35 protein-coding genes (1 of these 35 only partly in view) are annotated in these 57,671 nt (G+C 38.1%); 26 read left to right on the top strand and 9 right to left on the bottom strand.

Annotated elements, in window-relative coordinates; genetic code table 11:
- Window positions 1-235: 235 nt before the first annotated feature.
- From LB465_RS13135 to LB465_RS13110, 6 genes are all read left to right on the top strand, one after another.
- Window positions 236-805 (top strand): hypothetical protein, encoded by a 570-nt coding sequence (locus tag LB465_RS13135; RefSeq protein WP_224470327.1) that lies wholly within the window; start codon window positions 236-238, stop codon window positions 803-805.
- A gap of 158 nt (window positions 806-963) precedes the next feature.
- Complete coding sequence (locus tag LB465_RS13130; RefSeq protein ID WP_224470326.1) at window positions 964-1,323, top strand: hypothetical protein; 360 nt, start codon at window positions 964-966, stop codon at window positions 1,321-1,323.
- On the top strand, window positions 1,320-1,856 hold the full coding sequence (locus LB465_RS13125; protein WP_224470325.1) for a hypothetical protein: 537 nt from the start codon (window positions 1,320-1,322) through the stop codon (window positions 1,854-1,856). Before LB465_RS13130 ends, LB465_RS13125 begins: the two co-directional genes overlap by 4 nt.
- Before the next feature lie 216 nt (window positions 1,857-2,072).
- On the top strand, window positions 2,073-2,306 hold the full coding sequence (locus LB465_RS13120; RefSeq protein ID WP_224470324.1) for a hypothetical protein: 234 nt from the start codon (window positions 2,073-2,075) through the stop codon (window positions 2,304-2,306).
- Complete coding sequence (locus LB465_RS13115; RefSeq protein ID WP_224470323.1) at window positions 2,290-2,592, top strand: type II toxin-antitoxin system RelE/ParE family toxin; 303 nt, start codon at window positions 2,290-2,292, stop codon at window positions 2,590-2,592. The genes LB465_RS13120 and LB465_RS13115 overlap by 17 nt, the downstream gene beginning before the upstream one ends.
- Before the next feature lie 100 nt (window positions 2,593-2,692).
- Window positions 2,693-2,980 carry a hypothetical protein gene (locus tag LB465_RS13110; protein ID WP_224470322.1) on the top strand — a complete coding sequence of 96 codons (288 nt, stop codon included), beginning with the start codon at window positions 2,693-2,695 and terminating at the stop codon, window positions 2,978-2,980.
- Window positions 2,981-3,198: 218 nt separating this feature from the next.
- On the opposite strand, the gene ltrA is transcribed toward LB465_RS13110, so the two are convergent.
- The 4 genes from ltrA to LB465_RS13090 all read right to left on the bottom strand — a co-directional run bounded on the left by ltrA (window position 3,199) and on the right by LB465_RS13090 (window position 11,866).
- A complete protein-coding gene (gene ltrA / locus LB465_RS13105; RefSeq protein WP_449619100.1) occupies window positions 3,199-4,350 on the bottom strand; it encodes a group II intron reverse transcriptase/maturase in 1,152 nt (383 codons plus the stop codon).
- Between the two features lie 838 nt (window positions 4,351-5,188).
- Complete coding sequence (locus LB465_RS13100) at window positions 5,189-7,693, bottom strand: glycoside hydrolase family 9 protein (protein ID WP_224470321.1); 2,505 nt, start codon at window positions 7,691-7,693, stop codon at window positions 5,189-5,191.
- Between the two features lie 115 nt (window positions 7,694-7,808).
- Window positions 7,809-9,317, bottom strand: coding sequence for a vanadium-dependent haloperoxidase (locus LB465_RS13095; protein ID WP_224470320.1), 1,509 nt, complete (start codon window positions 9,315-9,317; stop codon window positions 7,809-7,811).
- 398 nt (window positions 9,318-9,715) lie between these two features.
- A complete protein-coding gene (locus tag LB465_RS13090) occupies window positions 9,716-11,866 on the bottom strand; it encodes a CRTAC1 family protein (protein WP_224470319.1) in 2,151 nt (716 codons plus the stop codon).
- 537 nt (window positions 11,867-12,403) lie between these two features.
- Between LB465_RS13090 and LB465_RS13085 the strand changes: the two genes are divergently transcribed.
- From LB465_RS13085 to LB465_RS13075, 3 genes are all read left to right on the top strand, one after another.
- Window positions 12,404-15,721 (top strand): FG-GAP-like repeat-containing protein, encoded by a 3,318-nt coding sequence (locus LB465_RS13085; protein ID WP_224470318.1) that lies wholly within the window; start codon window positions 12,404-12,406, stop codon window positions 15,719-15,721.
- A gap of 140 nt (window positions 15,722-15,861) precedes the next feature.
- A complete protein-coding gene (locus LB465_RS13080; protein WP_224470317.1) occupies window positions 15,862-18,882 on the top strand; it encodes a SusC/RagA family TonB-linked outer membrane protein in 3,021 nt (1,006 codons plus the stop codon).
- 14 nt (window positions 18,883-18,896) lie between these two features.
- The gene (locus tag LB465_RS13075) at window positions 18,897-20,369 is read left to right on the top strand and encodes a RagB/SusD family nutrient uptake outer membrane protein (RefSeq protein WP_224470316.1); all 1,473 of its coding nucleotides are present in this window, start codon (window positions 18,897-18,899) and stop codon (window positions 20,367-20,369) included.
- A gap of 605 nt (window positions 20,370-20,974) precedes the next feature.
- On the opposite strand, the gene LB465_RS13070 is transcribed toward LB465_RS13075, so the two are convergent.
- Window positions 20,975-23,500 carry a glycoside hydrolase family 9 protein gene (locus tag LB465_RS13070; protein ID WP_224470315.1) on the bottom strand — a complete coding sequence of 842 codons (2,526 nt, stop codon included), beginning with the start codon at window positions 23,498-23,500 and terminating at the stop codon, window positions 20,975-20,977.
- Window positions 23,501-23,624: 124 nt separating this feature from the next.
- Here LB465_RS13070 and LB465_RS13065 point away from each other — a divergent pair, with 124 nt between their 5' ends.
- A complete protein-coding gene (locus tag LB465_RS13065) occupies window positions 23,625-25,772 on the top strand; it encodes a thioredoxin domain-containing protein (RefSeq protein ID WP_224470314.1) in 2,148 nt (715 codons plus the stop codon).
- An 801-nt stretch (window positions 25,773-26,573) separates the two neighbouring features.
- Here LB465_RS13065 and xylA read toward each other — a convergent pair.
- Genes xylA through LB465_RS13050 form a run of 3 tightly spaced genes read right to left on the bottom strand, consistent with a single transcriptional unit; the run spans window position 26,574 to window position 31,008 of the window.
- Entirely contained in the window at window positions 26,574-27,890 is a 1,317-nt protein-coding gene (xylA, locus tag LB465_RS13060; protein ID WP_224470313.1) for a xylose isomerase, read from the bottom strand.
- A 5-nt stretch (window positions 27,891-27,895) separates the two neighbouring features.
- Window positions 27,896-29,389 (bottom strand): xylulokinase, encoded by a 1,494-nt coding sequence (locus LB465_RS13055; protein WP_224470312.1) that lies wholly within the window; start codon window positions 29,387-29,389, stop codon window positions 27,896-27,898.
- 20 nt (window positions 29,390-29,409) lie between these two features.
- Entirely contained in the window at window positions 29,410-31,008 is a 1,599-nt protein-coding gene (locus tag LB465_RS13050; protein WP_224470311.1) for a sugar porter family MFS transporter, read from the bottom strand.
- A 146-nt stretch (window positions 31,009-31,154) separates the two neighbouring features.
- Between LB465_RS13050 and LB465_RS13045 the strand changes: the two genes are divergently transcribed.
- Genes LB465_RS13045 through LB465_RS13025 form a run of 5 tightly spaced genes read left to right on the top strand, consistent with a single transcriptional unit; the run spans window position 31,155 to window position 36,375 of the window.
- Window positions 31,155-31,874 carry an NUDIX hydrolase gene (locus LB465_RS13045; RefSeq protein ID WP_224470310.1) on the top strand — a complete coding sequence of 240 codons (720 nt, stop codon included), beginning with the start codon at window positions 31,155-31,157 and terminating at the stop codon, window positions 31,872-31,874.
- A gap of 31 nt (window positions 31,875-31,905) precedes the next feature.
- A complete protein-coding gene (locus tag LB465_RS13040) occupies window positions 31,906-33,852 on the top strand; it encodes a sialate O-acetylesterase (RefSeq protein ID WP_224470309.1) in 1,947 nt (648 codons plus the stop codon).
- Between the two features lie 20 nt (window positions 33,853-33,872).
- Window positions 33,873-34,529, top strand: a complete 657-nt coding sequence (fsa, locus tag LB465_RS13035) for a fructose-6-phosphate aldolase (protein WP_075325786.1) — start codon at window positions 33,873-33,875, stop codon at window positions 34,527-34,529.
- 3 nt (window positions 34,530-34,532) lie between these two features.
- A complete protein-coding gene (locus tag LB465_RS13030; protein WP_224470308.1) occupies window positions 34,533-35,378 on the top strand; it encodes a transketolase in 846 nt (281 codons plus the stop codon).
- Between the two features lie 43 nt (window positions 35,379-35,421).
- On the top strand, window positions 35,422-36,375 hold the full coding sequence (locus LB465_RS13025; RefSeq protein ID WP_224470307.1) for a transketolase family protein: 954 nt from the start codon (window positions 35,422-35,424) through the stop codon (window positions 36,373-36,375).
- A gap of 94 nt (window positions 36,376-36,469) precedes the next feature.
- On the opposite strand, the gene LB465_RS13020 is transcribed toward LB465_RS13025, so the two are convergent.
- The gene (locus tag LB465_RS13020) at window positions 36,470-37,291 is read right to left on the bottom strand and encodes an alpha/beta hydrolase (RefSeq protein WP_224470306.1); all 822 of its coding nucleotides are present in this window, start codon (window positions 37,289-37,291) and stop codon (window positions 36,470-36,472) included.
- 725 nt (window positions 37,292-38,016) lie between these two features.
- Here LB465_RS13020 and LB465_RS13015 point away from each other — a divergent pair.
- From LB465_RS13015 to LB465_RS12965, 11 genes are all read left to right on the top strand, one after another.
- A complete protein-coding gene (locus tag LB465_RS13015; RefSeq protein WP_224470305.1) occupies window positions 38,017-41,193 on the top strand; it encodes a SusC/RagA family TonB-linked outer membrane protein in 3,177 nt (1,058 codons plus the stop codon).
- A gap of 11 nt (window positions 41,194-41,204) precedes the next feature.
- Window positions 41,205-43,094, top strand: coding sequence for a RagB/SusD family nutrient uptake outer membrane protein (locus LB465_RS13010; RefSeq protein ID WP_224470304.1), 1,890 nt, complete (start codon window positions 41,205-41,207; stop codon window positions 43,092-43,094).
- 31 nt (window positions 43,095-43,125) lie between these two features.
- Window positions 43,126-46,143 carry a SusC/RagA family TonB-linked outer membrane protein gene (locus LB465_RS13005; protein ID WP_224470303.1) on the top strand — a complete coding sequence of 1,006 codons (3,018 nt, stop codon included), beginning with the start codon at window positions 43,126-43,128 and terminating at the stop codon, window positions 46,141-46,143.
- A gap of 20 nt (window positions 46,144-46,163) precedes the next feature.
- Window positions 46,164-47,897: a RagB/SusD family nutrient uptake outer membrane protein gene (locus tag LB465_RS13000; RefSeq protein WP_224470302.1), complete on the top strand. Its 1,734-nt coding sequence runs from the start codon at window positions 46,164-46,166 to the stop codon at window positions 47,895-47,897.
- A 26-nt stretch (window positions 47,898-47,923) separates the two neighbouring features.
- The gene (locus LB465_RS12995; protein ID WP_224470301.1) at window positions 47,924-48,955 is read left to right on the top strand and encodes a DUF5627 domain-containing protein; all 1,032 of its coding nucleotides are present in this window, start codon (window positions 47,924-47,926) and stop codon (window positions 48,953-48,955) included.
- Between the two features lie 20 nt (window positions 48,956-48,975).
- The gene (locus LB465_RS12990; RefSeq protein WP_224470300.1) at window positions 48,976-51,108 is read left to right on the top strand and encodes an endo-1,4-beta-xylanase; all 2,133 of its coding nucleotides are present in this window, start codon (window positions 48,976-48,978) and stop codon (window positions 51,106-51,108) included.
- 10 nt (window positions 51,109-51,118) lie between these two features.
- Window positions 51,119-52,420 carry a cellulase family glycosylhydrolase gene (locus tag LB465_RS12985; protein WP_224470299.1) on the top strand — a complete coding sequence of 434 codons (1,302 nt, stop codon included), beginning with the start codon at window positions 51,119-51,121 and terminating at the stop codon, window positions 52,418-52,420.
- 403 nt (window positions 52,421-52,823) lie between these two features.
- Entirely contained in the window at window positions 52,824-53,978 is a 1,155-nt protein-coding gene (locus LB465_RS12980; protein WP_224470298.1) for an endo-1,4-beta-xylanase, read from the top strand.
- A 25-nt stretch (window positions 53,979-54,003) separates the two neighbouring features.
- Window positions 54,004-55,938: a glycoside hydrolase family 97 protein gene (locus LB465_RS12975; protein WP_224470297.1), complete on the top strand. Its 1,935-nt coding sequence runs from the start codon at window positions 54,004-54,006 to the stop codon at window positions 55,936-55,938.
- Window positions 55,939-55,969: 31 nt separating this feature from the next.
- Complete coding sequence (locus LB465_RS12970) at window positions 55,970-57,292, top strand: alpha/beta hydrolase family protein (RefSeq protein ID WP_224470296.1); 1,323 nt, start codon at window positions 55,970-55,972, stop codon at window positions 57,290-57,292.
- A 5-nt stretch (window positions 57,293-57,297) separates the two neighbouring features.
- Window positions 57,298-57,671, top strand: the beginning of a protein-coding gene (locus LB465_RS12965; protein ID WP_224470295.1) for a glycoside hydrolase family 43 protein. It continues 1,189 nt past the right edge of the window; 374 of the gene's 1,563 nt are visible here — the first part of the coding sequence; its start codon is at window positions 57,298-57,300; its stop codon lies beyond the right edge, outside the window.

Below are 57,671 nucleotides of genomic sequence, written 5' to 3'. Positions count from 1 at the left end.
TTTTCATAACTTTCAATATTATAATTAGAGATACTTAAAGGTAGTGAATAGTGATTTAGCGATCTCTTGAAGCTACCTTTAGGTTTAGTTCAACAGTGTATAAAAACAATGCTCAAACCTGTCTCAAATCGAACATCGTGCTCCTTGCTTTAGCTGATTGTCCTGCGGACAATCACGCACGCCAGCTCGCACAGTTTTTATACGGGACGTTACCAGCAATTATGAATAACAGAATATGAATAAGAGAATTTATATAATATTGTTCTTCTTGATTTTTGCAAGTTGTTCTGAGTTTAACAGAGCAGAGTATATAAGAAAGGATGGAATTGAGACTGAGAACTTAATTAGCTCCATCTTATCCAACGATGATGACGACTATCTCACCTTAGGTTGTATTAGAGAAAAAGATTATCACTTGAAATCTATTCTCAATGAAGAGAATAATTTAATTTCCCAATACTTAGACCTCAATTCGAAAGAGGAATTGAAAACGGTAACTGATCTGGACGAAAAATTTGAACTGACTTCAAATCTTGTGGAAAATAAAAAAATACTGTCTGAGGAAGAATTAAAAGCATTTCAAGAAGAAAAGGGATCGGACTTTTTAAATTTTCAAGATTTATCCAAATGCCCAAAAGGGTATCTAACAATTTCTAAACCTATTTTTAATAAGATTTTCGATAAGGCAATAATTCATATCGGTCAGGTTTGCGGATTTTTATGTGGCAGCGGAGAATATCGATTATATGAATTCAAAGGAGGCAATTGGAAATTAAAAGAAGTGGTTAGTTCCTGGGTAAGCTAAAAAACTGCAGGTAACACTATATAAAAACAATGCTAAAATTTGTCACAAATCGAAAGTCTTTGTTCGCTTGCAACGCCTGATTGTCCTGCGGACAATCAGGCTCGTCAGCTCGCACTGTTTTTATACGAGACGTTGTATGGTATTAAAAAAAAATAAAAATGATTAATATAATATTAGCTCTTGCCTCAATTATGCTCGGATTAGTGCTCATCGTTTATTATAGCGGACTTAAAAAAGAGCATAAGGGCGGACTAACTATTAATTTACTTGGAAGTGGAGTTGGATTTATAATGATCGGTGTTAATCGCAAGAGAATTATTTTAATGTTTTATCCCCATTTAACTACTGATAAAAAACACCATACAACAACTTATAAAAACAATGCTAAAACCTGTCTCAAATCGAAACTCACTGCTCGCTTGCTTAGCGGATTGTCCTGCGGACAATCACGCACGCCAGCTCGCACAGTTTTTATACGAGACGTTACCTACAATGGCCACAAAAATCGGAACTTATGAAAAATAGCATACTTACCATTTTAACATCCCTGATTTTGATTTTATCAATTTCGTGTTCAAAAGATGAAAGTTGTGAGAACCCTATTGAATGTTTACCTGCTAAAACTACGACGGGAGAAGGAACATTTGGTTGCTTGGTAAATGGAAAAGCATTTGTGGAAAAGAATAATTATTTTAATTGCTACTATCAATTTGTAGATGACGGTTTTTATTTCAGTTTAAGCGCAGAAGATGAAAATCAAATTATTTCCCAAATAATTATAGGTTCTGTAAAATCCAAAATAGAAGAAGGTGAAAAATATAATTTATCGGAAAATAGTGAAGGCAATCATTACGGAGAATGTTCAGTAAATCTTAATGAACATTATGACGTAACTACAAAAAGTGGAGGTTTTGGATTTCTGGAAATAACAAAATTTGACGAAGAAAAAAGAATCGTATCAGGAATTTTTGAATTTGATATAATTAATCCGGAAACGGGTGAGATAATAAAAATACGAGAAGGAAGATTTGATACTCTATTTACAATGTAGGAAGTTTATAGCTTAGCCACAGTAGGTAACAACATATAAAAACTTAAGATGCTTAATCCAGTTTTGAATCGAAACTTATTGCTCGCTTGCTAAGCGGATTGTCCTGCGGACAATCAAGCTCGCCCGCTCGCACAGTTTTTATACGAGACGTTATGCAGCAGTTAAAAACATTTGAACAATCAGAGATATTTAAGTTCAAAATTGTAAATTTGAGTTATGGACATAAATCTTCAAAATAAAAAAATAGAATTAATTCAGTGGTTGTCAACCCTGAATGATCAATCCATCATTGAAAAAATAATGAAGTTGCGCGAGAGTGAGAAAACGGACTGGTGGAAAGAAATCTCCAAAGAAGAGAAAAAGTCTATAGAACAAGGAATTAAAGATGCTGATTCCGGAAAATTAAAATCTCATTCAGAAGCAAGAAAATTATATGAAAAGTGGTTATAAAATTCGATGGACTGACCACGCACTTTCCGAATTAGAAGATACCTTAGAACATTTAGAAAAAAACTGGACGGGCAGAGAACTTAAAAATTTCTCTCAGGAACTTGATCATACAATTGAATTAATTTCTAAAAATCCAGAACTCTTCCCAACTTCCAAACAGAAGAAAACTGTTAGAAGAGCGGTGGTTTCAAAATTTAATAATCTCTACTACCGACAAAATAATGAAACCATTGAAATTTTATCTCTTTTTTCCAACAGGCAAAATCCGGACAAAATAAAAATTTAAAAAAACCGCTGCATAACACTATGTAAAAGCAATGGCCCAAAATCATTAGCCTGAAAAGGGGCACAATTTTTACACGCAACGTTGGCAATAATTTACAAATATGACAAAGACTACTACAAACAAAATTTTACTGATCAACATAATTTTATTTATTCTGGCCATTATCTCAAATAAATTTTGGACAGAATTAGGACTCACAGACGACCAAAATATCTATTATGCTCTATATGGTGTAATAATTTATGGATTAAGCGTTGGTGGAGTTTTTGTTGGATTTAAGGAACGTAAAGAGAAAGGAAATAAATATCTTTTTGGACTAATTGGAAATTCAATTCTGTCTTTAATCTTCTTGTTTTCCTTTTTATATGTTGTCCTTGACAATAAATAAATTTCACCTGGAATTAAAAAACTATTGCCAATCGAGTGGATGGCTCCGCCATCAAATGACGGAGTGCACCCCTCACACCACCGTACGTGCGGGTCTCGCATACGGCTGTTCAACAATGAAACTCATCGATTGTAGTATTCGACTAGACTAACATAACCTTTCATTTTTAAGCGTTTTACGGTGATGGTAGTACGCAGAATGGGACTTTGAGCCACTGCCTAGCCGCCCATTCGGGTACGACTCCAGGCATAAGCCTGGTCTGGTGGATTAATTCCCAACCGAATAAGGTTTTTCCGTTTTCGTTCGGGCTTTTTCCAGTGATGCCAAATGCAATACCGTAAACGATTCCTTAACCATTCTTCCAGCTTTTTAAGCTTTCCTAGAATGGATGCCGGTTTGAAGTAGTTTATCCAGCCCCTTAGCAATAAATTGATTCTGTGGATACGTTCTTCAAAGCTTGCAGGAATGGTCTTTTTGGTAATATATTTAAGTTTAGCCTTAAATGTATCCCATTTTGATGCTTCTGCCACAAGCTGATGTTTGGCCTTTTCTCCTTTCTTGTAGGTTGGCACAAAACCAAATCCCAGTACCTGAAAGGTTAAAGGCTTACGTATTCCGCTTTTCTTCCTATTGATTGGAAGCTGGAGTTTATCCCGCAGAAATTTGTAGATACTGTTGCCTACGCGTTTCGCAGCGGGTTTACTTCGAACGTAAATACTAAAATCATCGGCATATCTCACGTAGCGGTGCCCTCGCTTTTCCAGTTCTTTATCCAACTCATTGAGCAGGATATTGGAGAGCAAAGGACTTAAGGGAGGACCTTGCGGGAGTCCTTTCCTGCATTTATGCAACTTGCCGTTAATTTGTATCGGAGCTCTTAAAAATGACCGCAATAACTTTAAAGTAGCCCGGCATTTTACCTTTTTGAATATCAAGTCTAATAAAACATCGTGGGCCACTTCATCAAAGAAACTCTTTAAGTCAATATCCACGATGTGTCTATAACCAGAATTTATATTTTCCAGGCTCTGTGCAGTTGCCTGATGGGCATTGCGGTTTGGTCTGAACACATAACTGTGCTTTTGAAAGTCTGGCTCGAATACGGGTTGCAAAACCTGATGTAATGCTTGCTGAAATACCCTGTCGACAACCGTGGGAATACCGAGTAAACGTTTCTTCCCGTTGCTTTTTGGTATTTCAACTCCCAGTATTGGAGACGCCTGATATTCCCCTCGTTCTATCTGCCGGGCGTATTGTTTACCGTGAGCTTTTAGAATAGATTGGAGTCCTGTTATTTGGACGTTATCTATACATATCCGGTTCCTGTTCGTCAGTACCAGGGTTTGTAGTCCCGCTTCCTTCAGTCCCAACTTCGCAGTTGGCAACCTTGCGGCTTACTAATGGTTCAAGGCGTCACCCCTGCCCATAAGGGACTTGCACCCTTTAGATTAATCTTTTACCTTTCGGTAAAAGAAAAGATGCCCATGCTGGGCACACACACAATATAAAAACAATGCTAAAACCTGTCTCAAATCGAAACTCCGTGCTCTCTTGCTCAGCGGATTGTCAGGCGGACAATCACAAACGCCCGCTCGCACAGTTTTTATACGAGACGTTATAAGCCATTTTAAAAAGACTAAACAGACCTGGGAAATTGGGGAACAGCCATAAAAGACAGTGACGCTTTTGCTGACATATACAGCGAATTTTTCGACCTCTATAATAAAGGTGGACAACCCGATTTTATTTCAAAAAAAATCCTTGAAAACAATTGGGAGATTCTTGAAATAGAAGAAGAAAAAACAGTTTGTGGTTTGCTCTTGCTTTTAAATCCGAGATTCGAAAATGTAAAGAAGTACTGAGAGAAACATTTGTAGACTAAAATGTACTAATGCCAACAAAGACGGTTAATCGCCAATAGACAGCAGCGTTTAAAAGAACATAATTATAAGTTTTAAAAATAAAGTTATGTTAAAGGTGTCAAATCCGGTTACACCAGAATTTTGATCTTTCTCAAACATCAATAATAGTAGGGTTTAGCTATTTTCGTATAGTTCCGCTTCCTCCGCTAGTTCATTTGAATATCAGGTAATTAAGATAATAATATCCAATTCTGCAAAGGATTGGGCGTTTTTTTGCATCAAGCCTAAAAATAATATAACCTGGATTTTTTGAAATTGTCAGGCTTTTAATTCTTAATAGCCAATTTTAATCTGGGAATTTAGCTTCTTGTCTCTCATTCAAAAGTTTATCCGCTGCTAGTACTAAAAACAGGTAATCTGTAGTACCGCCACCTAAAACATATTCGGTTTGTTGCCAAAGGAAAGGCCATTCCAGTAATTCCGGGAAATCGGGACGAATTAATGCCGTTCCGGAGCCAATTCCGCCGGGAGTAAAAGAAAAATCGCCTCGATTCATCCCATAGGCCTGGGTTAAAGAGCGCGAACCAACCCCAGAAGCAAAGGACGAAGTGTTTACCCCCGGATGCGTTCCCAAAACAAAGTTGAGTGCGTTCAGCATATATTTCTTCGGAAAAATTTCAGGAAAAGCGGTATGTAAAAAATACTGTTTCATACCAAAATTCTGAATTCCCCAGCCGGCACCCCAAATATCGGGTTCGTAAGGCATTCCGTAAGGGGTTTGCGCTCCCATTTTTTCTACTTCCTGATAATAACTTTCTACGGAAGCTTTTATTTTATTTCTGAAATTTTCATCCTGAATTTCATCAAAAACAGCTGCGATTACCCAGCCGGTTTGAGCAATATTTTCGCTGAAAATTTCAGTATTTTTAGTTATAAAATCTTCATATTTATCATCAGAAGTACTTTTAAAAAGTTCTACGCTTAAACTGAGTTTATGCACAGGATTATCTGTATTCGTATTTTCCCAGGTTTTTTCGGCGATTTCCAGGGCGTCTTCGGCAAGCTCTGTATTAAAATCTTTTAGTGTTCTGTAGGAGGCAGCCAGCGCCGCGGCACTTTGCATTTCCCTACGCGGATTGTCTTCAGTAAACACCCAGCGGTCATCTGGCGCGCCTTCCTGCCCTAACGGAATTTCTGTTGAAGTATCTGTTTCTTTATAAATCTCACCATCAGAATGATTTACCGGATCACCCAGCAAAACATATTGGTCTAAAGTTGGGACGATTACCCCACGATAAAACCTGCCCAAAGACTTGTAGCCGTTTACGATATGGATGGTCCCATGTTCAATTTGCTGAAGAAAATCGGGTTTTCCATCGGGTTGTAAAATATCTACCGTTTTTGTTTCCTGGTTTATCGTGGTATTGTCATAATCTTCCTCAAAAATCTCATAAATATGTGAAAGTCCCTGTATGGTAGAAGCCTGTGATTCTATTCTAAGGTCGTAGTCCCCGGCATCGTGCCAGCCGCCGGCATCAAGTCCTGGAACGTGTTCGCCGGGCTCAAAACTGGTTAGGGTTTCAGGGCTTTGCAGGTAGCCGTCAAAATGATTGGTATCTACCGGCGCCATTCTCGCATCGTCCAAATGGCAGCGGCCGTGCCAGATTTTATAGCGGTCGTTTACCAGCATATGACACATTTGAACCGGCAGGAAATATTCTAAAGTGGGTTGCCAAACATCACGTTTATATATATCTTTGCTAATTTGAAAAGCTTCAGTGGTATAATCGCCGTATTGTACCACATACATACCTGGCTCTTTAATATTTGTAAAATCCAGCTGATAATATTTATACCTAAGAAATTCACCCCATTCCGAAGGATTTTCTGAAATAATTTCGGTAAACCCACCTTGATTATCTACCCGTAACAATTTAGCTTCTTTTACGCTGGTGTCATTTTGATCGGTTTCTATAATTGCAATTTTTTCCTGGGCAGGGTGATAACCTACTTGAGAAATTTGCACCACGGGATCATAAGTGTAATCTTCCAGCGTGTTCGGAGTAATAAGCCATTCTATGGCATTTTTTGTAGCGCCACTTGGCACTAAAGACCTTACTATAAACCAGCCATTACTATGTTGGGCACGGCCATCTATTAACGCTAACTCATTTCCTTTTAGATTTTCAATTTTTAAAGTTTGCCTGGGCGTCTCGGGTGCAATAACCAGTTCTTTACCCGTGGCCATTGGATCTATTTCAAATTCTCCATCCTTATTTATAGAACCCGGCCCATTCGCCTGGCGGTTAAAAATACCAAATTCGTTATCCATATAATAGGATTTTCCAAAAAGGTAGCCAGGGAAGAATTCTATATTCATTCCAACTTTTCCAATCCATTCTTCCGGCAAAGCTTCATCAAGGTCTACGATGATTTTAAAAGATTTTCCCTGCGGAATTATTTTCAGGTTATACGAAAATTCCAGCTCGGGATATTCAATGGGATTAAAGCCTTTTCGGTTTTTGGCTTCATCGGGATAAGCCATTTTTACGCTAATGTTATTCTTTTCCCTGTCTACAAAACGCTCTCCAACTTTTGGAACCGGCTGCCACTGCCCCGGTGTTGGTTCTAGTCTTAAATCGCCATTGGTTGCGACTCTGATTCCATTTTGGATAATTCCAACTCCTCCCTGATGACTTTCCGGGTAAAAATCGTGCGCGAGCATAACGTTGAGTCCACGCATTTCCAAATATTCCTGTTCGTTAATTCTTAAACTGTCACCTTGATTTTGGGCAAAACATATTGTTACTGAAAAACAATAAATATAGCAGCTGAGTATAAATGATTTCATTGTTAAGAGATTAAATTATGAGGAGAAAATTTTGCAAGGCTTAAATATGTAAGTGTTTTATTGATGTTGTCATAATTCTGTTTGGAATTAATGAGTTATTCAAATCAGGCGGGAATTAGTTATCACTGTCAATTATACCAAGACTTGTATTTTTTTCTTCACCGATATGATATTTATAAAACTCCCAAACCTCTCTGGCTACATTTCTCCCTAGTTCCAGTCCTGCTATATTATCTGCCTGAATATGATATCCGCCTAAAACCCTTGAAATCCCGGCCATCTCGGCTGTTTCGGTAAAAGTTGGGAATTTTAAAGTAATGGTGTCGCCTAAATTATCAGGTTCTGTCATTGCTCCTGCAATTAAATTTACTTCAGAACCAAATTCATCACTTCCGGTCCACAATTTTAAAGCTTCGGCACAGCCTCCGCTGATTGTACTATGTCCCGAAACATAACCTGGGAAAGGAGGGCATAAAAAAGTTTCCGGCGAATAAGGCCTCCATTCTATGCCTGGCATTTCTATTATTCCTTTACCTTCTCCGCCCCATCCTTTAATCTTTTGGTCTTTATAATAATGATGCACTAATGCATATGGCCTAGCAGAATCATAAAACATTTTTGAATCCCAGGATGCAATAAAGGCATCCATAGCAACCACCTGATTATAGAAAAACATTTTTACATCCTCATCAAGTGTATGGTTATCCCTTCGGGAAACATCCTGAGCAAATTTTAACCAATGCCCCGCCTGCTGTACCGATTGAGGGCCATCCCGCATAAACTCCACTAATGCTTTTTCATAGTCTGTTAGATTTGCCTGCATTTCGACAAGCTCTTCAACCTCCTCTTTTAATTGTGTTGAACCTACCATTGGAGGGGGACCTGGCCGGAATTGGTCGGCTGATTTTAATGCAACAGGTTCAACTTTATCCCAATATGGAGTTAAACATCCTGGAGCAAATTTTCCGTCTTTACCATCAGAAAAATACTTAGGTTGCCACCTGTTTAGTTCTACATTTTTGTCGGCTGAATTTATAGGTTCGTAATTTATATAGTCATAATAAGGCTTGCCATTTGAGCCAGATTCTTTTCCATATTGGTTTGAACCATCTCCTTTTCTAGCTTCAATTACGGCCTTCGCTGCCAAATTACCTATACCCTCAGGTGTGCTTGGGTCTAATGATGCATTTTTAGGATCTAAGCCTAATTCTTTCATAAAACTTGCGAACAACTCCATATCTGAATAATAGTATTCATTCAAAGTTCTAAAAGCGGCGTAGCTGATTGCAATTTCCTTGTTATTAAGGCTATGTTCGTTAATTGGCCTCCTTTTAGTTCCCTTAAGGTAAACAGGAATAGCTTTATCTTCATATCTTGACCAGGCGTCAAAAATCGAAACGAAAATTAATCCTAAATAGCGGGAAGTAATAGTGGGTCTCGGTTTAAATTTTTCAGTATCATTTGCTTGCGCATTAATAGCCATTTCACTCCATTTATAGGCTAAATTGTCAATGCCTTTAGGTTGATCTTTTTCAATTATTTTAAAGGATTTACTGTGATCTTGATATGCTTTACAGCTATAACTTATTAATAGGATCAATAAAAAAAGAACTGTTCTTCTCATTTTTTAATTATTTTAAAAGCTTTTCTAATCATAGAAGAGGCTTAAATTTCCAGTAGAGCTTTAGATTAATAAATTTTAATTAACAGACGTTCTTCAGAAAGAACTATTAAGAGAAAATACCTTAAAGGTTTTTAATCTTAATTAATGTTAAAGATATAATAAATTATTAATGTTAGATCAACATTTCCTAAATTCAACTTAATTAATTAACCATAATTAAAGTCGATAACTGGTGTTAGTAATCAATAGTAAGCCCGCTATGAAGGAAGGTAAGAGTATATTACAAAATAACGCGCCTCTGTTTGATAAAAGAATTTCTAGTTTAATTTTTAAGTACGAGGAATATAATTTGAAAATTTTCTCCGAATAGCCTTGAAATTTGAAGTTAAGTAGAAACTTTATTCAATTGTTTCCTGTAATTGAATAGGGGATAGATCTAATTTTTCAGCCCTAGCTTTATTTTCTGTTATTTTATAAAAGGTATTTAACTCCAGGTTTTTAAAATTTTGTGAGGTATTGCTGCCTGCCCATAAAACTTTAACCTCATTTATTTTAGTGGCTTTACCTAAGCCTATTTCTGCCCGTAATGTGGAAGCACCAAAACTACCTCCTGAAGTAATAGTGTGAAATATAGAACGTTTATTATTTTCTTCTGTAACTATTACTTCTATCTTGCTGCCAATGCCTGCTCTGTTTGCCTTTGTTCCTTCCAGTTTGAGGCTTATCCAGTTGTTCTCATCCTGATATGGATTTCGATATAATGAATTAAAGAAATTGTCTCCCTCGTAGGCTCCTCCCATAACAACATTAATATCCTGATCGCCGTCGTTATCAATATCAGAAAATGAAACCGCGTGCCCTTTTTGTATATGTCCAAATCCCCCGGCAGTGGTAACATCCTGAAATTCTTTTCCGGCATTATTTCTAAAAACCTTGTTTGGAATAATCGATTCAAAACTTACTTCTCCAGTACTCAGGTAAATGTCGGGATAGCCATCATTGTCCAAATCGCCGTAATTGGCACCCATAGCATATCCTATTTTGTCTAATCCCACTTCAGCTGAAACATTAGTAAAAGAATCTCCATTGTTTTGATAGAGACGCATAGTTTCTGCCCTATTTGATTCTCCTAAATATTCTTTCACAATATCTGGAACAATGGTGTAGAAGTCACTTCTTTTATAGCCGGCCACAAAAATATCCATCAGTCCGTCGTTGTTATAGTCGAAGGACCAGGTGGGGAAACTTGAGATTTTTTCTCCTAATCCCATACGAGTTCCATTTTCCTCAAATTTTATAGTACCCTTTTCATCAATTCCTTTGTTTAAAAACAATAAATTCCTGCTTGTAGGGTGAAGCGTAGATATATAAATATCCATCCATCCGTCATTATTATAATCTCCACTGGTTACACCTTTAATATAATAAGGTTCTTCACCGGTACTTACCGTAAGCCCTGCACTGGCAGTAAGATTTGAGAAAGTACCATCCCCGTTATTTCTGTAAAATTCAGATGGGTGAATATTTTCTTTGTCAGACTCATTTCCTATAAATAAATCAATCCAACCATCATTGTCAAAATCTGCCCAGGTCGCAGTTTGAGTCGGATGATAAGAAAGCAGGCCTGCTTCTATAGTCACGTCGGTAAATGTATTATCACCATTGTTTCTTAGTAGAGAATTAGGATATTTTCCTAAAGGTCCCATCCAGGCGCCACGCAAAATAAAAACATCCAGAAACCCATCGTTATTATAATCGGTCTGCACCATATTCAAACCTCCCTTGACTTCCTCTAAACCTGAAGATGCCGTTTTTTCTATAAAGCCACCCTTTCCATCATTGATGAAATAATTAAGCTTGCCAGATGGGAACCAACTGGAAACAAACACATCTAAGAGATTGTCATTGTTAAAATCATCTACTATACTTCCTCCTGATAAATCATTAACATTCAGCCCCAATTTTGGAGCTATATCTTCAAACTTTTTTAATGGGTATTCTGATTCAAAAGCGCTTTCTGGAATTAGCCACTTTTCCGGGACAGATTCAGGATATTCTCCAAGAGTCATATAGGCGACATTTAAAAGCCACAGACTATTATAATCATGCGAATCCTGTCTCAAAAATTCCTCAAAAAAGCTAATGGCCTTCCTTGAGCCTTCGGGCGCCTGATGATAACCTTCCGGATCAATTGGAATAATGCAAGATGCGGAAGCATTATGGTGATGTATGCAATTTTGTTGTTCTCCCAGCCGCATATAGGCAAGAGCCAGTAAGGGGCCTATCTTCTCTTCTTCAAAAGCTTCCAATTTATATCGTAAGGTGCCTTTATTACTTTCTTTCCACAGTTTTTCCAGTATTTCGATTGCGTCTTTTGTTTTGCCGGCATAAAGTAATGCATCAGCCTTTTTAAGATGGTATTTTTCCTTCTGGTTTTCGGGAGCTATTTTGGATAGGCTATCAAAATAAGCAATTCTTAAGGAAGATGCATAAATGTTTTCCGGGATATAAAACTGTTCCTCAGCCGTTTTTTGTATTATTTCAGGCATTGTCCTCCTTTTATTACAAGAGATAAGTACTAAAAAAAACAGTAAAAAAATGCCTATTACGTATCTCATGTTGGTATATAAATTACTCATTTTAAACTTTAAGATTGAAAATTGATATATGCAATCTTGCATGTGAGCTGAGTTAGACAAAGATATAATACAAATCTAAAATGTAACATTATTTCATAAACATAGAAAGATTTCCAGAGTAAAGTCTATTTAAAAGGTTTGATTAATATCACAATTTTTTAAATCTGAAGTAGCAAAGTATATCGATTTTGCATATCAAGAGTGATCTGCTCATTTAAATTTTATTAAATCAAAGTGATTTTCTAAATAAGAAGGCTATTTAAAGCGTAGAACAGGAAAAAAATTAATTCATTTTTTATGTATAATCTATATTTCTAATATAAAATTCTTTCGGTTACCTTATTGAGGAGTCAATAATTCCAGAATATTGTCTTCAGAAGATTAGGAATTTCTTACATTACACCCGTTAATTTAATGTTAATGATATTTTTCTAAATAGCAGTTTAAATGAAGTTTTTTACAAAAATTATAGCAATGGCCTTTATTGTGGCGCTAAGCAGTTGTAAGCAAGAAGAGGATGTGACGATGTCTGAATCTTCCGAAAATGAAATTTTTCGCAACATTTCTTCGGGTGATTCCGCAATCGATTTCAGTAATAATTTAACTGAAACAGATTCACTTAATTATTTTAACTATTCCTATATCTATATGGGGGGAGGCGTTTCTGCCGGAGATATTAATAATGATGGTTTAATCGATTTATATTTTACAGGAAATCAGGTTCCTAATAAGCTATATTTAAATAAAGGCAACCTGGAATTTGAAGATATTACTGAAGCGGCAGGGGTTGCGGGAGACCATAGATGGTATACTGGAGTAACAATGGCAGATGTAAATGGGGATGGTTACCTTGATATTTATCTCTCTGTTGGCGGAAAGTATGAACCAAAAAATAACCAGCTTTTCATTAATAATGGAGATGGGACTTTTGAGGAAAAGGCAAAGGAATATGGACTGGATGATCCCGGTAATAGCGTGCAGGCCACTTTTTTTGATTATGATAAAGATGGCGATCTGGATGTCTATATTGCCAATTATCCCCCAACCAGATTTGACTCTCCAAATTTCATTTACGATTATAAAATGAAGAATGTGAGCGATCTTGAATCGGATCACTTATTGAGAAACGATGGTGTTAAATTTACAGATGTCACCGATGAGGCCGGAGTTCGCAGCTTTGGATTGTCATTGTCTGCTACAGTTGGTGATTTAAATAATGATGGCTGGCCGGATATTTATATTTCCAACGATTTTAGTTCTCCCGATTTTTTATATATGAACAATGGAGACGGTTCTTTTAGGGAGGTTGTTAAAGAGACAACCTCACATACTTCCTTTTTCGGTATGGGTGTGGACATTGCTGACTATAACAATGACGGGAACCTGGATATTTATCAGGTAGATATGTCGGCTAAGGATAACAGGAGGAAGAAAGCAAACATGGCAAGTATGAACCCAGATTTATTCTGGAGCACTGTTGATGCTGGTTTTCATTACCAGTATATGCAAAATACCCTACAAACTAACACGGGGATTTTTAAAGATGAAAATCCTTTTTTTGCCGATTTGGCCAGAATAACAGGATCTGCTTCAACCGACTGGAGTTGGGGGCCTTTATTTGCCGACTTTAATAATGATGGTCATAAAGATTTATTTGTGACTAACGGAACAAGAAGGGAAATTAACAATAATGACTACTTCAATAGTCTTAAGGAAACCAGGATGGAAGAAGAAAACCAACTGGAAAAAAGTCTGAATATTCCTTCTGAAAAAATTGATAATTTTATGTTTCAGAATAATGGAGATTTATCTTTTGAAATAGCCAATGAAAAATGGGGAATTGAATATGAAGGATGGTCTAATGGGGTTGTTTATGCAGATTTGGATAATGACGGTGATTTGGAAATTGTTACAAATAATATTGACGATCACGCTTTTTTGTTTGAAAACACGAGTTCAGAAAATAATAATTTTGTCCAGATAAGCTTTGAAGGTAATGACAAGAATCGCTTTGGATTGGGAGCGAGAGCTTATGTGATGACAAATGACACCGAACAAATGCAGGAACTTACGCTTTCAAGAGGCTTCCAGTCTTCCGTTGCTCCTCAACTGCACTTCGGTTTGGCAAAAACTGAAGTTATAGACGAAATCAAAATTGTATGGCCAGACGGTAAAGTTGAGAGTTTAAAGGATGTAGAGGCGAATCAGCGATTAACCTTCAATCATACTGATGCTTCAGAAATTACACAGAAGAAAGTTGCCGAAAGAGATCTTCTTTTTGCTACAATAGAAGATTCTGCTTCTTTTCCCCAGCATCAGCATATAGAAAATGAGTTTGACGATTTTAAAAATGAAATTCTTCTACCTCATCGTACGTCTACATTTGGGCCGGGTATTGCTGTTGGTGACTTAAATGGAGATGGTAAAGAAGATTTTTTTATTGGGGCTTCTTCTACTTACGAAGCGGGTCTTTATTTTCAGACCGCAATGGGTTTTGAAAAGCAGCAAAGCCCAGCTTTTGAACAAGATAAAAAGTTTGAAGATTTAGGGGCATTGATTTTTGATGCCAATGACGATGGGCATAATGATATTTACGTGGTTAGTGGGGGAAATGAATTTAAACCAGATTCAAAATACCTGCAGGATAGATTGTATATAAATGATGGTAAAGGTAATTTTGAGAGAGATGAGGCTGCACTACCTGAAATGCGCACTAGCGGATCAAGAGTTTATCAGGCCGATTTTGATAAAGACGGAAAAAAGGATCTTTTAGTGCTGGGGCGCCTGGTGCCAGGGCATTATCCCTCACCTGCAAAATCTTACATCCTCAAGAACGTGGGAGAAGATGGAAAAGCTAAGTATCGCGATATCACTAAAAATATAGCTCCTGAATTTCAGTCCTTAGGTATGGCTACTAGTGCCGAAATTGTTGATATTGATAATGATGGATGGGAAGATATAGTTGTGGTAGGTGAATGGATGCCCATTAGAGTTTTTAAGAATTCGGAAATGGGCTTTACAGAAATAACCCAAGAGCTTGGATTGGCCGATACTACCGGCTGGTGGTGGAGTGTAAAGGCAGGGGATTTCGATAACGATGGTGACCTGGACTTTATAGTTGGGAATCTGGGGCGTAATTACAAATATACCGCCAATGAAGATGAGACTTTTGATATTTATTTTAATGACTTCGACGAGAATGATAAACAGGATATTGTATTAAGTTATTATAACGATGGGAAAAAATATCCATTGCGGGGGCGGGAGTGCTCTTCGCAGCAGATGCCTGGAATTAAAAATAAATTTCCCGATTACGAATCCTTTTCAACTGCTACCCTAGAGGATGTTTACACTGAAAAAGAGCTGGAAAATTCTCTCCATTATCAGGTTAAGTCATTTGCGAGTGTTTATCTCGAAAATAGAGACGGAAAATTTGTAAAACACGAGCTTCCCGCAGCTGCTCAGATCTCGTCCATAAATCAAATCCTTGTAGAAGATTATGATGGTGATGGATATTTAGATGCCTTAATTGCTGGTAACCTTTTCTGGTCAGAAGTGGAGACCACAAGGAATGATGCTGGTTATGGTATGTTTCTAAAAGGAGACGGAAACGGAAATTTTCAGGATATTACTCCAGCTGAAAGTGGTTTCTTCTTGCCCGGTGATGTTAAGGATATGAAAACAATTTCCGTAGGTGATAGAAAATTTATTTTAACTGCTAAAAATGATGATTATATGCAATTTATTAAAGTGTCTTCAGAATAAAATATGGTTAAACAAACTATTGTAAGCCCCCTTCTCTAATATGGAATAAATGTGTTATTAACATTTTTTTGCTATTTCGATTGCGTAAAACATTTTTTTGTTTACTTTTAATGATTGAAATAACTAACTAACAAACAATTATGAAAAACAATTACTTGAAAAAGGGGCTTTTCCTTGTAACATTTTTTTGCTTTGGCTTTATAACAGCCCAGCAAACCGTTACAGGGACGGTAAGTGATGAAACTGGTCCGGTGCCGGGAGTTAACGTACTGGAACGCGGCACCTCTAATGGTACAACTACAGATTTTGATGGAAATTATAGTTTGGAAGTGAGCGATGATGCCGTTTTGGTTTTTAGTTTTATCGGCTATCAAACACAGGAAATTGCAGTCAATGAACGATCTACTATTGATGTAAATATGGCGGCCGATTCAGAATCCTTGGATGATGTTATTGTTGTAGGTTATGGTACACAGTCAAGAGCTGAAGTTACCGGAGCTATTTCTTCTATTGATACAGAAGAGATTAACAGTCTTCCAGTTTCTACTGCAGAACAGGCTTTGCAGGGAAGGGCATCAGGGGTTACCGTAATTAATTCGGGTTCTCCTGGGAATTCACCGGCAGTAAGGATTAGGGGTTTGGCCTCACCTAACAACAACGACCCTTTATATGTTATAGATGGTGTTATAGCTGGCGGATTGGGTAGTCTTAACCCTAATGATATTAAAAACATACAGGTTTTGAAAGATGCTTCTACTACAGCAGTTTACGGTTCGAGAGGTGCCAATGGGGTTGTGCTTGTTACCACCAAAACTGGTAAAGCTTCTCAAAAAGCTCAGTTAAGCCTTGATACATATTCTGGGGTTCAATTTAATAGCAATCGTTATGATTTATTAGATCGAGAGCAATATATACAATATGCCACGGAGATATTGGATCCAGCTCCAGCCCGAATTACAGATCCACAGTATGCAGACTTTATTGATAATGAAACAGACTGGCAGGATGAAATTTTTAGAACAGGAGTGATGAAAAGTATCAACCTTGGTCTTTCGGGTGGTAGTGAGAACAGTAATTTTAGGTTTTCAGGCGGATATCTTAACCAGGAAGGGGCGGTTATCGAAACAGAATTTGAACGTTTTAACTTTAGATCTAATAGTAACTTTGATTTTGGAAAACTTAGTTTTGGACAAACATTAAATGTGGCTTTCACTTTACAAAATCCTGAAAGGGAAGATGGTGGTAGATCAATAATAGAGCACGCAATCAAATCAGCTCCATACTTAAGTGTCTATAATCCTAATAACAATGGTGGCTTTCAGGGTCCAAACTCTGCTTTAGACGGTCAGGATGCGGCGAACCCTGTTAGAGTTCAAACCTTAGGAAGTGCCGAGAATAAAGGACTTACTATTTTAGGTAGTGTTTTTGCTGAATATGAAATAATTGACGATCTAGTTTTTAAAAGTCAGGCAGGTATAGATTATTATAAGTTTAATAATGATAATTTTATCCCTTCTTATAATGATGATAGTAATGGAGCAACCCATCAATTTGGTTTTGCTCAAATCACTAAGAATAGCGGTACCAACCAATCTCTTACTCTAACTAATAGTTTGAACTATAAGTTTGAAGTTGAAGATTTGCATAACTTTGAAATCTTAGCTTTAGCTGAAGATCAAACAATTGATAGCGAAAGTCTCAATGCAAGCAGCCAGAATCCTATTACTGATGATGTTGAAGAACTATCACTGAATCAAGCCGGATTGTCTTCAGCTTCTTCAGAATATAGGAGAGTAGGGTTTTTAGGTCGGGTAAATTATAATTATGATCAAAAATATATATTAGCCGGTTCCTATCGTCAAGATGCTTCCACCCGTTTTGGTGCCAATAACCGTTGGGGTGCTTTCTGGTCTGTGGCTGCAGGATGGAATGTCGCCAAGGAAAGTTTTATGGAAGATTCGGATATTAATAATTTTAAAATTAGAGGGAGTTGGGGTACTACAGGTAACGACCAAATTGGAAATTACCGTTATGCTTCAACCTTGGTTACAAGTTTTATTTACCCAATCGGAGGAGCGGCCCTACAGGGCACTACCGCAGAGGGACTTCCTAATCAAAACCTAAAATGGGAAGAAGTGACGATGAAAAATATAGGATTGGATTTTGGGATGTTTAATAATGCATTTACCTTATCCATGGAATATTACAGTAATCGAAGTGACGACCTTTTATATGAATTGCCGCTTCCACTGAGCTTAGGTTATAATGTTCCTACAATAGCTTCGAATGTAGGATCTGTTGAAACAAATGGTTTCGAGGCAGATATTGGATATAACGATTATAAAGGTGAATTTACCTGGTCCGCCAATTTAAACCTCGGGACTAGTAAGAACGAAGTCCTTTCAATTGGAAGTCTTGACCAGGTTCAGGGAGGCTTTTTTGAAAATGAATATCTTACAAGGATTGCACCAGGGGAGCCTTTATTTCATTTCTATGGTTTAAGAACTGATGGTATATACCAAAATCAATCGGAAATTGATGAGGTCTTAACAGCAAATCCAGATCAAACAGTTGTTCAACCTGGAGACATTCGCTTTGTTGACCTTAACGGAGATGGGCAAATAACTTCTGCGGATAAAACAGTAATTGGAAATCCATATCCAACACTTACCTTGGGACTTAATTTAAGCGCCCAATACAAAAATTTTGATGCATCTTTATTTATTCAGGGGGCATATGGTCAGGATATTTATAATACCAATCTATATGACCTTGAGGGAATGCCAAGATTATTTAATAGCGGAGTGGCTGTTTTGGATAGATGGACAGGAGAAGGTACTTCTAACACTATACCGCGTGCTTTAGGCGCACCGCAAAACCTTAATGCCTCAGACCGTTTTGTAGAAGATGGATCCTATACCAGATTGAAAAATTTAAATATCGGGTATACTTTCGATGAGAATATATTTGGTGAATCACTTGCTAATTTAAGAATTTATATAAGTGGGCAAAATCTAATTACCCTGACCGATTATTCCGGTTTGGATCCTGAGATTGGTGTTGATAACGTTTTACAGCAGGGTGCCGGGGCTATAGGTATCGATAGAGGATTGTATCCTCAGCCTACCTCTCTAACATTTGGTCTACAATTAGGATTTTAAAAAAAAATATAATTATGAAAAAAATAAAAATAATATTAATGGTCTTTGTCACATTGTTCGTTGTGAACGGATGTGAAGAGGAAGATTTTGAACTAACTAACCCGAGTGGTCTCTCTCCTGAAACCTACTTTAGGACCGAAGCCCAGGTGCAGTCGGCTGTAAATGCAGTGTATGCCAATTTACAAACAATAGGTTTGTACACCAGAACCTATTTCTTTGCTATGGATCTAATGTCTCGTGAAGCTCTGGGTAATCCGCAACTAGAAGCAGATAAGAGAGTTTATCTTGAGTGGTCTTTTGATGCAAGCCATCCTCCAATTAGCTGGTACTGGGATTCCTGTTACAGGGGAATAAACAAAGCAAATTTCGTGATCAACAATGAAGAAAGAATCAATGAAATCCCAAATTCGCTTTTAAACGAGGAAGCAAAGGCTAAATTTATTGGGGAGGCCAAATACATGAGGGCCTTTTACTATTTCTTATTGGTGACCCGTTTTGGTGATATTCCTTTAATTACGGATATTCCAGACGATGGTTCAGGTTTTCCCCGAAGCCCCCAGGCTGAGGTTTATGACCAGATTATTACAGATCTAAATGATGCCAGCCAGTCTTTGTGGGAGAAAGAGCGTACTGAGGATGGCAGAGCTACTCAAGGTGCTGCTTATGCTCTATTAGGAAAGACACATCTTTACAGGGAACAATATGGGGAGGCTCTGACCGCTTTTAATAATATTTACGGTGAATATTCTCTGGAAGAAGACTATTTCGCCAACTTCAGAGAAGAAGATGAATTTGGACCAGAATCTATCTTTGAAGTTCAGTTTGACGATGATATGGGTAACTCTGCAGTATGGAATTCCAATGCAGCAGGTGAAGATGCAAATGAAGTTACCTTCCGCGGCCAGGAGTATGGATTTAATGATTGGTTTAACGCTTACCCAAATCCAGAACTTCTGGATGAATATGAAGAGGGTGATATAAGATATGATGAAACCTTTTATTTTGAAGGTGATACATTTGCAGGTGGAGTTATTGAGGAAATACCTCTTGAAAGGAGAGCGGCCTGGAGAAAATATCAAAATTATTATAAGGATGTTAATGAGGATATGGCTTCCGGAATTAACTTTAAAGTAATTAGATATGCCGACGTTCTCTTGATGATGGCTGAAGCTGAAAATGCACTAGTTGATGGGGATAAATCACAAGCAATTGGTTACATTAATCAGGTAAGAGACAGAGCAGGCTTAGAGGATCTTCCTGATGATCTTTCTCAAGAGGAAATTTTTGATGCCATAGTACAGGAAAGAATGGTTGAATTAGCCGGAGAACAAGTACGTTTCCCTGACCTCGTAAGATGGGGATTGGCAGCAGATTATCTTTCAGAATATGGTTTCCAGGCGGGAAAGAATGAAATCTGGCCTATTCCTAATGATGAGATTTCTGCAAATGATGGTATAAGCCAGGAAGATCAGAATCCAGGATATTAAATAGTACTTTATATAAGTATTTTTCAAACAGCCCTTTCAGTTAACTGAAAGGGCTGTTTTTTATACCCCATTTTTCTTAACCCTCCAATATCATTATTCAGCACTTACTATTCTTTCTTACCTCTAAACTGCTCTTGTTGCCGATTACCACTACAAAATGAAATGTATTTAATAAGGGAAAAGTAGGAAAATTACCAAAGAAGTAGGTAACTCTTTTTAAATGCAGATATGTTTGTTGAACGAAAGGCAGTTCTTTTAAAATAAGTGTAGGGTTTATCGCGGTGCATATAAACCATGATTTTTAGCCTCTCAATTTCATTTAAAATGAATATAAAGATTCTAAAGAAGAACTTTAAAATTATTAGGAATTGAACCTAGTAAAGACTTCAAAATTTAAACTCTTAAGAACAACTAAGTTTAAAAGCTTGCTTCAATATCAAGTTATGCCTCCTGGTTCTTGCCCAGAGGTAGTATAATTAATCTAAAAATCTTTTTTGGATGTTGGTTTTCGCCTATAGCCTGTATTTATTATATCCCAGTTCTTCTGTGAAATTTACTGGAAGGACTGGGATGAAATACAAGAGTAAGATTAAATATAAGGAGCTCTATTCGTTCAGTAGGGCATTTACCGCATTTACAAGGTAAATATAGGTGGAGCCGACACTTATTACATATTCATTTTGCCCCCAAAGGAATGGCCAGTCTTCTCTGTTTTCCGGAAAGTCCGGCTTTAAAATTAATACACCCGGCACAACTCCTCCTGCAATAAAAGAAAAATCTGCCCGGTTCATCCCGTATGCTACTTTTTTAGACTTTGTACCTACGCCCGAAACAAAAGAGATAGAGGAATCTGGATGTGTTCCGTAAATATAATTTAGTCCTTTAAATATATATTCTTTATCAATTAGCTCCGGAAAGGCTTTATGAAGCAGATAATTATTCATAGCAAATGCAATAACCTGTCCATTGCCTGCCCAGCCGCCACGACCAATTGGTACACCAAATGGATTTTCCTCATAATGTGCATCCAGCTCACTCTGATAAGCCCTTGTTCTTTCTTTCATCTTATTCTCGAAAGAATTGCTCATATAAGGGATTACCTTAGCAGCACGACCGGCATGAGAAGCAAAGTTGGAATCAATAACCGGCCACATTTCTTCAATACGATCAGCGTATTTTTGGTCTTTTGTTGCAAGTAAAAGCTCTACAGCTGCTTTTAACTCTTCATCTTCCAATGTTCCACCGGTGGTGTTTCCGTGATGAAAAAGATCTGGTTCATTGGCATGTTCGTTGTCCCATACTTTTTTTGCTGTATTAAGGGATTCCTGCGACAGGGAATCATTATAGCCTTTAAGAACCCTGCTCGCAGCAGCAAGAGCAGCTATAGAACCATAATTTAGAGGTGTAGATTTGCTGGTAAAAGCCCATCTGTCATCAAGCTTCCCGCTTCTATAGCCGTCCGATTCAAGCGGATCCATGTTCTTGTTATAAATAAGGTTGTCTGTCATTGTCAATCCGTCGCCCAGGTGAGTGTATTGGGAAATATCAGGTACGATAATCCCTGGTATAGCATGCCCTACAGCTCTATGCTGTGCAATTAAAGCCAGGGTTCCATGTTCGATTTGCTGAAGCATATCGGGTTTTCCATCAGGATTATGAATATCAACATATTTTGCATCATAGTCCACTAAAGTCTGATCACGCTCAAGATTAAAATCTTCATAAGCATAAACTAAGTTATTAACTACGTAGTACTGGGTTTGTGTTCTAATATCATAATCTCCCGCATCATACCATCCTCCAATATTTAATCCGGGAATATGTTCCCCGGGTTCATATTGCGTGTCTGTTGTTGGCCCCTGGGCATAAAGATCAAAGTGCTCATGATCTAGAGGGGCTTGCAAAGCATCATCCAGGTGGGAAGCACCATGCCATACGCGGTAAGCTTCATTGACCAGCATGTGATCCATTTGTACAGGGAAAAATATATCGTTCGTAGGATGCCACGCGTCTTCATAAATATTCTCGCCAATTACAAATGGAGCCGAGATTTCTTCACCATAACTAATAACGTAGGTGCCCGGCTCTCTTACTTCAGAAAAATCATAATGGAAATAAATGTAACGTGTATATTGTCCCCACCTTGAAAGTTCTCCTATTTGCACATCAATTTTTTTACCTTCTTCGGAAATTTTCTGTAGAGTAGCAGTTTGTTCAGGAGTGGCCTTTTTATCCAGTTCTATTACGGCCACTTTTTTCTGATTTGGATGATAACCAACTTGTGAATGTGCAATTATGGGATTGCGTGTCCATCCGGGAATAGAGTTTGCTGAAATAAACCACTCCAGAACCTTTCCTGTTTTGCCTTCGGGAAGCAGGCTTCTAACTATATACCAGCCATTTTGGGCTTTGTCTCTTCCGTCGTACAGCATTAATTCTGCATCTTCTGAAGTTATCGTCACCCTACGCTCTGCATCTTCCGGCGCCAGCACAAGTTTCTGACCTGTAGCCATAGGTTTTGGCGAGGTGTAGTCGGAATCATCTTTCTTCATATCACTGCTTGGATACAGCGGAAAAACATCACTCTTCCCATCCATATAATAAGTTTTTTCCCAATAAGCTGAAGGAATAAATTCTATATTTAAACCAGCTCTGCCAACCAAAATTTCGGGAACAGCTTCGTCCAGGTGCACACTTAGGAGGACACCATCATCTTTAGCTTCCGCACGAATCATATACTCAAAATTATAGTCCGGATATGCCTGATAAGTATCTATAAGATTGTTTGCCTGATCAATTTTTCTTTCAGAAAAAGTAGGAATGGCATCCCATTGTTCAGGAGTGGCATGTAATCGCACATCTCCATTGGTAGCTGTGCGCACCCCATGATGGATTATTTCTATACCGCTTATTTTTGAATCGCTGAAAAGCCCGTCGTACCAGTTACTAAAGGCCAGAATATTTACGCCCGGGGCCTCGAAATACTCTTCCTCATTTAATTCCAGATCGGTATCCTGAGCAAATAGTGAAGAGAATGAAAATAGAAATGCAAGAAGAGGAAAGGCTAGTTTTCCGTGTTTCGAAAAATTAATTGTTTGTTTTTCTTTGGAAATAAGGTAAGAGTGTTTCATAAGGAAATTTGGTTTCATTAAATTTTAACGGGTCATTTTAAAAAGCGCAATCGATTTCTTTAAATTTAGATAATTTTATGAAAATCCACTATATTTATCACTTCAAATTTAATTTAAAAATTTAGTGGTATTCAGGATAAATTTTAAACTCTCGCTATTAATCATTATCATTTGTTGCTTTACAGGATGTAAAGATGAACCAAAAGAAGAAGAGGATGTTAAAAAAAATCGTCTTGCTAAAGCCAATAGTCCGTATTTAAAGCAGCACGCAGATAACCCTGTAGATTGGTATGAATGGGGGGCTGAAGCTCTTGAGAAAGCCAAAGAAGAAAATAAACCTATAATAATTAGTGTTGGTTATGCTTCCTGCCACTGGTGCCATGTGATGGAAAGAGAAAGTTTTATGGATTCCAGCGTGGCCGAAATTATGAACCGCGACTTTGTTTCCATAAAAATTGATCGTGAAGAACGCCCCGACATTGATAAGATTTACATGAATGCAGCCCAGCTTCTAAACGGTAGCGGTGGCTGGCCATTAAATGCCGCTGCACTTCCTAATGGAAAGCCTTTTTTTGCAGGAACCTATTTCCCTACTGGGGAATGGAAAAATATTCTAAATAAGATTGCTATAGCTTATAAAGAAGATAAAGAGTCGTTGGTAGAAACTGCAAACGCTTTAACTGAAGGAATTAAAAGTACAAACAGCTTGGGTGATCTTGGCTTAACGAAAAATGAAATTTCAAAAACTGAATATCTTTCAGTTATGGAAGCCTGGGAGCCAAGGTTTGATAGAGAAAAGGGTGGTTACCAGGAAGAACAAAAATTTCCGTTACCTGTAAGCTGGGATGCACTTTTGCAGTATTATTACCTTACCGGAAATGAAGAAGTGCTGGAAATAGTGAAAACCACATTAGACAATACGGCTCGGGGAGGAATTTACGACCAGCTTGGAGGAGGGTTTTCCCGATACACCACAGATCCCGACTGGCTAATTCCGCATTTTGAAAAGATGCTTTACGATAACGCACAGTTAATTAGTTTGTATTCTAAAGCTTATAAAGTTATACCATCTGAAGAATACAAAGCGATTATAGAGGAAAGCCTGAAATTTGTTGAGCGGGAATTGTCTAATAATGAGGGTGGCTTTTATTCTTCCTTAAATGCCGAAACTGACGGGGAAGAGGGGAAATTTTACGTTTGGTATATTGAAGAACTCCGCAATACTTTAAATGCTTCTGAAGTTGAACTGATTACAAATTATTATAATATTGAACCATACGGTAACTGGGAGAAAGGAAAAAATATACTTTATCGCAGGTCTTCACCAGAAGAATTTGCTCGTGAAGAAGGAATGGCTTACAAGGATCTTAAAACTTCCCTTACCCATGCTAAGGAAAAGATGCTGGAAGAAAGACAAAGCAGAAATCGCCCCAAAGTTGATGATAAATCTCTTACATCCTGGAATGCCCTGATGATAGACGCCTATCTGGATGCATTTTTAGCTTTAGGAAATAGGGAATACCTTCAAAATGCTATAAAATGTGCTGATTTTCTTTCTGACAAGATGCTAAAACCTGATTACAGTATCTGGAGAAGCTATAAGGATGAACAAAGCAGTATAAGCGCTTTTCTGGATGATTACGCACTATTGAGCCAGGCTTATATTAACCTTTATCAGGTAACTTTTGACATTGAATGGCTCCGGAAAGCACAGAAAGTTACTGATTACGTTATTAACAATTTTAGGGATGACGATAGTGGTATGTTTTATTATACTTCAAATGACGACGACGACCTAGTAGCGAGAAAAATGGAACTGGATGATAACGTGATTCCTTCTTCAAATTCGGTTATGGCACAGAATCTTTTTGCCCTTGGTACACTACTGGAAAATGAAGATTATTTAAGTATGAGCGAAGAAATGCTTGGCCAAATGTATGACCTGACAATGGAGGATCCTTCTTTTTATGCGAATTGGACGAAATTAATTGGAACTAAGGCTTTTGGAGCATACGAAATTGCTATTGTAGGAAATAGGGCCCAGCAAAAGAATCTTCATATCCAGAAGAAATATTTGCCAACATCTATCTTTATGGGGGGCAAAGAGGAAAATCTACCACTCCTCAAAAGCAAATATGTAGACGGTGAGACTCTTATTTATGTATGCCAGAATAAAACCTGTAAATATCCTGTTTCTTTACCAGAAGAAGCTATTGATATTATAGAAAACTACCGCACAGGCAGGGAAGAAAATATTAATATCTGGAACTAATTTTTCTCTGCAATTTTCTAGTGAAGGCACAAAAAGATCTTACCTAAGCCAAAATATGGCCTTTCTTGAGGCTTGCAAGCGGCTTGTATATAGCCTTTAAAAGATGATCTAATATTGTAAAAATTTATAGCAGGGATGGTGAAGAAATTATTGTTGCCCGGTTTTTTTGGATAATTTTTGCAGGTGGTGCCACTGCCAGATTCATCGCCCGGCATTTCTTGATGATACAGATGCCTAGGAAATATCTACGACCTGGGACCTGGGTTTGCCCCCCGTGTCCAAAAAACAATCCATAGCGGGAGGATGCTGGTAGATGTATTTGATATTTTTTCTTCTCGTCCCGAAAATGATTTTCTTTCCGAACTGGAGGATAACGAAGCCTATGCTCTGGTTAATCCAGCGCAGCAGTAAGCCGTTTACTTTCTTGAAGGGGATGATGTGAACCTGAATGTTTCATACGTACAAGGTAAGCTCCAACTTCGCTGGCTTAACATAAACACCGGCACATAACTGGAGACCCAATATGCTAAAGTGGTGATAGCATCAGTTTGCAGGCTGCAGGTTCAGGCCAGTGGGCGGTAATTATTCAGAAAGATTAGACATAAAAAACTTCCTTTTCAGGAGTTTTTTATGCTATTTTAAAGGAATGGGAATAAAGTTGGGTAAGCACTTATCCTCTTTTTTATACTCAAAGAATCGGTAACTATATTTTTAATCTGAATCACTCCAAAACCAATAATTCCCCTGAAAACCAGTCTCAGAGGAATTATTGAAATTATAAAGTTTAATTAAGGCTAATTCTTAATAGGCATTTGCAATAATTTGCTCGTATAATTCTTGCTTACCGCTTATTTGCTTTGGTTCTCCAAGCTCTTTGGCTATTTTGCTAATTTCTTCAAGAGAAAGGTCTCCTTTTTCAAATTTACTTCCGTTACCACTATCAAAAGAAGCATAACGATCTTTGCGAAGCTTTTTATAGTCTGTGTTTTGTAGTACATTGTCTGCAGCAATAAGTCCGCGTGCAAATGCATCCATACCTGCTATATGAGCTATAAATTTATCTTCAAGATCGGTAGAATTTCTTCTTACTTTAGCATCAAAATTGATTCCCCCACCTTGAATTCCTCCTCCTTCAAGGATTACTAACATAGCTTCGGTTATTTCATAAACGTCGATTGGAAATTGATCGGTATCCCAACCATTTTGGTAATCTCCACGGTTAGCATCAATACTTCCTAACATTCCGGCATCAATAGCGGTTTGTAATTCGTGCTGAAAAGTATGGCCTGCAAGGGTAGCGTGGTTTACTTCGATATTAATTTTAAAATCTTTTTCCAGTCCGTAATTCTTTAAGAATCCTATAGAAGTAGCAGTATCATAATCATACTGGTGCTTGGTAGGCTCCATAGGTTTTGGTTCTATAAGAAAATTCCCTTTAAAACCTTGTTTACGGGCGTAGTCACGACAAGTAGTTAAAAACTGAGCCAAATGATCCTGCTCACGCTTCATGTCGGTATTTAAAAGGCTCATATAGCCTTCACGGCCTCCCCAGAATACATAATTTTCACCATTAAGGGCTATAGTTGCATCTATAGCAATTTTTGCCTGTGCGCTGGCGCGTGCCACTACATTAAAATCAGGATTGGTAGATGCTCCATTCATATAACGAGGATCGCTAAACAGGTTAGAAGTACCCCAAAGTAATTTAATGCCGGTTTCCTGTTGCTTTTGTTTTGCATAGTCAACCATAGTTTCCATACGCTTTTCAAACTCAGAAAGCGAAGAACAATCATCTACAACGTCAATGTCGTGAAAACAGTAGTAAGGAATGCCCAGTTTCTCGATAAATTCAAAAGCCGCATCCATTTTATCTTTGGCGCGATCTATTACATTTTCTTTTTTGTCCCATTCAAAGGTTTCAGTTTCTGCTCCAAAAGGATCTCCTCCTTTATTATTGAAGGTATGCCAGTAAGCCACAGCAAATCTTAAATGCTCTTTAAGGGTTTTTCCGGCTACCGTTTTGTTTTCGTCGTACCATTTGTAGGCTAAAGGGTTTGAACTTTCCCGGCCTTCAAATTGAATTTTATCTATTCCTTTAAAAAATGTGTTGTTACTCATAATTATTATTCTTTAATTTTAATATTCTGTTTCCATTCCTGGTAAATTTCCTGATACTGCTTACTCAATTTTTCGTTAGGCTCCATTCGTTCCAGGCATTTTAGGCTCGTAAAAGCTTCATCAAACTCTTTATAAAAGCCATAACCTACAGCGGCACCTCGAGCAGCACCTTCTGCACCAGATGTATTGTAAAGTTCTAAAGTAGTTTGCGTAGTATTCACAAAAATTTCTCTAAAAACCGGACTTAAAAAAAGGTTATCCTTTCCGGCTCTTACCACTTTTCCTTCCACGCCGATAGATTGCATTACCTCAAAACCATAATTCATAGCAAAAACAATCCCTTCGCAGGCAGATCTTATAAGATGAGCCGGCTGGTGAATGTTATAGTTAAGGTTTTCTATTCCCGAATTCACTTCTTTATTGCTGAAAATTCGCTCTACTCCGTTTCCGAAAGGGTAGAAGCGAAGGCCTTTGCTTCCCGGTTCAACTTTAGCAGCCTCTTCGTTTAATTTTTCGTACGGAATAAGTTCTTCCCTTCCTACCGAAATTATTTTTCTTAACCATTGGTAAAGAATTCCTGAACCATTTATACATAAAAGCACCCCGTTGTGTTTTGCTTTTTCGGTATTATTTACGTGAAGAAATGTATTCACCCTGCTTTCAGGATCAAATGTGTTTTCTGCACTCACTGCGTACATTACTGCTGAAGTTCCCGCGGTGGTTGCGATATCACCCGGCTTTAAAGCATTAAGCGAAAATGCATTGTTGGGTTGGTCCCCAGCCCTGTAATTTATTTTGGTTTCCGGGTCAAGGCCTAATTCATTCGCGATTTCGGCGCTTACTGTAGCCTGGTCTCCAAAACTTGGAACAATTTCTGGGATAAAATCTTCAGAAAGCCCCATTTTATCCAGGACCTCGGTTGCCAATTTTCCTTTAGAGAAATCCCATAAAGCGGCTTCAGATAGACCTGAAGTACTTATTTGAGGAGTTCCCGAAAGTTTTGCCGCGATATAATCTCCCGGCAACATCATAAAAGAAGCTTTTTTGAAGTTTTCAGGTTCATTTTCTTTTACCCACTTCAATTTAGAAGCGGTGAAATTCCCCGGGCTACCCAGAATCTGATTTTTACTAATTTCTTCACCAATTGCTTTATAGGCCTCATCTCCGATTTCAACGGCGCGGCTGTCGCACCAAATAATAGAAGGCCTTACCGGATTAAGTTTTTCGTCGGTTAAAACGAGTCCGTGCATTTGGTATGCAATGCCAATACCTTTAATTTTTTTGAGGTCAATTCCTTCTTTATTCTTAAGAATGCTAATTCCTTTCTTTACATTTTCCCACCACTTTTCCGGATCCTGTTCGGCCCAACCAAATTTTGGTGCAGCGATCTCCATTTCAAATTCGGGGACTTTAGCCGAAGCAATAGTTGTTCCTTTTTCGGCATCTAATACCGATAATTTGATTGAAGAACTTCCTAAATCTATTCCTAAAAAATACATACGTTAATTCTTGATTTATTTTATTTTGATATCCAAATGTTTTCCATTTCCTCAAGCGTTTTTTCTTTGGTTTCCGGTACAAATTTCCAAATAAATAAACCGGAAAGGATCGCCATTATTCCGTAGATCCAGTATGGAAAACCATTGTTGAACATGGCTACCAAATCAGAATTATTATTCATCATTGGGAAAGTCCAGGACACTAGTAAATTGGCAAGCCATTGTACAGCTACGGCTACAGCCATAACCCCTTTTATAGAGTTAGGGAAAATTTCAGAAAGCAATACCCAAACTACGGGTCCCCAAGACATAGCGAAAGCAGCGATGTAGAAAAGCATAAACATTAAAGCGGTAATTCCTGTTGTTTCAAAGTAAAGTGCAAAACCAAGCCCAATCATACTAATTGCCATCACGGCACTACCAATCATCATTAATTTCTTACGGCCAAATTTGTCCACGGTAGAAATTGCCACCACAGTAAAGATCATATTAATAGCACCTACAATTATGGTTTGGAGCATAGAAGCATCGGTTTCCATACCCATTCCTCTAAAGATTTCCGGTGCGTAATAAAGTACCACATTTATTCCCACAAATTGTTGAAAAATGGATAGCAACAAGCCAATAATAACTACTGTTCCTCCAAAATAAAGCCAGTGGGCCTTTTTCTTACCAAACGATTTCTTGATTTCGGCTAATACACCTGCAGCTTTTTCGGTACCATTTAAATTGGTAAGAACTTTAAGAGCATCTTTCTCGTTGCCTTTCATTACCTGGAACCTTGGAGTTTTAGGCACTAAAAGTAAAGCAAGGAAGAATATAGTAGCGGGAATACCTTCAGAAAGGAACATATATCTCCAACCGGCGGTGTTGATCCAGGTTTCGGTTTGTCCCTGAACAATAAAATAGTTCACAAAGTAAACCACCATCATCCCGCTCACAATAGCTAACTGGTAAAAACTAACCAATTTACCGCGTATTTTAGGCGGCGCCATTTCTGCAATATATAAGGGTGCCAGCATACTCGCTAAACCAACTCCCATACCTCCAATTATTCTATATACAATAAAAGCTGAAAGTGAATCCCCAAAGAAAATATTCATAGTATCGGGATAAGCTGAACCGATTGCTGAAAGTACAAACAACATAGCGGCTATGAGAAGTCCGTTACGCCTTCCAATTGAATTAGCTACATTATCTCCTAATGACGCTCCAATAATACATCCCACTAGTGCGCTACTAACCATAAAGCCGAGAATAGAATTTTTTAAATTTTCGGTTAGAACGCCTGGCAGACTTAAAAATTGAAAATAGTAAACAGCGCCACCTATAAGTACAAAAAGACCTATTATGGTGTAGGCTTTTGTTTTACTGAAGAATTTAAGAAGAAAAGAACTAAATAAGATTACAAGGGCTAAAACACAAATGCTAATAATTACTTTAAACTGAAAAATGGCAGCTATTGCCAGGTCTTTGTCGGTTTCTAATGCTCCAATAAAATAGTTTTCAAGAGCGCCCACAGCTCCAGAAATTACGGCTGTGTCATACCCAAATAATAAGCCTCCAAGACTTGCAACGATGGTTATTAAAACAATACTACTCTTATTTAATTTTGCCATTTATAGATATCTTATGGTTTATTTGACTACAAGTATAGTTATTTTTTTTTATATTAGCAATTTACAAGCCTTAATTAAAGTAGGATAGTAAAAAACAAGGCTATAACTTGTTTATATCTTTATAAAGATACCTATTATATACACTTATGAAAAATCCGTTGCCATTTCTTCCAACTAATGATCTTTCTGCAGCAGAAGTTATGAGTTCTATTACTATTGACTGCTGTGTATTCAGTTTTGAAAAAGGAAATCTGGAAGTTTTATTAGTACAACATGGCGAAGGTATTAGTAAAGGTAAATGGGGGCTTCCAGGGGGGTGGATTAAAAAGGAAGAAGATATAGACGTAGCAGCTGATAGATTACTATCTGAATTAACCGGTGTAAAAGATATTTACTTAGAACAGGTAAGGACTTTTGGTAAGCCCGAACGATTTCCTCTGGGGCGTGTAATTACGGTTGGTTATTATGCTTTGATTAACAGGGAGGATTTTAATGTAAAGGCCGGTTTTACGGCTTCAGAAGCAAAATGGTATAGGGTAAAGGACATTCCAGATCTTATTTACGATCATAACGAAATTTTGCAGGCAAGTTTAAATCGTCTACGTGGAAAAGTAAAACGTGCCCCAATAGGTTTTAATCTCCTTCCCGAAAAATTCACTCTTCTCCAGTTGATGCAGTTATATACTGAGATATTAGATGTGGAAATGGACAAAAGTAATTTTCGAAGAAAGTTCTTGAAAATGAAACTTTTACAGGAAGCAGGAGGTAAGCAAACCGGAGTTTCTCATAGAGCAGCTAAGCTATATAGGTTTGATGAAGAAATTTACCAAAACCTAACCCGAAAGGGATTTAATTTTGAATTTTAAATTTTATTTCTCCTTAAATTAACAATGAATTATGAAAATTCTGAATTTTACAAAAAGAATATTGTTGGTTTTATTTCTTACAAGTGTAGGGACAACATTTGCACAAATAAAACTTCCCCAATTAATAAGTGATAATGTAATCCTGCAACGGGATACCGAACTTAAAATTTGGGGGTGGGCTGCTAATGGAGAAGTGGTAACAATGCAGTTTCAAGGAAAAAATTTTACAGCAAAGACAAACGGTAATGGCAAATGGGAAGTTAAACTTCCCGCGCAAAAAGCTGGAGGTCCTTATAATATGACATTTAATGCTTCAAATACGATAGAAGTTAAAAACATTTTATTTGGCGATGTGTATTTATGTTCAGGGCAATCTAATATGGAATTACCAATGAGTCGCTTAGCTGACACCTATGCTGAAGAAATTAAAAATGCCAATAATTCTAAAATTAGGCAATTTCAGGTGCCCGATGAATATGAATTCACCGGAGAAAGAGACGATTTTTCTTCTGGTTCCTGGAAAGAGGTAAACGAGACAAATATTCTTGAGTTTTCTGGAGTAGCTTATTTCTTTGCAAAAGCGATCTATGAAAAAGAAGAAGTGCCTATTGGGCTTATTAATTCTGCCCTGGGAGGTTCGCCTGTTTCAGCCTGGATGGATAAGGAATCTTTAAAGGAGTTTCCGAAGTTTTATGAAGAGCATTTAAAATGGGGAAATCAGTCTTATTTAGATTCTGTAATCAATTCTGAACAAAAAGCGATAAATAAATGGTATGGAGATTTAGATAAAAAAGATACCGGTTTGCAACAAGAATGGTTCAAAACTGATGATGATAAAACTTCCTGGAAAGAAGTTGAGATTCCCGGATTTATTTCGGGAGAAGATAGAAATGATAGTGCAGGAGTGGCCTGGTTCTCCAAAACGGTAAATATTTCTCAGTTACCGGAATCTGATAAAGTGAAATTGCATTTAGGGAGATTGGTAGATATGGATTATGCCTATGTAAACGGGAAACAGGTTGGACATACCGGTTATCAATATCCACCCAGAAAATATGAGTTTGATGCAAAGTTATTAAAGGAAGGAGAAAACGAAATTGTAGTTCGGTTGGTAAACAATGGCGGGATTACAGGTTTTATAGAAGATAAACCTTATCATTTAATTTTAGATAAAGACACGCTTGATATTACAGGAACCTGGAAGTTTAAGCAGGCGGCTTCAATGCCAAATACGCCGGGACAAACTTTTATCAGGTGGAAATCGGGCGGACTTTACAACGCCATGATCGCTCCTCTACAGCATTTTGAGCTGAAAGGTGTTTTATGGTATCAGGGGGAATCTGATGCTGATGATCCTGAGCTTTATGCGAAAACATTCCCAAAAATGATAGAAAGCTGGCGTGAGTATTTTGATGATCCTGAGTTGCCATTCCTTCTGGTACAACTGCCAAATTTTATGGAAGAAACCACAGAGCCACAACAAAGTAGTTGGGCAGAAATGAGAGAGGTACAACGAAATACAGATCTCAATGTTCCTCATACTGGAATGGCCGTGACTATAGATCTTGGAGAGTGGAACGATATTCACCCGTTAAATAAAAAAGACGTAGGAAACAGGTTAGCTCTGGAGGCCAGGAAACTTATATATGATGAAGATATAATTAGTTCCGGTCCTTCTCCTGCAGATTGGAAAATCGAAGATGGAGCTGTTATTGTCAATTTTGATAACCTAAAATCTGGCTGGAAACTTAAAAACGGAAAGAACCCTGGTGGTTTTACAATTTCAGAAGATGGCAAGACTTTTCATAATGCAAAAGCAGAAGTATTGGATGATAATACTTTAAAAATTTATAATAACAAAATTAAAAATCCGGATGTAATAAGATATGCCTGGGCTAATAATCCCGGGAATGCCAATCTTTATAACCAGGAAGATTTACCGGCAGTCCCATTCGAAATAAAATTAACTAAAGAATAATAATTAAAACTAAACTTGATATGAAATTTTTTATTGATACAGCAAATTTAGATCAGATTAAAGAAGCACAGGATCTGGGCGTTTTAGATGGAGTAACAACCAATCCGTCTTTAATGGCAAAAGAAGGTATTACTGGAAAGGATAATATTCTTCAGCATTACCTTGATATTTGTGAGATAGTAGATGGAGATGTTTCTGCCGAAGTGGTAGCAACAGATTTTGATGGTATTGTGCGCGAAGGTGAAGAACTTGCCAAATTACACAAGCAAATTATTGTGAAAGTTCCTATGATTAAGGAAGGTGTAAAAGCCATCAAATACTTTTCAGATAAAGGCATAAAAACCAATTGTACATTAGTGTTTTCAGCAGGGCAGGCCTTGCTTGCAGCAAAAGCAGGTGCAACTTATGTTTCACCATTTTTAGGAAGACTTGACGATATTTCTACTGACGGATTAGACCTGATAGCTGATATCCGACTTATCTATGATAACTACGGTTTTGAAACCGAAATCCTTGCAGCGTCTATTCGCCATACTATGCACGTTATTAATTGTGCTAAACTTGGTGCCGATGTAATGACAGGACCACTATCTTCTATAGATGGATTGTTGAAACACCCACTTACCGATAGCGGACTTGCTAAATTTTTAGAAGACGCCAAATCATTTAATGTATAAGTTATGGAAATTAAGAAATTAGAAGATTTTGCTACCCAGGTTCGCCGGGATATTTTAAGGCAGGTTCATAAAGTGAATTCCGGTCACCCGGGAGGATCTTTAGGCTGTACAGAGTTTTTTACCGCTTTATACCAGGGCGGAATTATGGAACACAAACCCGAGTTTAATATGGATGGGAAAGACGAAGATTTATTCTTCCTTTCTAACGGCCATATTTCACCGGTTTTTTATAGTGTTTTAGCCAGAAGTGGTTATTTTCCTGTAGATGAATTGAATACTTTTCGTCTTATAGATTCCAGGTTACAGGGACACCCAACAACACATGAAGGCCTTCCGGGTATTCGTGTAGCTTCGGGTTCACTTGGCCAGGGAATGTCTGTAGCACTTGGTGCTGCACAGGCTAAAAAGCTGAATAAAGATAGTCACTTGATATTCTCACTTCACGGTGATGGAGAACTTCAGGAAGGTCAAAACTGGGAGGCTATTATGTATGCCGCTGGAAATAAAGTCGATAATATTATTGCTACGGTAGATCTTAATGGACAGCAAATTGACGGAAGTACCGAAACTGTTTTGCCAATGGGCAATTTAAAAGCCAAATTTGAGGCTTTCGGCTGGGATGTTATGGAGATTGAAGATGGTAACGATATGCAACAGGTACTTGATGGTTTAACCGAGGCCAAATCCCGCACCGGAAAAGGAAAACCGGTTTGCGTATTAATGACTACAGTAATGGGCAACGGCGTAGATTTTATGATGCACACTCATGCCTGGCACGGAAAAGCGCCTAACGATGAGCAGTTGGAAACCGCGCTTTCACAAAACCCGGAAACTTTAGGAGACTATTAAACATAGATTTCCGCCTTCGCGGAAATGACAAAGAAATAAGAGCATGAAAACATATACAGATACAGGAAAGAAAGATACCCGTTCCGGTTTTGGGGATGGACTTACCGAGCTTGGAAGAACGAATCCTAATGTGGTAGCACTTTGTGCCGATCTTGTAGGATCGCTTAAAATGCAGGATTTTATAGATGAAAATCCAGAGCGATTTTTCCAGGTAGGAATTGCAGAAGCCAATATGATGGGAATGGCTGCCGGTCTTACCATAGGCGGAAAAATTCCTTTCGCCGGAACTTTTGCCAATTTTGCTACAGGAAGGGTTTACGATCAAATTCGCCAATCTATCGCCTATTCAGGAAAGAACGTAAAGATTTGTGCATCTCACTCGGGAGTGACATTGGGAGAAGATGGGGCAACCCACCAGATTCTGGAAGACATAGGTCTTATGAAAATGTTACCTGGAATGACGGTAATCAACACCTGCGATTATAACCAGACCAAAGCAGCAACATTAGCAATTGCCGAGCACGATGGGCCGGTTTATCTTCGTTTTGGAAGACCAAAAGTGGCTAATTTCACTCCGGAAGATCAAAAGTTTGAGATTGGGAAAGCAGTTCATTTATATGAGGGAAATGATGTTACTATCATCGCCACCGGGCACCTGGTTTGGGAAGCTATAGAAGCCGCTCAAAAACTAAACGAAAAAGGGATTAGTGCTGAAGTGATTAATATTCACACTATTAAGCCATTGGATGAAGCTGCCATTATCAAATCGGTTAAAAAAACCGGTTGTGTGGTAACTGCTGAGGAGCATAACTTCCTTGGCGGACTTGGAGAAAGTGTTGCCCGGACTTTAGCCGAAAATAATCCGGCACCGCAAGAATTTGTGGCCACCCAGGATACTTTTGGAGAAAGCGGTACCCCGGAACAATTATTTGAAAAATACGGGTTAAATGCAGAAGCTATTTTAAAAGCAGCTGAAAAGGTAATTAAAAGGAAATAATTTCTTTCATACAAAAAATAAAAAAACCAATGAAACGATACTTCATTGGTTTTTTTATTCTCAAAATTTCACAAATTAAGTAGCTGCTAAAACCCTACTTAAAAAGTAGCTGGGAGAAATTATGAACATTCTTTTTCCATACTTCAAAATCGTGTCCTCCGGGAAGTAAAACATACTTATGGGCAATATCATTTTCCTCAAGATAATTATGAGCTTGTTCACTTATTTGTAATAAGTCATCTTCATCGCCACACGAGATGTACAGTAAGTTTAATTTGTTATTCACTGTCTCTGGGTTTTCGATTAGGTCCTTAGCTGGCCTGGTATTAGGGGCAGAAGAAAAACCACCTACATAAGAAAATTGTTCTAAGTTGCTCAGTTCAAAGTTTAAAGATTGTCCTCCTCCCATAGAAAGTCCTGCAATCGCCCTATGTTCCCTGTCTTTTATTACAGGATATTCTTTCTCAATAAAAGGGATCAAATCATTTAGAAGATCTTTCTCAAATGTGCTGAATGCTTCAATTTTTTCCTTTGAAAATATATCACCTTCGGCCCGATCATTTTTCATAGCTCTACCATTGGGTAATACCACGATCATAGGTTCAATTTTTCCTTCAGCATAAAGATTGTCTAAAATACTATTTAGTTTTCCGTTTTCTATCCAGGCATGCTCATCACCTTCTATGCCGTGCAATAAATATAAAACAGGGTAACTTTTAGTGGAATCAAAATTTGGAGGAGTGTAAACCATCGCTTTTCGATTTACTCTAACGGTTTTAGAAGAGTATGTAATCGAATCTAAATTTCCGTGCTGGTTATTGTTTTGAGGTTTTGCAAAATCACAGGGAATTGACTGTGATTTCCCGGAAAAACAAATCAGAGTAAATAAGAATAGTGGTAGATAAAATTTTTTCATTGAAATCTGGATTTTTGAGTTATGAAATGGAAATGTTTAGATTAAAAATCAGCCTTAAATCGATGGTTTTTAATCTAATTTTTACACGCTGAGTACTAATTTAAGTTTTAAACATCTTTTTAAGTGTAAAATTAACATTTTAAAGAAGAAATCCTTTTGATTGTTTGCTCATTGCCCGTAGTCTTAGGTTTCATAGGGGATAGGGCGTTTAAGTCTTTCTAAAATATGTCCTATTTTAACCGAATTTACATTGATTTTACCATTTTTTTACAGGCATGTAACATAACGTAAAGTAATTGTAACACGACAATTATTGATAAGTTGATTTTACAGATATATTTGATTCAGATTTTTTAAGGAATAATTCACATTTGAGTCCTTTTGCAATTTTGAAAACCTCGAAATACGCCGATTTTTAATTTCAGATTAACAAAATGCAGTCCGATTTCTTAAAATTATCTTAAACATAGAGAGGGTCGATATCTCTTTAATTTATGAACTAACAAATAAGCTTTTAACCAAAAAATTGTAGAACATGGCAAAAGATAATCTAACAAAAATGATTCTTCAAAAGATCAATATGGGTAATCAGTTTTTATCCTGTGGGACTAATAATGGTTGTGCCACTTTTTTTATCTCCAATTACTAATTCGTTATCGAATATGAATAGCAAGCCAATTGAAATGATCGTGAATCATTTTAATAGAGTTTAAAACATTTTTAATATGAAAATAAATTTACTAAAACTTCCATATCTAACTAAATTAACGGTTTTTGGGCTATTGGTTCAACTTCTGTTTTCTACTTCGGTATATGCTAATGATAATAAGCTGAAAAATGGGAGTGAGCAGCAAACAATTAGGGGAACGGTTACTTCTTCTGAAGATAACCTGGGAATACCCGGTGTGAATATCCTTGTAAAAGAAGTTCCAAACCTTGGTGCTGTGACCGATATGGATGGGAATTATACCATTAATGCTCCGGCTGATGCTACTTTGGTTTTTAGCTTTATAGGTTATAAAACCATTGAGAGGAAAGTTAATAATCAAACAGAAATTGACGTGATCATGGATCCGGACCAGGATGCATTAGATGAGGTTGTAATTGTTGGTTATGGTGAACAGAAAAGAGAAACTGTTGTTGCTTCTATTGCAGAGGTAAGCGGTGATGTTTTAGAGAGAGCAGGTGGGGTAACTAATATTGGAGCTGCTTTAACAGGAAATGTACCGGGAGTTATTACCAGTGCAAGTACCGGTATGCCGGGAGAAGAGGATCCCAGGATCTTGATTCGTGGCCAAAGTACCTGGAACGATTCTTCTCCGCTTATTCTTGTAGATGGTGTAGAGAGACCTATGTCTAGTGTAGCAATTAGCTCGGTAGAATCGATTTCAGTTTTAAAGGATGCTTCTGCAACCGCGGTTTACGGGGTTAGGGGTGCAAACGGGGTTATTCTTGTAACTACCAAAAGAGGTGAAAAAGGTGAAGCCATAATAAGGGCAAGAGTAAACACCACCATGAAAAGGCCATCTAAACTACCGGGTAAATACGATGCTTATGATGCTTTAAGAGTTCGTAATGAAGCAATTGAAAATGAACTTGGTTTAAACCCAAGCGCGTGGAATGATTATATGCCATTAGATATTATTGACAAATATAGAAATCCGGCAAACCAGGCAGAAAGAGAGCGCTATCCAAATGTAGATTGGGCAAACACACTTTTTCGTGATTACACAATGTCTTATAACGCAAACGTGAATGTAAGTGGGGGAACCGATTTTGTAAAATATTTTACTACTGCAGATTTCCTTAGAGAAGGCGATTTAATGAGACAGTATGATAATAACAGAGGGTATAAACCCGGTTATGGATTTAACCGTTTAAATGTAAGAGGTAATCTTGATTTTCAAATAACTCCTTCAACTTTATTCCAGGTGAACTTAGCTGGTTCTCACGGGGTGAAGAAAAGTCCGTGGGGAGCTACTGGAGATGAGTATAGCATGTGGGTTGCAGCTTACAGTACTGCACCAGATGTTTTTCTTCCAAGATATTCAGATGGAGCCTGGGGGTATTATGCGCCAAATGAAGGTGCAGCTACCAACTCTGTAAGAGTATTGGGAATTAGTGGAATTCAATATATGACTACTACTCGCTTAACCACAAACTTCACCTTAGATCAGGATCTGGATATGATCTTAGATGGTCTTAATTTTAACGGAACCATTGCATTAGATAATACATTTGTTGAAGCGGACCGTGGAATTAATGATTTGTATAACGATACACAGGAAAAATGGATAGACCCGGAGACAGGTACCGTTTTGTATCAGCAGGCGTATGATCCTAATAGCCGTTTTGATTTCCAGGAAGGTGTAAAATGGTCTACAAGTCCAGGTGCTGTGCAGGATTGGTCTTCTCATAGAAAGCTATTCTATCAGTTACAATTAAGATATGCCAAAAATTTTGCTGGACGTCATGATGTTTCTGTGATGGGTCTTATGAACAGAAATGAAAATGCTACCGGTAGCGAAATTCCACGATATAGAGAAGACTGGGTTTTTAGAACTACTTATACTTTAGACAATAAATACACTTTTGAATACAACGGTGCTTATAACGGGTCTGAAAAATTTAGCCCTGAAAACCGATTTGCTTTCTTTTCTTCAGGAGGGATTGGCTGGATTTTATCAAGAGAAAATTTCCTCGATTCTGTTTCATTTTTAGATATCCTAAAAATTAGAGCCAATTACGGTGAAATAGGAGATGATAATGTTGCCGGAAGATTTCTATATATGACTCAATGGGGCTATAATGGACTCGCCAGAATGGGAGTAACAGGCGAGCAGGCTGAACAGAGTCCGTATACCTGGTATTCGGAAGAATCGGTAGGAAATCCAGATGTTTCCTGGGAGAAAGTAAAGAAAACAAACATTGGAGTTGATTTTGGATTCTTTGATGGATTTGTAGAAGGTAGTTTCGACTATTTTAGAGATGAAAGAACCGATATTTTAATAAATGGTGGGGATAGAGCAATACCTTCTTATTTTGGAACAGAAGCGCCCGTTGCAAATCTTGGCCACGTAAAAAATGAAGGTTTTGAATTTGATCTTGATTTAAGTTACAGGTTCCAGAATGGTTTGAGGTTATGGTCAAATATTAATATGACTCATTCTCAGAATGAAGTAATAGATGCAGATGATCCAACCTTATTACCGAACTATCAAAAAAATGCAGGATTACAAATTGGTCAGGCATATTCACACGTTACTCCTGGTTATTACAACACCTGGGATGATCTTTATGCAAGTACCATTCACAATGCTAACGATAATCAAAAACTACCCGGAAATTATCACATTATAGATTTTAACGGGGACGGGGTAATAGATGCTTACGATAATATTCCATACGGTTTTACCGGTTCTCCACAAAATACCTATAACGCTACTGTTGGATTCGACTGGAAGGGCTTTAGTAGCTACGTGCAGTTCTACGGAGTAAATAATGTAACCCGTCAGGTTGTACTGGGAAGTTTGACTAGCCAGAATCACGTGGTTTATGAAGAAGGAAGTTACTGGTCAAAAAACAACTTTAATGCCGATTCACCAGTACCAAGGTGGCTTACCACCCCTAGTGGTTATAATGATGCCAATAGGTATATGTATGATGGTTCTTACCTAAGACTTAAAAATGCTGAAATAGCATATACTTTTGACGCCAGCTCTAGTTTAGTGGACAAATTAGGGGTCAAAAACCTAAGGATTTTTCTAAATGGAAATAATCTTTTCCTGTGGTCTGATATGCCCGATGACAGGGAATCTAATTTTGCGGGAACAGGTTGGGCTTCTCAGGGTGCATATCCTACTGTGAAGCGGTATAACTTAGGAGTAAATATTACTTTTTAAAAAAGCGTGTTATGAAAAACTACTTAAAATATATTATAAAATTTGGCTTTGCAATAGTTGCCATAATTTTAATTTCTTCGTGTGAAGATTATTTAGACAGGGAAGATGAATCTATAGTTTCAGAAGACGAAGCTTTTAAAAATTTCACTAATTTTCAGGGTTTTACAGAAGAATTATATCACTGTATTCCAGATTTTACAAATGCGTACTGGACAAATTCCTGGAATTGGGGAGATGATGAAATTGAATCTACCGCAAGGGATTTTCATTTTATAAATAAGATTGAAAACGGAAATTTTTGGGGTTGGCAAGCAGAATTCGATGGCTGGCAGGCCGGCTGGATGGATAGATATAACACCAGCACAGATGATGACAGGTTTTCTAAATCCCTTTGGCAATTAGGTTGGTATGGAATTAGAAAAGCCAATTTGGGACTTGCTAATATGGACCGGCTTACAGATGCCACCCAGGAAGAAAAAGACTTAATTAGAGGACAATTATTGTTCTTTAGAGGATGGTTCCATTTTCAATTCATCCAATATTTTGGAGGTCTACCATATATTAATGAAGTATTACCAAGTGATGAGCAACTTCAATTACCTCGTTTAAGTTATCACGAAGCCGCAGACCTTGCAGCACAGGATTTTCGTGCCGCCGCAGATTTGTTGCCAGTAGACTGGAACGAAACAGATGCCGGAAGTGCCACCTTAGGTAAAAACCAATTGCGTATTAATAAGATAATGGCACTTGGTTATTTAGGTAAGAATTATTTATGGGCAGCAAGCCCCTTAATGAATCAGGAATCAACCGGTAATTCTGGATACAATACTTCTTATGCTCAAAAAGCTGCTGAAGCCTTTGCAGAATTGCTTAACCTAACCGAATCTGGTGAAGCGAATTATTCCTTAGTACCATTTTCAGATTATCATTTAAACTTTTATACTTCAGGTCAAAACTGGCAATTACCCGGTAGTACCGAAGCTATCTTTCGCGGTCCTTATTTTGGGGCGCATGGATCTACTTATGGTACGGCAAAACAATATCAGCCGTCTCCAATTTTAACCGATGGAGATGTGAAATTCCTTCCTACTGCTAACTATGTAGATTTCTACGGAATGGCTAACGGAATGCCAATTGACGATATTACGCAAGCCGATCCCGAATCTGGTTATGATCCTGAATATCCCTGGAAAGACCGTGACCCAAGATTCTATAATGACATTGTTTATGATGGGGTTCGTACTGTTCAGGGTTCTATGCCAGCCGATGAGGAATATAACCGTTACGCAAATCTTTTTACCGGCGGGAGTTACAGAAATATTAGAACTGGAAGTAGAACCGGTTATATGCTTTACAAGTTTATTCCTATTACTGCGAATAAGTATGATGAAGGTTATGGTTATGGGAATAACCTAAATATACACCTGCCCTGGATGAGACTTTCTGATGTGTATCTAATGTATGCCGAGGCAGCTGCTCAGGCTTATGGATCTCCAACTGGCCAGGCTTCGGGATATAGTAAAACCGCTGTAGATGCTATTAATTTTGTGAGAGATCGAGCCGGTGTTGGTCATGTTGCCGATGAATTTTTAGGGTCTTTGGGCGCATTTATGAATGAAGTGCGCAGGGAGCGTGCTGTAGAATTAGCTTTTGAAAGACACAGGTTTAATGATTTAAGACGTTGGTTGTTACTAACCGAAAGTCCATATACTTTAAAGAAATCTGTAGAATTTGATAGAGCGGGAGAACTTAATACCGATGATCCTTCGCAAAACCGGGTTCTAAATTTAAGGGAAGAAGTTATTCTTGAAAGAAACTTTAGTAGCAAACACTATTGGCTACCCTTAAAAAATGTGGACGTAAATATGTATTTGGAATTTAGTCAAAATCCTGGCTGGTAACCACATTGTGTTGAATTTAAACATATAGAGAATGAATATTATAAAATTTAAAGTAGTTTTTTGTGCACTAATTGCCTTGATGCCTTTTATAGGGCTCGCACAAACATCTGAAAATATTGATGTGGAAGCCATTGTTAGAGGCAAAGAAGGGAAGCCTTTAGTAGGCGCTACCGTTATGGCAGCTTCCGGTAATATCGTAGTTACAGATTCTATAGGTAGCTTTTCAATTTCAACGAGCTTATACTCCAATTTAGTTGTAGAAGCCCTGGAATATACATCGCAAACAGTGATAGCTACACCGGATCTGAAAAATATAAGTTTGGAACCATTAGAAGCTTATAAAGATGTTAACGTAGCATTTAGGACGGTAGAAAAGAGAAATTTATTGAGTGGAGTCTCAGTAGTGGATTTGGAAGAGTTAATGGAGAAGAACTATAATACAAACACGCTCGAAAACATGGATGGATTTGCCAATGGTTTCAACGGAAACATTTGGGGAATGGATCAATACTTAGTCCTTATAGATGGAGTTCCGCGAGATGCAAGTAGTATAATGCCTACTGAGATTGAGCAAATTAGTTTCTTAAAGGGAATTTCAGCTGTAGCATTATATGGTAGCCAGGCTGCTAAAGGTGTTGTACAAATTACCACAAAAAGTGGAAAAATTCAGGATCAGCAAATTGATGTAAGGGTAAATGCGGGGATGTATGTGCCTAAAAGTTATCCGAAATATTTGGGCTCTGCAGAATATATGACGCTTTATAATGAAGCAAGGTCAAACGATGGTTTAAGCCAACTTTATAATGATGAAACTATCTATAACTATGCTTCAGGTGATAACCCTTACAGGTATCCCGATGTAAATTATTATTCTTCAGATTATTTACAGGAAACTTATAATAGGTATGACGCTACCGCTCAGATTTCAGGAGGTAATGAAACCGCTCAATATTATACTAATCTTGGATTTTACACAGCAGGTTCACTTCTAGATTTCGGTGAAGCTGAAAATAACAGATCTCAAAGATTCAATATTCGTGGAAACGTAAATATTGATATAACCGAAACCTTATACGCCACCGTAAATGCATCGGCAGTATATTATAACGGTTGGGGAGTGAATACAGATTACTGGGGCGGTGCTGCAAGTTTAAGGCCAAACCGATTTTCTCCTTTAATTCCTACGAGTATGATTGAGGAATCTGATGAGAACTCAATGCAATTTGTAAACAATAGCAGTTACCTTATAGATGGGCAGTATCTCTTAGGGGGAACCCAACTTGACCAGACCAATCCCTTTGCCGCGATTTATGCCGGTGGAAGTAATAACTACACCAGCAGGCAATTTCAGTTTAATACGGGTATAGGGGCCGATTTGGGAAATCTGGTTGATGGTTTGAGTTTTCATTCAAATTTTGGAGTAGATTATTCTACCTCTTACAACCAGTCGTATAACAATGAGTACGCAGTATTTCAGCCGAGCTGGACAAATTATGATGGGGGAGATTTAATTGCAGGTTTAACACAATATGGTCAGGATGCCAGGTCTGGAGTACAAAACATAAGTGATAGTTGGTATAGACAAACGATTTCGTTTTCGGGTCAATTTAACTATGAAACTAAAATAGAAGAAGACCATAACGTTTCAGCTATGCTTATAGCCAATGGATTTCAACAATCTATTTCAGAGGAGTATCACCGTACCAGTAATGCCAACTTAGGCTTGTACCTTGGGTATGACTATTTAGAAAAATATTTTGTGAATTTTAGCGGTGCCCTTGTGCATTCCGCGAAGTTACCAGAAGGAAACCGCCAGGCTTTTTCTCCAACCTTTACTTTAGGATGGCGCTTAAGTGAAGAAAATTTCCTTGAGAATTCAACGGTATTTGATGAATTAAAACTTACCGCTTCAGCAGGTATTTTACATACCGATATAGATATTCAGGATTACTTTCTTTATGAAAGTATTTATACCCAAACAGATGGGGCCTGGTTTAACTGGAGAGATGGTGCTTTAAGCCGCTCAACCGATTCAAGAAGAGGCCAGAATGATGATTTGACTTTTGCTAAAAGAGAAGAAATTAATTTTGGAGTAGAGGCTTCGCTATTTGATAAGCTTTTCCATGTTCAGGGATCATTTTTCGCGAACAGGATGACAGGCGGTATTGTACAGGCATCTGTATTATATCCTAACTATTTTAGTACTGGATGGCCAAATTCTTCATTTATTCCTTTTGTGAATTATAATGATGATCAGCGTATTGGTTTTGACTTCCGAGCTGATTGGAATCAACAATTTGGCGAACTAGAAACTACACTTGGAGTGGTTGGTACTTATTACGAAACCAAAGCTACGAAGCGGGCAGAAATGTTTGAAGATGCATATCAAAACAGGCAGGGAAATCCATTAGATGCTATTTGGGGTCTTGAAAGCGATGGGCTTTTTATGAGTGCCGAAGAAATTGAGAATTCACCAGGCCAAAGTTATGGACAGGTTGCACCTGGAGATATTAAATATGTAGATCAAAATGGCGATGGAATTATAGACAACCAGGATGAGGTTTATCTTGGTAAGGGAGGCTGGTTTGGTTCCCCACTAACTTTAGGTGTGAATTTTACTGCGAAATGGAAAGACTTTACCTTTTTCGCCCTTGGTATTGGACGTTTTGGCGCACACGCTATGAAAAATAATTCATACTTCTGGATGGATGGAGAAGATAAATATTCAATTATAGCTCGTGATCGTTGGACGCCGGAGACGAGTGAAACTGCTACCTATCCAAGGTTAACTACAACCAATAGTAATAACAACTTTAGATCTTCAGATTTCTGGCTTTATAGTACAGATCGTTTTGACCTGGCCAAGGTCCAGATATCTTATAATTTACCTAAAGAACTATTTGCTCAATCGTTTGTACAGGAATTAGGGGTGTATGTGAATGGAGCTAATTTATTAACCGTGTCTCCTGAACGTGAGGTTTTAGAGTTAAATGTAGGAAGCGCGCCTCAGAATAGATTTTATAACCTGGGCGTAAAAGCAATATTTTAAAAATTTAAATATAAAAGGAAATGAAAAGTAAATTACTACTTCTTTTATTTATGGTCTTTGCAATTACAAGTTGTGACGATCTTATAGAACCTGCCATAGAGAATAATAGAAGCCTTGAAGATATGTATGCTGAGGCGGAATACGCCCAGGGTATTTTACTCAACGCTTATACAAGGTTGCCAAATAATGGCTATTCCTTTAGTGATGTTGCAACAGATGATGCAGTTAGTAACGTGAACAATAATCCATATCGCGAAATTGCTACCGGACAGTGGACTGCGCAAAACAATCCTTTTGACCAGTGGCAAAATGCACGTGCTGCTATTCAGTATATAAATATATTCCTTGCAGAGGCAGATAAAGTTACCTGGTCTGATGATGAGGAAATAAGCGCGATGTTTAACAATAGACTTAAAGGGGAAGCTTACGGGCTAAGAGCACTATATATGTACTATCTTTTGCGCCAACATTCAGGATGGGCTAACGGAGAGCTTTTAGGAGTTCCAATTTTACTGGAACCTGAAGGAACGGCCTCAGATTTTAATCAGCCAAGGGCAACCTTCGAAGAGTGTATGCAACAATTATATGCTGATGTGGAACAAGCCGAAGCATTACTTCCTTTAGATTATGAAACACTCTCTAATTTACCAGAAGGTTATTCAGATTTAGCAGATTACAACAGGGTTTTTGGAGAATATGCCAAACAAAGAATGACGGGCAGAATTGCCAAAACCGTAAGAGCACAGGCAGCATTACTAGCTGCAAGTCCGGCATATGCCGATGGGAATACTACTACCTGGGCCGATGTTGCCAATTATGCCGGTGAGGTTCTGGCAGACAACGGAGGTGTTAGTGGTATCGCAGAAGATGGGCATACCTGGTATAAAAATGCTTCACAAATAAATGGTATTGGTGGAGGTAATAACCCACCCGAAATTATTTGGAGAACCGATGTAGTAGAAACCAGCGATTTAGAACAGCAGCATTTTCCGCCGACTTTATTTGGTGACGGACAGCTAAATCCAACACAAAACCTTGTGAATTCATTTCCAATGGCTAATGGTTATCCAATTTCCGATCCCGCAAGTGGGTTTGATCCTTCAAATCCTTATTCGAACAGAGATCCGCGATTAGAACATTATGTGGTGGTAAATCAAAGTACGGCAGGACCAAATAATTCTACCATAGTAACAGCTGCTGATGGAACTACTAACGATGCGCTAAATTCGGTAGAAACATCTACCAGAACAGGTTATTATTTAAGAAAATTACTAAGACAGGATGTTAATTTGGATCCGGTTATCAATAATACGCAACAGCATTATACCGCCAGAATGAGATATACTGAACTGTATTTAATTTATGCAGAAGCTGCTAATGAAGCCTGGGGCCCCAGAGGAACTGGAACACACGGCTTTTCAGCTTATGATGTGATTGCTGGATTGCGGGAGCGTGCAGGAATAACGCAACCCGATGCATATTTAGAGTCTATTGGCTCAGACCCAAATGCAATGCGTGAATTAATTAGAAATGAACGCCGATTGGAATTAAGTTTTGAAGGGTTTAGGTTTTGGGATATACGTCGTTGGGGCGATGACTTAACAGTTCCGGCCAGAGGGGTAAGCATCCTTGATGGTGATCATCAAACTATAACGGTAGAAGACAGGATTTATGAAGAATATATGCAGTATGGTCCTATCCCTTTTAGCGAGGTTTTAAAATATGATGCACTTATTCAAAACCAGGGTTGGTAGTTAGTTTAATTATTAAAGAACAGAAAATGAAAAACAAAATATATTTAATCGCTTTAATTATTCTTTCGGGCTTGATGTCATGTGAGAATGATAAATGGGAATTTGAAGATTACGAATACCAAACTGTTTATTTTGCTTACCAATTTCCGGTAAGGACAATTACACTTGGGGAAGATATTTTTGATACTTCATTGGATAATGAAGGTAAAGCCAAAATAATGGCCACTACCGGCGGAACTTACGATAATGATCAGGATGTTTTTATAGATTTTGAGGTAGATAATTCTTTAACAGACGGGCTTGTATTTGATGAAAACGGCCAACCTGTTCAAGCAATGCCAGAGAACTATTATATGCTTGAATCGAATGAGATTATGATTCCAAAAGGAGAACTTACGGGTGGTGTTGAATTTCAATTAAGCGATGCATTTTTTGCTGATAGCCTTGCCATTGGAAGAAATTATGTAATTCCGCTTCAAATGACCAATGTTGTAAGTGCAGATTCCATTCTAAGAGGAATACCACTAGCGGCAAATCCGCGCAGGCCTATTGCAGAAGATTGGGAGGTATTGCCTAAAGACTTCATCTTGTATGCAGTGAAATATGTAAATCCGTGGCACGGTAATTATTTACGCCGTGGTGTGGATGTTATTGAAGGAACTACGGGTAATGAGAATCTTGATGATACGGTAGTTAGAGAAGAAGAATATGTGGTAGACGATCAAGTAGTATCATTAACAACTCGTTCTCTGGACGAAGTGGAGCTGGATTTGGTTTTTCAAAACAGCGAGGGCTATGCAGTAAACTGTACTTTAATTTTAAGCTTTGACGATTCTGGTAACTGTACAGTTAGAGCCGCCTCTAATGAATATACGGCCAGCGGTAGCGGCCAGTTCGTAAAGGATGGTGAAGAAAATAGTTGGGGAGGTAAAGATCGTGATGCCCTTTATCTGGATTATCAGGTTAACCTTGAAGAAATTAATGTGAGTACAAAAGATACGCTTGTACTTAGAGATCGTGGGGTACGAATGGAAACATTTTCTCCAGTATTAGAATAAAATTTAAAAATAAATCGATTATGAAATATTTAAATCGTTTTCTCGTATGTAGTGGATTATTAGCTATGGTATTTTCCTGTGCTGATCCTGATCCACTGGAATTTCAAGTAGAAAAGCCAGAGGGCTTAGAAGCTCAGGAAGATATTAATTCTTATGCACCTCTTAAGAGCTATAAAGATAGTACCTCAAATTTCACCTTAGGTGGGGCTGTTTCTATTTCAGATTATATTAATAAGGGAGTAATGTACAGGCTTATTAATAAAAATTTTGATGAGCTTACCGTAGGTTATGGAATGAAGCATGGTGCCATCGTGCAAAATGATGGTTCTATGAATTTTGCCCAGGTAAATGAACTCATAGCTGCGGCACAACAAGCAGGAACTTCTATATACGGGCATACTCTTATCTGGCACGCTAATCAAAATGCCGAATATCTGAACAGCACAATTGCGCCAACGGTAATAGGTGGCGGACCAAGCTGGGATGAGATTGCTGGTGCTGACTTTGAAACGGATGAAGCAGCAAACTATGAGGCTAACGAAAATGATATTATGTCTTTTACGGCTGCCGGAGAAGGTGCAGACGGTGAGGGCAGGGCATTGGCGGTGACTAATGGAGAAGTTCGGGAAAACGATTGGGAAAGCCAGTTCTTTTTTAAGTTTTCTCCGGCTATGGAAGTAGGGGAAGAATACGAACTTACTATGGATGTTCGCTCAGATGCTGATGCCTCTTTTGCTACCCAGGCTCATATTCAACCTGGCGAGTATAAACACTGGGATTTTTTTGGTGCTATTCCCGCCTCTGCTGAATGGACTACTTTTACCAAAAGAATTATTGTTTCTGAAGAACTTGCAGAGTCAAGTACTATTGCTTTTAACCTCGGCAATGTTGCCACTACTTATTATTTTGATAACATAAGCCTGAAAAAATATAACGAGGAAGGCAGTGGTGGCGGTCCGGCATTGGATCCAAGCGTAATTACCAATTCTGATTTTGAAAGTGGCACCGACGGCTGGGCTGGCTGGGGAAATGGCTCTACCATGGAGCGATCAGCAGAAGGTGAGGGCTATGGTGATACAGGTTATGCTTTTACCTTTACGAATCCTTCCGCTACGAATTTTTGGGAAGCACAGATTGCCTATGATTTACCTACATTGGAAATGGAAGAAACTTATGTATTGAATTTTAAAGTAAAGGCAAATACTGCCGGTACTCTTCGTGCCGAGCTACAATCGCCATCTGATTATTCAAGTGATGGACTTGGCTCATTTAACGTATCGGAAGACTGGGAGGAATATACTTTGGAGACGACGATTACCAAGGAAGACCGTGAGCGATTAGTTATTAGCTATGGTGATTTTGCAGGCACAGTTTATATTGATGAGGTAACGCTTTCGCGTATAAACCCCAATGCCGGGGGTGTTATAGAGAAAACACCAGAAGAAAAGGAGGAGATCATTGCCAGTGAAATGGAGAGATGGATTACGGGCATGATGGAAGTTTCCAAAGACTATGTAGATGCCTGGGATGTTGTTAACGAACCTATGGATGACGGAAATCCATACGAATTAAAAAGTGGGCAGACCGATTTTGATATCACCAGTGACGAATTTTACTGGCAGGACTACCTTGGTAAAGATTATGCGGTTAAAGCCTTTAAACTGGCCAGGGAGTATGGTAATCCCGAAGATCTCCTTTTTATAAACGACTATAACCTTGAATATAACTTAGACAAGACCAGGGGACTCATTGAATATGTAGAATACATAGAAAGCCAGGGTGCTACTGTAGATGGTATTGGGACTCAAATGCATATAAGTATAGATTCCGATAAAAATAATATTGCTCAAATGTTTCAACTTCTTGCTGAAACCGGTAAACTCATTAAAGTTTCAGAACTGGACATAAGAACAAATGTCTCTGAACCTACAGATGAAGTTTTACAACAGCAAGCCGATATGTATAGTTACGTAGTTGAAGCTTATGAAGCACACGTTCCGCAGGCTCAAAGATATGGTATTACCGTTTGGGGAATATCCGACAGTCCTGAAGATGCAAATTGGCTACCGGGGGAATTCCAGGGCTTGTGGGATGTAAATCTAACCAGAAAACCCGCTTATAAGAGTTTTGCCGAAGCTCTTGAAAATTTATAAAAATTAATTAATGCTGGTAAACAAGGGTTTAAATAGAGTATCCGTTCTAATCATTTTGCTATTTATTATAGTGGGATGTTCGGCTGATGATAATCTCCTGCCGGATGACGCGGAAACTGTTGAAGAAAATCCGGTTGCGGAAGAAGATGATCAAACTGAGGAGGATGATTCCTCTATAGATATTGAATGGCCTTTAAATACACCTAAATTAAATGTTGAGGGTAGGTATTTGAAAAACACCTGTGGTGAAAAAGTATTGCTACACGGGGTAGCCATGACGCCTAATCCCTGGTTTAACGGTGGCCACGTAGGTGAATGGCGTTGGAACAATTATGATGTAGAGGGAGCATTGGATTATAACAAATCAGTGATGGATAAACTAACCAATAAGGATGAAGATGGCTGGTATCTAAATATGGTACGCCTACACATAGATCCTTATTGGTCTAATAATCCCGGCGCTGAGGTGGATGGGGAAAATGATATTTCTGAATTTAATTTTGATCGTTTTGTAGAAGGAGTGAATGAGGTAATTCTTCCTTTAGTTGAACATGCTAAATCCAGGGGAATGTATGTTATCCTGAGACCACCAGGAGTATGCCCCGAAAGGATTAATGTTGATGATGAATATCACGAATACCTAAAAACCGTGTGGGGCTATTTATCGAAGCACGAAGACTTGAAAAATTCTGAACACGTGATGTTTGAATTAGCAAATGAACCAATTCATATTTTAGGGACTAATGGGGAATGGGGTAGTAATACCCAACCTCATTTCGATAAGTTAAAATTGTTTTTTCAGCCTTTGGTAGATATGATTCGTAACAACGGGTTTGAAAATGTAATTTGGATTCCTGGTTCTGGCTATCAGTCCCATTATAAGGGTTATGCAAATAATCCTATTGAAGGCGACAATATTGGGTATTCTGTACATATTTATCCCGGTTATTGGGGAGAGGATAATAATGATCCGGTAACTTTCAGAAGTAATTGGGCAGAGAATATCAAGCCGGTTGCAGACATTGCTCCCGTTGCTATTACAGAAATAGACTGGGCACCTGAAGGTTATAATGCCTGGGGCGAAGGTGGCGTTACCGGCGAGGCCGGTGTCTGGGGATTTGGAGCAAACTTTAAAACTCTTGCCGATGAGAGTGGAAATGTAAGTTGGAATTTACTGGCCCCTGAAAACTTAATCGATAAGGGCGATTCTGAAGGCGATATAGCTTACGATAACGATCCCGAAGCATGTGCCAATCCTGTACATAAATGGTTTGGAGAATATGCAGAAGAGAAAGAGAATTGTGATATTTAATGAACAATAAAATTTATTTCGTCACATTTTAGAAATAGTTAAATAGCTCTAAGATATGTCCAAAATTTGAATTTTGAAATTCATTAGGGTATCAAAAAATGATTTATAAACAGTAAATAATAGTGTTGCAATCCATTATTGAATTTTAATCGTGTGTGATTTTTAATGATAGTTCTCCTAACCCCAAAAGTCTGGATACCGTTTGGATTAGCAACGCTTATAGCTCGGTATGAATTAGCCTTTTGTGGATGTTAGGAGAACTTTTTTTAACCATTTGCCTGAAAACCATACAAATACTCTAAAATATCACATTATATAATTCATTTTAAGATTAAATTACAAATTATTATATTAAGAATTATTCCAGTTCCCTCTGGTTATTCCCATTTAAAAATAAACTGCTATGCTAAAAAGAAAAAAATTCTCTATTTTTATATTACTGTTAAGTGTATTTTTTACATTTTACAGCTGTAATACTAATAAAAAATCAGTTGATAATGTCGATTCATTTCCAACTAGCTTAAAAGAAGCGTTTAAAGATAAATTTTATATAGGTACTACACTTAACACCTGGCAAATTAGTGGTAGGCAACCCGAAGAAATAAAGGTGGCCAAAGAAAATTTTAATTCAATTGTTGCTGAAAATATTATGAAAAGTGCAAGAATTCAACCTAAAGAAGGGGAATTCAATTTTTCATTGGCTGATGAGTTAGTAAATTTTGGCGAAGAGAATAATATGCACATTCACGGGCATACCCTAATATGGCATTCACAGGCTCCCGATTGGTTTTTTGTAGATGAGGATGGAAATACGGTATCTAAAGAAATACTTACCCAACGAATGAAGGAACATATTCATATGGTAGTAGGTCGATATAAAGGTAGAATCCATTCCTGGGATGTGGTAAATGAGGCAATTGAAGATGATGGTAGTTACCGTGAAAGCAAATTCTACAAAATTTTAGGTGAAGATTTTATAAAACTGGCCTTTGAGTTTGCACACGAAGCAGATCCTGATGCCGAGCTTTATTATAATGACTATTCTATGTCCAATCCGGGAAAACGTAACGGTGTGGTAAAAATGGTTGAAAAACTTCAGAATGATGGGGTTGCTGTTCACGGAATTGGAATGCAGGGACATATAGGACTTGGTCATCCAGATATCAGGGAGTTTGAAAAAAGCCTGCAAGCTTACGGAGAGCTTGGCAAAGTTATGATTACAGAATTAGATTTAAGTGTTTTACCATCACCCTGGGGCGATGCGGGTGCAGAAATTTCAGATAATTATGAATATGAAGATAAAATGAATCCGTTTCCTGATGGTTTGCCTGAAGATGTTGAGCAACAATTTACTAAAAGATATCTAGAATTTTTTGAACTTTTCCTAAAACATCAGGATAAGATTTCAAGAGTTGCGCTTTGGGGAGTTAACGATGGGAATTCCTGGAAAAATAATTGGCCGGTAAGAGGAAGAACCGATTATCCATTGTTATTCGATCGTGAAAACAATGCGAAACCCGTGGTGAAAGAGCTTATTGAATTGGCTTCAGCAAAATAAAACTATTTGAAACACTTAATGTATTATGAAAAATATTTTTCTATTTATAGCTATTATTACCGGTTTTAATACGGGATTTGCACAGAAGGCCGTAATCAATAGTCCCGATGAAGCTGTAAAAGTGGAAATTTATTTAGAAGAAGGAAAACCAACCTATTCCGTTTTATACAAGAATGAAGTTGTGCTGGAAAAGTCCCGCTTAGGGCTGAAAACAAATATTTCAGATTATTCCAAAGGTTTGACTTTTGAAGGCCATGAAACAAATTCCGTAGAGAAAACTTACGAGTCCAAAAAGCTTAAGAAATCGGGAATTAATTATAAGGCTAAGGAGTTAATTTCTACTTTTTCCAATAAAGAAGGTCAAAAAATCGATGTTGTTTTCCACGTTAGCGATAATGATATCGCATTTAGGTACCATCTTCAAAAATATAGTGACACTATAGCCCACTTGGTTACAAAAGAATTCACAGGATTTAATTTCCAAAAAACGGCAAAAGGTTTTTTGACACCTCAGTCTAAATCTATGGTAGGTTTTCAACGGACCAAGCCCAGTTACGAAGAAGGTTATTATTTAGATCAGGATATTACCGCCGCTTCTGCTAATAATTTAGGTTATACCTTTCCGGGTTTATTTAAAACTGAAGATCACTGGATTCTTCTCTCTGAAACCGGAGTTGACGGTACCTACGTGGGCGCTCATCTCAGCGATCCAAATGCTGAAGGAGAATATACGATTGCTTTTCCCGATAGTACTGAAAATAATGATTTTGGTAGCACAGGTGCGGCCATTTCCCTTCCATTTAGCACTCCGTGGCGGACTATCACAATTGGTGAAACTTTAAAACCTATTGTAGAAACCACCATTCCTTTTGATGTGGTGGAGCCGCTTTACGAAGCCTCTCAGGATTATGAATTCGGGCGCGGCGTATGGAGCTGGATTATGTGGCAGGATGGCAGTATGAATTATGACGACCAGGTGACCTACATTGATTTCGCTGCTGAAATGGGTTATGAATACATCTTGATTGATGCCCTTTGGGACCAGAATATTGGGTACGACAGGATGGAACAACTCATTGATTACGCCAACATTAAAAACGTAGATGTTTTCTTGTGGTATAACTCCAACGGCGTTGCCAACGACGCCCCGATGACGCCCAGGAACAAAATGCACCGGGCTATTACCCGCAAACAGGAGATGCAATGGTTGCAGGAGAACGGGGTAAAAGGCCTTAAAGTTGATTTTATGGGAGGTGATAAGCAAGAGACCATTCAGCTTTATGAGGATATAATGTCCGACGCTAATGACCACGGCTTAATGATGATCTTTCACGGCGCCACAATTCCACGAGGTTGGGAGGTAATGTATCCTAATTTTATAAGTACTGAAGCAGTTCTTGCTTCAGAAAATCTAATGTTCAGTCAGTATGCAAACGACCAGGAAGCCCGAAGTGCTGCCATTCATCCGTTTATAAGGAACACGGTGGGAAGTATGGATTTTGGCGGTACTGTTCTAAACGAACGCTACAACCGAACCAATGACGGCGGAAACTTTAGAAGAACCTCTGATGCTTTTCAATTGGCAACTGCAGTTCTATTCCAAACGCCGGTTCAATTCTTCGCATTGACGCCAAATAATCTCGAAGACGCTCCGGAATTTGCCATAGACTTTATGAAAAACGTCCCCACAACCTGGGATGAGACTATTTTCATTGAAGGATATCCGGGAGAATACAGCGTGATAGCAAGAAGGCACAAGAATCAGTGGTATATCGCTGGGATCAATGCTTCAAAAGAAGCAAAGAAAGTGAGCTTTTCCCTTCCAGAAATGGAAGGAAAGAAATTCAGTATTATTAATGACTCTAAAAAGGGGAAAACTGAAAAGAAAGAAATAACAGAAAAAAGAGGAAAATTTGAACTGACCATTCAACCTCAGGGCGGATTTGTGATTACAAATTAGCCTAAATTGCTCCTCCTGTAAAATATTTAAAATGAAACAATTATTTGGCATTATCATTTTTTTTAGCTGCGTTAATCAATCGATGGCGCAGTTTTCTCAGCAGGAGCGGGACAGTATTTACCGTTTAAGTGCGCAGGATCATCAATTAATGTTGCAGAAATTAGGTATAGATTCCTTGCGGCACGGACCCTCTGGAAATCCGAATGATCCTAATGCAGCGAATTCTGACGAATCTAAAGTTGTAGATTACAGCTTGCCCGAACTTTTGGATTTTAAAGACGGATCAAAAGTCACTTCAGTTTCTGAATGGGAAAAACGCAGGCAGGAGATCAAAGAAGATTTTAATGCTGAAGTCTATGGAAGATTCCCTAAAAATATCCCTGCTGTAAACTGGAAAGTTGTTTCCCGGAAAGATTCAATTATTGGTGAATATCCGGTGCAGGTTGAGAAACTCTTGGGAGTGGTAGATAATTCTGCGTATCCCGAGATCGAGGTCGAAATTCAGATGACCCTGACCCTTCCAAAAAATACAGATCAAAAAGTGCCGGTAATTTTAAAATTTGATTGGAATTTCCCGGCAGGTTTTAACCCACCTGAACAGGAAAATCCCTGGCAGGAACAATTACTCGCACAAAACTGGGGTTACGCCAGTTTGATCCCAACAAGTTATCAGGCCGATAATGGCTCTGGACTTCGGGAAGGAATCATCGGTTTAGTAAATAAAGGCGAACCGCGAAAACTGGATGATTGGGGCGCTTTGAAAGCCTGGGCCTGGGGCGCCAGCCGTGCGCTTGATTATTTTGAAAATCATTCAAAAGTTGATGCAAATAAGGTTGCTATAGAAGGACTTTCCCGCTACGGAAAAGCAGCGATGGTCACTATGGCCTATGATGAAAGATTTGCTGTTGGATTTATAGGTTCTGCCGGTGCAGGTGGTACTAAAATATTGAGAAGAAATTTTGGAGAACAGGTAGAGAATCTGGTCTCCAGTTCCCAATACCACTGGTTTGCTCCCAATTTTATAAAATACGGCGGTCCTTTAGAAACAAAAGACCTTCCGGTTGATGCCCATCATTTGATTGCGCTTGCGGCGCCAAGACCTGTTTTTATCAGCAGCGGGGATCCTAAGGTTGAAGGAAATTGGATAGACGCCAAAGGAATGTACTTAGCCGGAGTTCACGCGAGTCCTGCTTATGAAATCTATGGTGAAAAAGGACTGTCAAAAACTGAATTTCCTCAAGTTAGGGAGTTTTTATCTGAAGGTAAACTTGTTTTTAGAATACACGAAGGCGGTCATACTGTAGTCCCTAACTGGCCATATTTTATAGAATTTGCCAAACCCTATTTCAAATAAAGAATATGAAAAAGAGAAATCTACTCATTATAATTTTAAGCCTGTTTTTAGGAAATTCAGTCGTTGCACAACAGCAGGCTCAAAATCCTATTATCCATGCCGATGTTCCAGATGCTTCTATAATTAGGGTTGGTGATGCCTATTATATGAGCAGCACCACGATGCATATGAATCCCGGGGTGCCGATTATGAAATCCAATGATTTGGTGAACTGGGAAATAGTAAATTATGCTTATAATACTTTGGGGGATTCAGATGCCCTGAATATGGAAAATGGTGAAAATGCATATGGGAGAGGATCCTGGGCAAGCAGCCTTCGTTACCATAATGATACTTTTTACGTTTCCACTTTTTCGAGCACCACAGGAAAAACTTATAT

It is taken from the genome of Salegentibacter lacus (assembly GCF_020164555.1).
In the GTDB taxonomy this organism is placed as follows: domain Bacteria; phylum Bacteroidota; class Bacteroidia; order Flavobacteriales; family Flavobacteriaceae; genus Salegentibacter; species Salegentibacter lacus.
The sequence above is the reverse complement of the archived record's forward strand: the minus strand, read 5'-3'. Positions and strand labels throughout refer to the sequence as shown.

Excerpts from the sequence above, each read along its gene's own strand:
- LB465_RS13070 (WP_224470315.1), bottom strand. The coding sequence starts at position 23,500 with ATGAAACACTCTTACCTTATTTCCAAAGAAAAACAAACAATTAATTTT.
- LB465_RS13055 (WP_224470312.1), bottom strand. The coding sequence starts at position 29,389 with ATGTATTTTTTAGGAATAGATTTAGGAAGTTCTTCAATCAAATTATCG.
- LB465_RS13135 (WP_224470327.1), top strand. The coding sequence starts at position 236 with ATGAATAAGAGAATTTATATAATATTGTTCTTCTTGATTTTTGCAAGT.
- LB465_RS13095 (WP_224470320.1), bottom strand. The coding sequence starts at position 9,317 with ATGAGAAGAACAGTTCTTTTTTTATTGATCCTATTAATAAGTTATAGC.
- LB465_RS13015 (WP_224470305.1), top strand. The coding sequence starts at position 38,017 with ATGAAAATAAATTTACTAAAACTTCCATATCTAACTAAATTAACGGTT.
- LB465_RS13085 (WP_224470318.1), top strand. The coding sequence starts at position 12,404 with ATGAAGTTTTTTACAAAAATTATAGCAATGGCCTTTATTGTGGCGCTA.
- LB465_RS13005 (WP_224470303.1), top strand. The coding sequence starts at position 43,126 with ATGAATATTATAAAATTTAAAGTAGTTTTTTGTGCACTAATTGCCTTG.
- LB465_RS12975 (WP_224470297.1), top strand. The coding sequence starts at position 54,004 with ATGAAAAATATTTTTCTATTTATAGCTATTATTACCGGTTTTAATACG.
- LB465_RS13030 (WP_224470308.1), top strand. The coding sequence starts at position 34,533 with ATGGAAATTAAGAAATTAGAAGATTTTGCTACCCAGGTTCGCCGGGAT.
- LB465_RS13040 (WP_224470309.1), top strand. The coding sequence starts at position 31,906 with ATGAAAATTCTGAATTTTACAAAAAGAATATTGTTGGTTTTATTTCTT.
- LB465_RS12970 (WP_224470296.1), top strand. The coding sequence starts at position 55,970 with ATGAAACAATTATTTGGCATTATCATTTTTTTTAGCTGCGTTAATCAA.
- LB465_RS12980 (WP_224470298.1), top strand. The coding sequence starts at position 52,824 with ATGCTAAAAAGAAAAAAATTCTCTATTTTTATATTACTGTTAAGTGTA.
- LB465_RS13020 (WP_224470306.1), bottom strand. The coding sequence starts at position 37,291 with ATGAAAAAATTTTATCTACCACTATTCTTATTTACTCTGATTTGTTTT.
- LB465_RS13120 (WP_224470324.1), top strand. The coding sequence starts at position 2,073 with ATGGACATAAATCTTCAAAATAAAAAAATAGAATTAATTCAGTGGTTG.
- LB465_RS13000 (WP_224470302.1), top strand. The coding sequence starts at position 46,164 with ATGAAAAGTAAATTACTACTTCTTTTATTTATGGTCTTTGCAATTACA.
- LB465_RS13010 (WP_224470304.1), top strand. The coding sequence starts at position 41,205 with ATGAAAAACTACTTAAAATATATTATAAAATTTGGCTTTGCAATAGTT.
- LB465_RS12990 (WP_224470300.1), top strand. The coding sequence starts at position 48,976 with ATGAAATATTTAAATCGTTTTCTCGTATGTAGTGGATTATTAGCTATG.
- LB465_RS13045 (WP_224470310.1), top strand. The coding sequence starts at position 31,155 with ATGAAAAATCCGTTGCCATTTCTTCCAACTAATGATCTTTCTGCAGCA.
- LB465_RS13130 (WP_224470326.1), top strand. The coding sequence starts at position 964 with ATGATTAATATAATATTAGCTCTTGCCTCAATTATGCTCGGATTAGTG.
- LB465_RS13115 (WP_224470323.1), top strand. The coding sequence starts at position 2,290 with ATGAAAAGTGGTTATAAAATTCGATGGACTGACCACGCACTTTCCGAA.
- LB465_RS13090 (WP_224470319.1), bottom strand. The coding sequence starts at position 11,866 with ATGCCTGAAATAATACAAAAAACGGCTGAGGAACAGTTTTATATCCCG.
- fsa (WP_075325786.1), top strand. The coding sequence starts at position 33,873 with ATGAAATTTTTTATTGATACAGCAAATTTAGATCAGATTAAAGAAGCA.
- LB465_RS13100 (WP_224470321.1), bottom strand. The coding sequence starts at position 7,693 with ATGAAATCATTTATACTCAGCTGCTATATTTATTGTTTTTCAGTAACA.
- LB465_RS12985 (WP_224470299.1), top strand. The coding sequence starts at position 51,119 with ATGCTGGTAAACAAGGGTTTAAATAGAGTATCCGTTCTAATCATTTTG.
- LB465_RS13025 (WP_224470307.1), top strand. The coding sequence starts at position 35,422 with ATGAAAACATATACAGATACAGGAAAGAAAGATACCCGTTCCGGTTTT.
- LB465_RS13075 (WP_224470316.1), top strand. The coding sequence starts at position 18,897 with ATGAAAAAAATAAAAATAATATTAATGGTCTTTGTCACATTGTTCGTT.
- xylA (WP_224470313.1), bottom strand. The coding sequence starts at position 27,890 with ATGAGTAACAACACATTTTTTAAAGGAATAGATAAAATTCAATTTGAA.
- LB465_RS13125 (WP_224470325.1), top strand. The coding sequence starts at position 1,320 with ATGAAAAATAGCATACTTACCATTTTAACATCCCTGATTTTGATTTTA.
- LB465_RS13050 (WP_224470311.1), bottom strand. The coding sequence starts at position 31,008 with ATGGCAAAATTAAATAAGAGTAGTATTGTTTTAATAACCATCGTTGCA.
- LB465_RS13110 (WP_224470322.1), top strand. The coding sequence starts at position 2,693 with ATGACAAAGACTACTACAAACAAAATTTTACTGATCAACATAATTTTA.
- LB465_RS12995 (WP_224470301.1), top strand. The coding sequence starts at position 47,924 with ATGAAAAACAAAATATATTTAATCGCTTTAATTATTCTTTCGGGCTTG.
- LB465_RS13080 (WP_224470317.1), top strand. The coding sequence starts at position 15,862 with ATGAAAAACAATTACTTGAAAAAGGGGCTTTTCCTTGTAACATTTTTT.